At 63.6% G+C, this 57,350-nt stretch carries 50 protein-coding genes, 1 tRNA gene and 1 other RNA gene (1 of these 52 running past the window's edge); 27 read left to right on the forward strand and 25 right to left on the reverse strand.

What is annotated here, in order from left to right; genetic code table 11:
* Positions 1-1,139: NosD domain-containing protein (locus ACFVSI_RS16765; RefSeq protein ID WP_387826029.1), on the reverse strand; the 1,139-nt coding region annotated here is incomplete at its 3' end.
* A gap of 74 nt (positions 1,140-1,213) precedes the next feature.
* Entirely contained in the window at positions 1,214-1,396 is a 183-nt protein-coding gene (locus ACFVSI_RS16770; RefSeq protein WP_262277215.1) for a hypothetical protein, read from the reverse strand.
* Positions 1,397-1,887: 491 nt separating this feature from the next.
* Here ACFVSI_RS16770 and ACFVSI_RS16775 point away from each other — a divergent pair, with 491 nt between their 5' ends.
* The 8 genes from ACFVSI_RS16775 (at position 1,888) to ACFVSI_RS16810 (ending at position 10,716) form a co-directional block, all read left to right on the forward strand.
* Complete coding sequence (locus tag ACFVSI_RS16775; RefSeq protein WP_387826032.1) at positions 1,888-3,174, forward strand: ABC transporter substrate-binding protein; 1,287 nt, start codon at positions 1,888-1,890, stop codon at positions 3,172-3,174.
* Positions 3,175-3,254: 80 nt separating this feature from the next.
* On the forward strand, positions 3,255-4,142 hold the full coding sequence (locus ACFVSI_RS16780; RefSeq protein WP_387826035.1) for a carbohydrate ABC transporter permease: 888 nt from the start codon (positions 3,255-3,257) through the stop codon (positions 4,140-4,142).
* Complete coding sequence (locus ACFVSI_RS16785; protein WP_387826038.1) at positions 4,142-5,071, forward strand: carbohydrate ABC transporter permease; 930 nt, start codon at positions 4,142-4,144, stop codon at positions 5,069-5,071. Before ACFVSI_RS16780 ends, ACFVSI_RS16785 begins: the two co-directional genes overlap by 1 nt.
* 87 nt (positions 5,072-5,158) lie before the next feature.
* On the forward strand, positions 5,159-6,199 hold the full coding sequence (locus ACFVSI_RS16790; protein WP_387826041.1) for a LacI family DNA-binding transcriptional regulator: 1,041 nt from the start codon (positions 5,159-5,161) through the stop codon (positions 6,197-6,199).
* Positions 6,200-6,242: 43 nt separating this feature from the next.
* Positions 6,243-7,802, forward strand: coding sequence for a glycoside hydrolase family 32 protein (locus ACFVSI_RS16795; protein ID WP_387826044.1), 1,560 nt, complete (start codon positions 6,243-6,245; stop codon positions 7,800-7,802).
* A 9-nt stretch (positions 7,803-7,811) separates the two neighbouring features.
* Complete coding sequence (locus tag ACFVSI_RS16800) at positions 7,812-8,741, forward strand: carbohydrate kinase (protein ID WP_387826047.1); 930 nt, start codon at positions 7,812-7,814, stop codon at positions 8,739-8,741.
* Between the two features lie 31 nt (positions 8,742-8,772).
* Positions 8,773-10,101: a NosD domain-containing protein gene (locus ACFVSI_RS16805; protein ID WP_387826050.1), complete on the forward strand. Its 1,329-nt coding sequence runs from the start codon at positions 8,773-8,775 to the stop codon at positions 10,099-10,101.
* A gap of 84 nt (positions 10,102-10,185) precedes the next feature.
* Positions 10,186-10,716: a GNAT family N-acetyltransferase gene (locus ACFVSI_RS16810; RefSeq protein ID WP_387826053.1), complete on the forward strand. Its 531-nt coding sequence runs from the start codon at positions 10,186-10,188 to the stop codon at positions 10,714-10,716.
* On the opposite strand, the gene ACFVSI_RS16815 is transcribed toward ACFVSI_RS16810, so the two are convergent.
* Positions 10,713-12,848, reverse strand: coding sequence for a glycogen debranching N-terminal domain-containing protein (locus ACFVSI_RS16815; protein ID WP_387826056.1), 2,136 nt, complete (start codon positions 12,846-12,848; stop codon positions 10,713-10,715). The genes ACFVSI_RS16810 and ACFVSI_RS16815 overlap by 4 nt on opposite strands.
* 41 nt (positions 12,849-12,889) lie before the next feature.
* Complete coding sequence (locus ACFVSI_RS16820; protein ID WP_387826059.1) at positions 12,890-13,963, reverse strand: glycosyltransferase family 4 protein; 1,074 nt, start codon at positions 13,961-13,963, stop codon at positions 12,890-12,892.
* 129 nt (positions 13,964-14,092) lie between these two features.
* Between ACFVSI_RS16820 and ACFVSI_RS16825 the strand changes: the two genes are divergently transcribed.
* Positions 14,093-14,791, forward strand: coding sequence for a DsbA family oxidoreductase (locus ACFVSI_RS16825; protein ID WP_387826186.1), 699 nt, complete (start codon positions 14,093-14,095; stop codon positions 14,789-14,791).
* 113 nt (positions 14,792-14,904) lie between these two features.
* Here ACFVSI_RS16825 and ACFVSI_RS16830 read toward each other — a convergent pair whose 3' ends face one another.
* From ACFVSI_RS16830 to ACFVSI_RS16850, 5 genes are all read right to left on the reverse strand, one after another.
* A complete protein-coding gene (locus tag ACFVSI_RS16830; RefSeq protein ID WP_387826062.1) occupies positions 14,905-16,443 on the reverse strand; it encodes an alpha-N-arabinofuranosidase in 1,539 nt (512 codons plus the stop codon).
* A gap of 48 nt (positions 16,444-16,491) precedes the next feature.
* Positions 16,492-17,388, reverse strand: a complete 897-nt coding sequence (locus ACFVSI_RS16835; RefSeq protein ID WP_387826065.1) for a carbohydrate ABC transporter permease — start codon at positions 17,386-17,388, stop codon at positions 16,492-16,494.
* A gap of 2 nt (positions 17,389-17,390) precedes the next feature.
* On the reverse strand, positions 17,391-18,338 hold the full coding sequence (locus tag ACFVSI_RS16840; RefSeq protein ID WP_387826068.1) for a carbohydrate ABC transporter permease: 948 nt from the start codon (positions 18,336-18,338) through the stop codon (positions 17,391-17,393).
* Positions 18,339-18,374: 36 nt separating this feature from the next.
* Positions 18,375-19,709 (reverse strand): extracellular solute-binding protein, encoded by a 1,335-nt coding sequence (locus tag ACFVSI_RS16845; protein WP_144661455.1) that lies wholly within the window; start codon positions 19,707-19,709, stop codon positions 18,375-18,377.
* Positions 19,710-19,913: 204 nt separating this feature from the next.
* Positions 19,914-20,912 (reverse strand): LacI family DNA-binding transcriptional regulator, encoded by a 999-nt coding sequence (locus tag ACFVSI_RS16850; RefSeq protein ID WP_387826072.1) that lies wholly within the window; start codon positions 20,910-20,912, stop codon positions 19,914-19,916.
* Positions 20,913-21,035: 123 nt separating this feature from the next.
* Here ACFVSI_RS16850 and ACFVSI_RS16855 point away from each other — a divergent pair, with 123 nt between their 5' ends.
* Positions 21,036-21,731 (forward strand): TetR/AcrR family transcriptional regulator, encoded by a 696-nt coding sequence (locus tag ACFVSI_RS16855; RefSeq protein ID WP_387826074.1) that lies wholly within the window; start codon positions 21,036-21,038, stop codon positions 21,729-21,731.
* A 10-nt stretch (positions 21,732-21,741) separates the two neighbouring features.
* On the opposite strand, the gene ACFVSI_RS16860 is transcribed toward ACFVSI_RS16855, so the two are convergent.
* Both ACFVSI_RS16860 and ACFVSI_RS16865 read right to left on the reverse strand, forming a co-directional pair.
* Positions 21,742-22,386, reverse strand: a complete 645-nt coding sequence (locus ACFVSI_RS16860; protein ID WP_387826077.1) for a LytR C-terminal domain-containing protein — start codon at positions 22,384-22,386, stop codon at positions 21,742-21,744.
* Positions 22,387-22,444: 58 nt separating this feature from the next.
* Positions 22,445-22,744 (reverse strand): type II toxin-antitoxin system VapB family antitoxin, encoded by a 300-nt coding sequence (locus tag ACFVSI_RS16865; protein WP_018778077.1) that lies wholly within the window; start codon positions 22,742-22,744, stop codon positions 22,445-22,447.
* A gap of 146 nt (positions 22,745-22,890) precedes the next feature.
* Here ACFVSI_RS16865 and ACFVSI_RS16870 point away from each other — a divergent pair, with 146 nt between their 5' ends.
* Together ACFVSI_RS16870 and ACFVSI_RS16875 are read left to right on the forward strand one after the other, a co-directional pair.
* Entirely contained in the window at positions 22,891-23,811 is a 921-nt protein-coding gene (locus ACFVSI_RS16870) for a hypothetical protein (protein WP_387826080.1), read from the forward strand.
* 222 nt (positions 23,812-24,033) lie between these two features.
* A complete protein-coding gene (locus tag ACFVSI_RS16875; RefSeq protein ID WP_387826084.1) occupies positions 24,034-25,449 on the forward strand; it encodes a stealth conserved region 3 domain-containing protein in 1,416 nt (471 codons plus the stop codon).
* Here ACFVSI_RS16875 and ACFVSI_RS16880 read toward each other — a convergent pair.
* The 4 genes from ACFVSI_RS16880 to ACFVSI_RS16895 form a co-directional block, all read right to left on the reverse strand.
* Positions 25,427-26,392: a phosphodiesterase gene (locus ACFVSI_RS16880; protein WP_387826087.1), complete on the reverse strand. Its 966-nt coding sequence runs from the start codon at positions 26,390-26,392 to the stop codon at positions 25,427-25,429. The two genes, ACFVSI_RS16875 and ACFVSI_RS16880, sit on opposite strands and share 23 nt — an antisense overlap.
* A 141-nt stretch (positions 26,393-26,533) precedes the next feature.
* The gene (locus ACFVSI_RS16885; protein ID WP_387826090.1) at positions 26,534-27,016 is read right to left on the reverse strand and encodes a glutathione peroxidase; all 483 of its coding nucleotides are present in this window, start codon (positions 27,014-27,016) and stop codon (positions 26,534-26,536) included.
* A 97-nt stretch (positions 27,017-27,113) separates the two neighbouring features.
* Complete coding sequence (locus tag ACFVSI_RS16890; RefSeq protein WP_387826093.1) at positions 27,114-28,676, reverse strand: M23 family metallopeptidase; 1,563 nt, start codon at positions 28,674-28,676, stop codon at positions 27,114-27,116.
* Positions 28,677-28,833: 157 nt separating this feature from the next.
* Positions 28,834-29,226: a MarR family winged helix-turn-helix transcriptional regulator gene (locus tag ACFVSI_RS16895; protein WP_262277192.1), complete on the reverse strand. Its 393-nt coding sequence runs from the start codon at positions 29,224-29,226 to the stop codon at positions 28,834-28,836.
* A 96-nt stretch (positions 29,227-29,322) separates the two neighbouring features.
* On the opposite strand from ACFVSI_RS16895, the gene ACFVSI_RS16900 reads away from it, so the two are divergent.
* Positions 29,323-30,774, forward strand: a complete 1,452-nt coding sequence (locus tag ACFVSI_RS16900) for an MFS transporter (RefSeq protein WP_387826096.1) — start codon at positions 29,323-29,325, stop codon at positions 30,772-30,774.
* A 107-nt stretch (positions 30,775-30,881) separates the two neighbouring features.
* Positions 30,882-31,796, forward strand: a complete 915-nt coding sequence (locus ACFVSI_RS16905) for an oxygenase MpaB family protein (RefSeq protein ID WP_387826099.1) — start codon at positions 30,882-30,884, stop codon at positions 31,794-31,796.
* Positions 31,797-31,884: 88 nt separating this feature from the next.
* Here the strand turns inward: ACFVSI_RS16905 and ACFVSI_RS16910 are convergent, their stop codons facing one another.
* Entirely contained in the window at positions 31,885-35,358 is a 3,474-nt protein-coding gene (locus tag ACFVSI_RS16910; RefSeq protein WP_387826102.1) for a bifunctional proline dehydrogenase/L-glutamate gamma-semialdehyde dehydrogenase, read from the reverse strand.
* A gap of 123 nt (positions 35,359-35,481) precedes the next feature.
* Here ACFVSI_RS16910 and ACFVSI_RS16915 point away from each other — a divergent pair, with 123 nt between their 5' ends.
* Positions 35,482-36,420, forward strand: coding sequence for a LysR substrate-binding domain-containing protein (locus tag ACFVSI_RS16915; protein ID WP_274261398.1), 939 nt, complete (start codon positions 35,482-35,484; stop codon positions 36,418-36,420).
* A gap of 39 nt (positions 36,421-36,459) precedes the next feature.
* Here the strand turns inward: ACFVSI_RS16915 and ACFVSI_RS16920 are convergent.
* A tRNA-Ser gene (locus tag ACFVSI_RS16920) sits at positions 36,460-36,544 on the reverse strand.
* A gap of 304 nt (positions 36,545-36,848) precedes the next feature.
* Here ACFVSI_RS16920 and ACFVSI_RS16925 point away from each other — a divergent pair.
* A complete protein-coding gene (locus ACFVSI_RS16925; protein ID WP_387826105.1) occupies positions 36,849-37,172 on the forward strand; it encodes a hypothetical protein in 324 nt (107 codons plus the stop codon).
* A gap of 137 nt (positions 37,173-37,309) precedes the next feature.
* Here the strand turns inward: ACFVSI_RS16925 and ACFVSI_RS16930 are convergent, their stop codons facing one another.
* Positions 37,310-37,873 (reverse strand): DUF3800 domain-containing protein, encoded by a 564-nt coding sequence (locus ACFVSI_RS16930; protein ID WP_387826108.1) that lies wholly within the window; start codon positions 37,871-37,873, stop codon positions 37,310-37,312.
* Positions 37,874-38,067: 194 nt separating this feature from the next.
* Between ACFVSI_RS16930 and ffs the strand changes: the two genes are divergently transcribed.
* The 3 genes from ffs to recR all read left to right on the forward strand — a co-directional run bounded on the left by ffs (position 38,068) and on the right by recR (position 41,953).
* Positions 38,068-38,164: signal recognition particle sRNA small type (gene ffs / locus ACFVSI_RS16935), an RNA gene on the forward strand.
* Between the two features lie 33 nt (positions 38,165-38,197).
* Positions 38,198-41,320, forward strand: a complete 3,123-nt coding sequence (locus ACFVSI_RS16940; protein ID WP_387826111.1) for a DNA polymerase III subunit gamma and tau — start codon at positions 38,198-38,200, stop codon at positions 41,318-41,320.
* Positions 41,321-41,353: 33 nt separating this feature from the next.
* Positions 41,354-41,953, forward strand: coding sequence for a recombination mediator RecR (gene recR, locus ACFVSI_RS16945; RefSeq protein ID WP_144661436.1), 600 nt, complete (start codon positions 41,354-41,356; stop codon positions 41,951-41,953).
* 4 nt (positions 41,954-41,957) lie between these two features.
* On the opposite strand, the gene ACFVSI_RS16950 is transcribed toward recR, so the two are convergent.
* Positions 41,958-43,037 (reverse strand): hypothetical protein, encoded by a 1,080-nt coding sequence (locus ACFVSI_RS16950; protein WP_387826116.1) that lies wholly within the window; start codon positions 43,035-43,037, stop codon positions 41,958-41,960.
* Between the two features lie 89 nt (positions 43,038-43,126).
* Here ACFVSI_RS16950 and ACFVSI_RS16955 point away from each other — a divergent pair, with 89 nt between their 5' ends.
* From ACFVSI_RS16955 to ACFVSI_RS16965, 3 genes are all read left to right on the forward strand, one after another.
* Positions 43,127-43,651, forward strand: coding sequence for a DUF427 domain-containing protein (locus ACFVSI_RS16955; protein ID WP_387826118.1), 525 nt, complete (start codon positions 43,127-43,129; stop codon positions 43,649-43,651).
* 161 nt (positions 43,652-43,812) lie between these two features.
* Complete coding sequence (locus tag ACFVSI_RS16960; RefSeq protein WP_144661433.1) at positions 43,813-45,159, forward strand: aspartate kinase; 1,347 nt, start codon at positions 43,813-43,815, stop codon at positions 45,157-45,159.
* Between the two features lie 315 nt (positions 45,160-45,474).
* Positions 45,475-45,774, forward strand: coding sequence for a DUF4193 domain-containing protein (locus tag ACFVSI_RS16965; protein WP_018778105.1), 300 nt, complete (start codon positions 45,475-45,477; stop codon positions 45,772-45,774).
* A 107-nt stretch (positions 45,775-45,881) separates the two neighbouring features.
* Here ACFVSI_RS16965 and ACFVSI_RS16970 read toward each other — a convergent pair whose 3' ends face one another.
* The 3 genes from ACFVSI_RS16970 to ACFVSI_RS16980 form a co-directional block, all read right to left on the reverse strand.
* Positions 45,882-46,241 carry a lipopolysaccharide assembly LapA domain-containing protein gene (locus ACFVSI_RS16970; RefSeq protein WP_387826122.1) on the reverse strand — a complete coding sequence of 120 codons (360 nt, stop codon included), beginning with the start codon at positions 46,239-46,241 and terminating at the stop codon, positions 45,882-45,884.
* A 78-nt stretch (positions 46,242-46,319) separates the two neighbouring features.
* Entirely contained in the window at positions 46,320-46,550 is a 231-nt protein-coding gene (locus ACFVSI_RS16975; RefSeq protein ID WP_387826125.1) for a hypothetical protein, read from the reverse strand.
* Between the two features lie 212 nt (positions 46,551-46,762).
* A complete protein-coding gene (locus ACFVSI_RS16980) occupies positions 46,763-46,987 on the reverse strand; it encodes a hypothetical protein (protein WP_387826127.1) in 225 nt (74 codons plus the stop codon).
* Positions 46,988-47,109: 122 nt separating this feature from the next.
* Between ACFVSI_RS16980 and ACFVSI_RS16985 the strand changes: the two genes are divergently transcribed.
* The 4 genes from ACFVSI_RS16985 to ACFVSI_RS17000 are packed head-to-tail and all read left to right on the forward strand — an operon-like array spanning position 47,110 to position 49,458.
* Positions 47,110-47,583: a MarR family winged helix-turn-helix transcriptional regulator gene (locus ACFVSI_RS16985; RefSeq protein WP_387826130.1), complete on the forward strand. Its 474-nt coding sequence runs from the start codon at positions 47,110-47,112 to the stop codon at positions 47,581-47,583.
* Positions 47,584-47,607: 24 nt separating this feature from the next.
* Positions 47,608-48,114: an SSI family serine proteinase inhibitor gene (locus ACFVSI_RS16990; protein WP_387826133.1), complete on the forward strand. Its 507-nt coding sequence runs from the start codon at positions 47,608-47,610 to the stop codon at positions 48,112-48,114.
* Positions 48,101-49,039 carry a 3-methyladenine DNA glycosylase gene (locus ACFVSI_RS16995; protein ID WP_387826136.1) on the forward strand — a complete coding sequence of 313 codons (939 nt, stop codon included), beginning with the start codon at positions 48,101-48,103 and terminating at the stop codon, positions 49,037-49,039. The genes ACFVSI_RS16990 and ACFVSI_RS16995 overlap by 14 nt, the downstream gene beginning before the upstream one ends.
* Positions 49,040-49,068: 29 nt before the next feature.
* A complete protein-coding gene (locus ACFVSI_RS17000) occupies positions 49,069-49,458 on the forward strand; it encodes a serine protease inhibitor (protein ID WP_387826139.1) in 390 nt (129 codons plus the stop codon).
* A 79-nt stretch (positions 49,459-49,537) separates the two neighbouring features.
* Here ACFVSI_RS17000 and ACFVSI_RS17005 read toward each other — a convergent pair whose 3' ends face one another.
* Positions 49,538-52,624, reverse strand: coding sequence for a S8 family serine peptidase (locus ACFVSI_RS17005; RefSeq protein WP_387826188.1), 3,087 nt, complete (start codon positions 52,622-52,624; stop codon positions 49,538-49,540).
* Between the two features lie 357 nt (positions 52,625-52,981).
* Positions 52,982-55,927 carry an exo-alpha-sialidase gene (locus tag ACFVSI_RS17010; RefSeq protein WP_387826142.1) on the reverse strand — a complete coding sequence of 982 codons (2,946 nt, stop codon included), beginning with the start codon at positions 55,925-55,927 and terminating at the stop codon, positions 52,982-52,984.
* Positions 55,928-56,106: 179 nt separating this feature from the next.
* On the opposite strand from ACFVSI_RS17010, the gene ACFVSI_RS17015 reads away from it, so the two are divergent.
* A complete protein-coding gene (locus ACFVSI_RS17015) occupies positions 56,107-57,054 on the forward strand; it encodes an NAD(P)-dependent oxidoreductase (RefSeq protein ID WP_387826145.1) in 948 nt (315 codons plus the stop codon).
* Between the two features lie 82 nt (positions 57,055-57,136).
* Here the strand turns inward: ACFVSI_RS17015 and ACFVSI_RS17020 are convergent, their stop codons facing one another.
* Positions 57,137-57,350, reverse strand: partial view of a DUF1540 domain-containing protein gene (locus tag ACFVSI_RS17020; RefSeq protein WP_144661422.1) — the 3' portion only. 77 nt of this gene lie beyond the right edge of the window; the window shows 214 of its 291 coding nt (coding positions 78-291); its start codon lies off the right edge, out of view; it ends in the stop codon at positions 57,137-57,139.

The raw sequence follows: 57,350 nt of genomic DNA on the forward strand, positions 1-57,350 counted from the left end.
GGCACCTTGGTGCCGGTGGTTGAACCGTCCAGCACCACCGTGTTCGCAGCCACCGAGGAGATGGTGTTGTTCGCGGCAATGTAGTTGTTGGCGCCGGAGGCCACCAGGATGATGGTGGGCTTCTGGCCGGACGGGCTCACTGAGCCCGAGGGGACGTCGTAGCTGAAGTGGTTGCCCGTAACCGTGTTCCCGCTGCCCGCGAGGTGAACCAGACCGAACAGATCGTCCAGGCCATTGTTGTAGGGCTTGAGGGGATCGAAGGGTTCGATTTGCCGCAGGAAGTGGTTGGCGCCCACGAGGTTCTCCGTGCAGCTGCCTTCGAAGTTGACCATGCCAGGGTAGAACGCGTGGAACCGGTTGCTGGTGATGGTGGAGCGGGTGCAGTTCTTGAAGTGCACACTGCTCTTGCCCCGCGGGAAGACATTGTTGGCGCTGACCAGCAAGCCCATATGGCCCTCAGCGTAGACGGAGAAGCCCACGTAGCCTGCGCCGATCAGGTTGTCGGTGACCTTGGAGGCCTGCCCGGATCCGGTGAGTTCCACGCAGCTGCCGCATTCGGCCAGGAAGTTGCCGCTCACACTCAGCGCATCGGTATCCCTGACCACCAGGCCGTGTTCCAGGTAGACCATGCCCATACCTTCCACCCGGCAGGAGTCGTTCGCGGAATCGAAGCGGATGCCTGTCTTGCCGTTGATGTAGGAGTTTTGGTTGGGGTTGAAGGACACCCCGTCCAGGCAGAAGTTTTGGAACACGATGGAGCTCAGGCGTGGGTCGCCTGTGCGGTAAACCCTGAAGGCGTCGGTGTTTCCGTCAGTGTTTTCCACCCGGATCCGGCTGCCACCCGGGTTGATTTCATACCAGCTTGACGTGTTGCCTGCGTTGTAGCGGATGCTGCTGGACGTGAAGCCGTGCCCGGATCCGCGAATGGTCAGGAAGCTGATGTCGATGTTGACCCGGGTCTTGAGCGAGTAGTCTCCCGGCGGGATGTAGACAACGGCGCCAGGTTTGGATGCCTGATTGGTCTGCTGGGATTTCACATCGGCAATGATGCTGTTGATGATGAGCCCGATGTCGTTGTACGGCGTTGCGGACGGGTTTCCAGGGACAGACCAGGTGGTGACGTCGTAGACAGTGGTCACAGCGTGTTCTCCTCACATCGTTGGGGGTACTGCTTGAGTGGCCTAGCTTCGTGTTGGGTAGTGCATGCGTTGCGCTAGAGCATGCCGATGATTGCCCGGTGGCCCGTGGCTGCCGGGGTCTCCGCGGCAACTGCCTGCTGGGCTGGTTCTTTTGCCAAAGCTTCCTTAGCGGACAGCACGACGGCGGTGGCCGCAACTGCCGCTGCGGGAATCAACCGGAGGATGCTCCTCCGGCTCAGGGGCAGGGATGGGTCCATGGTTCTCCTTCGAACTCGGTGACTGCTTTGGTTGTTGCTTGATCGGCCATGTTGGACGTGTCCAAGGCCGATGGAACGCGACGCACCCGTTCCCGCCCGGCGCACCCCTTCCTGGGATGGGACGCACCCGTTCCCGGCGCACCCCGGGGTACGGGTGCGATCGGCGCAATCGGGTGCGGCCAGGTCACGCACCCCGGGGTACGGGTGCGATCGGCGCAAACGGGTGCGGCCAAGCAACCGGGGCGTTGCCAAAAACTTGCCAAATCAGCCAAAATATGCCAAAACGATTTGTCGAGCGGCGCGGATCACTTTATGGGCATTCAATCCCCAGCGTCAAGAGCCCGAAAAGTTTCGTGGAAAACAGTTGACACACGCGCTCGTCAACCCTAATGTCAATGCCAAGTCGTTTTGGCAAAACGATTTTTCAAGCCAAACAAGCGTTATCCCCATCTCTCTGCAATTTCCGTTCAAGAGAAAGTGAGTCGACAGCGATGTCCACTCGAAACACCATCTCCAAGCTCGTCACCCTCGGCGGGCTGTGCACCGCCGTCGCACTCGTTGCCACCGGTTGTGGCGCCGGCGGTCCCGCACCATCCTCGGGCGGTTCAGGCGGTTCCAGCTCCATCAACGTCCTGGTCGAAGCCGGTGGCCACGCAGAACTGACCGGCGTGGCCGAGCAGTGCAAAAAGGACGCCGGCGTCGACGTGAACTTCGTCGAACTCCCCTACGACGGCATGTTCAACCGCCTCTCCAGCGAGTTCTCCTCCGGCAACGTCTCCTTCGACGTCGCTGCCCTGGACTCCGTATGGCTTCCCAGCTTCAAGGACGCTGTGCAGCCCATCGACGAACTCTTCACAGACGAGGCAAAGAAGGACATCTTCCCGGCCCTGGTGAAGGAAGCCAACGTGGATGGCCACTTCATCGGCATGCCGGCCTGGACCAATGCCGAGATCATCCTGTACCGCAAGGACCTGTTCGAGGACGCCAAGAACAAGGCCGATTTCCAGGCCAAGTACGGCTTCGAGCTCGCTGCCCCCAAGACGTGGAAGCAGTACCAGGACATTTCCGCGTTCTTCACCAAGGACGGAATGTACGGCACGGACGTCAAGGGCGCCGTGGAAACCGAATGGCTGGCCCACGTCCTCCAGGCCGGCTCCCCGATGGTCCTGGACAAAGACAACAATGTGGTCATCGACAACGCCGCCCACAAGGAAGCCCTGGACTTCTATGTGAGCCTCGCGAAGGACGCCCCCACCGGCGCGGCACAGGTTGACTGGGCTGCCGCACAGAACCTGTTCAACCAGGGCAAGACCGCCATGACCCGATTCTGGGCCCACGCCTACCGCCAGATCCCCGCCGATGCTCCGGTGGCCGGCAAGGTGGGAGCCGCAGCGATGATCGGCGGCAGCGCCGGCGTCGCGGGTGTTCCGGGACCGTGGTACCTGTCCGTTCCCAAGGCAACCAAAAACACGGAAGCGGCCAAGAAGTTCGTCAAGTGCGCCTATGACTACAACGACAAGGGAATTGAATCCAAGCTTGGCTTGGCCTCCCGCATCAGTGCCTTCCAGAAGTACCAGGACAAGCCGGGTTACGAGAGCTTCAAGCCACTGATCGAGACCCTCAACGGCAAGGCCACCGCCACCCGCCCCGCAACCGCCAAGTGGCAGCAGATCGTTGACACCGTCCTGATCCCCTTGCTGCAGAAAGCCGTGGCCGGCGGCGACACCTCCGCCCTGCTGGCCGATGCCAAGAAGCAGATCCAGGACCTCCTGAAGTAAGACTCCGCGGCCGGCACCGGCACGCGCACCGCGCGAAAAACAGTGCCGGCCGCGGTCCCAACCAGCAGAAAAGAAATACCGTGCGTATCTCCGATCGCCGCTTCGCCCTCTATTTGATGACGCCCGCGGCACTGTTCCTGGCCGTATTCGTGGCCTACCCGCTCTTCCGCCTGGTGGCAGACAGCTTCTTCAAGATCTCCCCCATTGCCGGCGGCCCCCGCGACTTTGTGGGGTTCCAAAACTACGTCACCGCGTTCACTTCCGAGGCCTTCACCAGCGCCGGATGGCGGACGTTCGCCTACACCCTCGTGGTGGTGACTCTCGAATTCGCCCTCGGTTTGGGCATGGCCCTGCTCTTCACAACGCTCGGCAAAAAGTCCCAGATCTGGCGGACCGTTTTCCTCTATCCTCTGATGATCGCCCCGATCGTGGCCGGCCTGCTGTGGAAGTTCCTGATGATCGACAACTTCGGTCTGATCGGAACGATCCTCCACCAGGCAGGTATCCTGTCCGATCCCAACCAGATCGGGTGGCTGTCCGACCCCAACATCGTGTTGTTCTCCGTTGCCATCCCGGACATCTGGCTCACCACGTCGTTCATGTGCCTCGTCCTGTTCGCCGGGCTCCAGAACATCCCCGGCGACCTCCTCGAGGCGGCCCGCCTGGATGGTGCGCGGGCTCCGGCGCTCCTGTTCCGGATCATCCTTCCCCTGCTTCGTCCCGTGATCGCCGTTGCACTGGTGGTCCGCGGAATCGATGCGGCCAGGGCCTTCGACACGATCCTCATCCAGACCAACGGCGGACCGCAGTCGGCCTCGGAAACCATGAGCCTGCTGATCTACCGCACCATGATCCGTTTCGGCGACCCGGGCCTGGCCAGCGCCATGGGCACCATCTACCTCCTCGCAATGCTCGCCATTGCCTTCGTTGCAGTGGCCACCATCTGGCGGCCAGGAAAGGACAACTGATGAGCAACGCGAGCCTGGCCACCAAAGCCAGCCCACCGCCGTCGAACATCTCGGCACCGCAACCGCTGCGCAAGCGGCGGGGAGTCAACCGTGAAGGCCTCGAAGCCGGCCGACGCAGCACAAGGACCATCCTGTGGATCCTGCTGGCCGTGGCCATGGTCCTCTACGGGTTCCCCTTCCTGTACCTGCTGTTTACCTCGTTCAAGACCCCGATCGACACCATCGCTGTCCCACCGACCATCCTGCCGAAGGAGTGGACGCTGGAGAACTACACCAACGCCCTGGGCCGCAGCGGCGTGGTGGCGTCCTTCATCAACAGCATCCAAACGGCTGTCATCAGCACGCTGCTGTCCTTGGTCCTGGCCGTTCCGGCCGCCTACGGCATCACTCGCTACAAGACGCCGAGCGGCCGCGTCTTCATCATGGCCGCATTGGTCACCCGCATGGTCCCGCCAGTAGCTATTGGCATTCCGCTGGCCTCCATGATGGCCTCCGTGGGTTTGGCGGATACGCCGATTGCTCTGTCCATAGCGCACACCACCATTTCCCTGCCGCTCTCCATTTGGCTGATGTCCAGCTTCTTCGAGTCCGTGCCCCGGGACCTGGAGGAAGCGGCAACCGTGGACGGCTGCAGCCGGCTGGGTGCGCTGTGGCGGGTCGTCATCCCCGTGGTATCCGGCGGCATTGCGGTCACGGCGATCTTTGCCTTCCTGGCTTCGTGGAATGAGTTCCTGTTCGCGTTGCTCATGACGGCCATCCGTTCGCAGACAACGCCCGTGGTGATCGCGAACTTCCAGACCCAGTTCGGCCTGGATTGGGGATCCATGACGGCCCTCGCCGCCGTGTACTCGATCCCGGTCATCCTGCTCACGCTCCTGCTGCAACGCAAGATCGTAGCGGGCATGACGCTGGGCGCGGTCAAGGGCTAGCGCCACCAAGGGCCCGGCGCCACCATCAACGAGTAGCCTACTGATAGCCCTCAGGGGCATCACCAACCATAAGGACGTGGGAGTCACATGAGCAGCAAGAACATCGGTATCAAGGACGTTGCCCTCGCCGCCGGCGTCTCTGTCACCACCGTTTCCCACGTTCTCAACGAGGTCTCGTACGCCCGGATCAGCGAGGAAACCAGGGACAAGGTCCGCTCGGCCGCCGAACAGCTCGGTTACGGCCCTAACCGCCTGGCGCAGGCCCTGCGGACGCAAAGGACCGGGATGCTCGGTTTGGTGAGCGAGGAAATTGCCACCACACCGCACGCCGGCCGGATCATTTTGGGCGCAGACGAGGCCGCGAAGGCCCGGGGCTACAACCTCATGATCATCAACACCCCGGGCTCGGCCAGTCTCGAATCGAGGCAAGCCGATGTCCAGGCACTGTTGGAGAGGCGGGTTGACGGCATCCTGTACGCCACGATGTACCACCGGAACGTTGAGCTTCCGGGCAACCTGGGCAGCGTACCGTCGGTCCTCGTGGACTCCGTCGCCACCGGCGGGAACATCACAGCGGTGGTCCCGGACGAGGACGGCGGCGCCCGGGCTGCTGTCGGGGCACTTCTCGACGCCGGCCACATCCGGGTTGGCTTCATCAACAACACCGACGACGTTCCCGCTACCCGCCAGCGGCTGCAGGCCTTCCGGGCCATGCTCACCGAAGCCGGACTCGACGGCGGTGCGGCACCTGTCGAATCCGAGGTCTCCGAAGTGCAGGGCGGCTATGAGGCCGCCAAACGAATCCTGTCCAGGGAAGACCGGCCTACCGGGCTGTTCTGCTACAACGACCGGATGGCGATGGGTGCTTACCGGGCCGCTGCCGAGTTGGGGCTCAGCATTCCGGGCGACCTGTCCGTGGTGGGCTTCGATGACCAGGAGCTCATCGCAGCCAATCTTTACCCCGGCCTCACCACCGTGGCCCTCCCCCACTACGAGATGGGGGCCTGGGCAACGGATCACCTCATTGATGCCATCGAGGGCAAAGAAGACCTTTCCCTGATGGCGCTCCACCCCACCGTCCTTGGCTGTCCGCTGGTTCGTCGCGATTCCGTCGCGGCTCCCCGGTAACGCCCAACAAACCACTTCAAACGTCCCAAAAGGAACGCCTTTCATGTCCAGTAGCCTTGACGCCGCACGCCCGGAAACAGCCCCGGCCCTCACCCCCAGGTTCCGGCCTGCCATCCATTTCACGGCACAGGACACCTGGCTCAACGATCCCAACGGGCTGGTTTTCCACGACGGTTTGTACCACCTCTTCTTTCAGAACAATCCCTTCGGCAACGTTTGGGGCAACATGTCCTGGGGCCACGCCACGTCCCCCGACCTCCTGCGTTGGACGGAACATCCCGTGGCCATCGCCGGCGATGAAACAGAGGACATCTTCTCCGGAAGCGTGGTGGTGGACCACGGCAACACGTCCGGTTTCGGAACCAAGGAATCGCCGGCTCTGGTGGCTGTGTACACCAGCGCCTTCAAGGCTGGCTCACCGTACGGCGGCACGCAGGCCCAGTCCCTCGCCTACAGCCAAGACGGCGGGATGACCTGGCGTAAATACGAGCAAAACCCCGTCCTCACCAGAAACTCTGCCCATTTCCGCGATCCCAAAGTCTTCCGCTACGAAAGCGCCGGAGGTGCCTTCTGGGTGATGGTCGCCGTCGAAGCGCAGCAGCAGAAGGTGGTTCTCTACCGCTCTGACGACCTCAAGACCTGGGACTTCCTCAGCGACTTCGGCCCGGCCAACGCCGACGCCGGCGAATGGGAGTGCCCGGACCTGTTTCCCCTCCCTGTGGACGGCGATCCGGAGGACATCACATGGGTGCTGATCGTCAATGTGAACCCTGGTGCTGTTGCCGGAGGTTCCGGCGGACAGTACTTCGTGGGAGAGTTCGACGGCGTTACTTTCGTTCCGGACGCAGGCTCACTTGCAGCGCCTTCCGGAGCCACCTCCCTGCCGGAGGGCTCTGCCCGGGCCGAAGCACTGCAGCAGAGCCTGTGGCTGGATTGGGGACGCGACTGCTATGCCTCGGTGTCCTTCAGCAACACCCCGGATGACCGGCGGATCATCATCGGCTGGATGAACAACTGGGACTACGCCAACCAGCTTCCCACTGCACCTTGGCGGTCCTCCATGACTCTTGCCCGCGAACTGCATCTGGAAACCGTGAACGGGGCCTCCCGGCTGGTCCAGCGTCCGGTCCTGGGGAACCCGCAAGAGGAGCTGGTTCAGGGGGGCAGCCTCGAAGTGGGAGCATCAGCCCTCCGCTTGCCGGACGCGGTTCCGGGCGCAGCCCAGGTGATCGAGGCTGAGATCGTGCCAGGGACTGCCGATCGTGTTGAGTTCCGTCTGCTCGCCAGTTCCGACGGACTCCAAGGCACTCTCTTGAGCTACACCCCAAGCAGTGGCCGGCTCACTCTCGACCGCACCCGTTCAGGGGACACCGCATTCCACGAAAAGTTCGCATCCGTTGAATCTGCCCCTGTTTCCCTGGAAAACGGTGCCCTGAAACTGCTCATTGTGGTGGACCAGTGCTCCGTGGAAGTCTTCGCCCAGGACGGCAAGGTGGTCCTGACGGATCTGGTGTTCCCGGATGCCACCAGCCAGGAGAACTGGCTGACCGCTCAGGGCGGCACAGCCACAGTTCGCAAGCTCGCAGTCTCACAAACCGCCTAAGGAGTAGTTATGCAGATCGTCCCAGAGCCTGAAACAGAAGTCGTTGTTGTTGGTGAAGCCTTGGTGGATATCGTTGTCACCCCGCAGGGAACCGTGGAGCACCCCGGGGGCTCGCCCGCGAACGTGGCCTACGGCCTCGGACGCCTCGGTGTGCCTACCGCTTTGTTGACCTCGATCGGAGACGACCCCCACGGGGCCGCCATCGAACGGCACCTGGCACGTGCCGGCGTCGAACTCCTGACCGGTGCCCACCCGGGCGGCCGAACCGCTACGGCAACCGCCACCCTGGCGTCAGACGGTTCAGCCCATTATGACTTCGACATCCAGTGGGAGCTTCCCGCCATTGTTCCGGCGTCCGTGCCTAAACTCCTGCACACAGGCTCGATTGCCACGTTCCTGGAACCCGGCGCGGCGGCCGTGCGAAAGCTGCTTGCGCAGGCACATCAGCGCTGCGTGGTCACCTACGATCCCAACATCCGGCCGGCCCTTGTTGGCAGCCAGGCTCAGGCAAAGTCCATTTTCGAGGATCTCATTCCCTTCACTGACGTGGTCAAACTCAGTGACGAGGACGCGCGCTGGCTCTACCCTTCACTGTCCGTCGATGACATTTCGCGGCGCATCCTGGACCTTGGAACCGGCCTTGTGGTGGTTACCAAGGGTTCGGAAGGATCCGTGCTCTCGACTTTGGGCGCCCGGGTCTTGGTTCCGTCCATCACGTCCACAGTGGCTGACACCATCGGCGCGGGCGACTCCTACATGTCCGCCCTGATCTATGGACTCCTCCAGACTGGAGTTGACCGGCTCACGCCGGAGGCACTGGAGTCGTTGGGCGGCAGGGCCACCAAGGCCGCGGCCATCACTGTACGTCGCGCCGGAGCCAACCCGCCGACGTCGGACGAACTGCTGGCCGAACTGCCAGAACACCAGCCCGCCAACTGACCACCTCCACCACCTCAAGAGGATCCACACCATGTCCAGCAGCAACTACTACGACGTAACCACCTGGCCCAATGGCGACCCGTCCAAGGATGTCGGCGAGGTCATCAACAGCATCATCGCCGACATCAAGGAACGCCAGAACGCCACGGACGTGAACGACGGCGGGAAGCCGGGTGCGGTGATCTACTTGCCGCCGGGCGACTACCGCCTGCGCACGCAGGTGCTGATCGACATCAGTTTCCTCAGGATCCAGGGCTCAGGCCACGGCTTTACATCCTCGAGCATCCGGTTCAACGTTCCCGAGGACGAATGGCCCGATCTCCATGAACTGTGGCCTGGCGGAAGCCGCGTTCTGGTGGATCTCCCTGCCGCAGACAGCACGGACCCGGCGAGCGCAGCCGCGTTCCGTGTTGAGCGTGCCGGCAGCCCGAGGATCAGTTCGGTGGAGTTCGCCAACTTCTGCATCGATGGACTGCACTTCACCCCGGACGGTTCGGACCTGCCGGCGGAGAATACCTACGTCAATGGCAAGACCGGCATCCACGTCGCAAGCGCCAACGACTCCTTCCGCGTCAACGAGATGGGCTTCATCTACCTCGAGCACGCCCTGACCATCCACAACGCCGACGCGCTCTCAATCCACAACAACTTCATCGCCGAATGTGGAAGCTGCATCGAGCTGCGCGGGTGGGGCCAGGCATCCAAGATCACGGACAACCTGATTGGCGCGGGATTCAAGGGCCACTCGATCTACGCGGAAAACCATGGCGGGCTGCTGGTGACGGCGAACAATGTCTTCCCCCGGGGTTCCAGCAGCGTCTTTTTCAGCGGAGTGACGCGCTCCAGTATCACCAACAACCGGCTGCATTCCTTCTATCCAGGGATGGTGGTCCTGGAGCGGAACAGCTCCGAAAACCTCGTGGCCACCAACCACTTCCTCCGCGACCACGAGCCCTGGACTCCGTTCCTCGGGATCGACAATGGGCTGGATGACCTCCACGGGGTCCTCAGCATCAGCGGCAACAACAACTCGGTGATCGGCAACCACTTTTCACAGATCATCGATTCGGAGCACATCCGTCCGGAGGGCGCGACGCCGGTCACCATCCGGCTGCGTGAAGGCACGGGTAACTTCGTGTCCAACAACCACGTGGTTGCCATGGACGTCCACGCCACCGCCAGCGACGACTGCTTCGAAGCCCAAGTGGACGCCCTGCTGACCACTGATGCTGCTGAAGACCTGGCCGTGACAGCTGTCCTGGTGGACCCGGAATCAGCGCGGAACACCATCCTCGACTCCGGCCGGGACCCACAAATCATCGCCGACCGGGCCACAAACGCCATCCGCCCCACCCCCTAACGTGGAGTTTTCGTACAGCTAATGCCCTTAAGATGCGTTCTTAGGGGCATTACCTGTACATAAACTCGCAAGGGGGGGGGCCACATGGCCGAGACCATCCGCACCGCTGCAGCACACGACGCCGGGAAGCTGGCCGAGCTCGCGGCCGTCACCTTTCCGCTGGCGTGCCCTCCAGGCTCCTCACCGGCGGACATCCAGGCACACCTTGAAAAGACGCTGAGCGAAGCCAACTTTTCGGAGTACCTCGCCGACGCGAACATCACCATCATGGTGCTCGACGACGACGGGCAGCTCAACGGGTACACGATGCTGATCGCGAAGCCCACCGGGGACCCCGACGTCGCCTCCGTGCTTTCGGCGCTGCCCTCGACGGAGCTGAGCAAGTGCTACGTCCACCCCGACCACCACGGAAAGGGCGCGGCGTCGAGGCTGATCCACGCTTCCTTGGCACTTGCCACGGACAAGGGCGCGGCGGGTGTGTGGCTCGGCGTGAACAGCCAGAACGCCAAGGCCATCCGCTTCTACGAGAAGAGCGGTTTCCAGCGCGTTGGCACCAAGTCGTTCAAGCTCGGCAACACCGTGGAGCACGACTTCGTCATGGAGAACAGGCTCTAGCCGAACAGGTCCCCGGCCAGGGGCGGCCGCGGATCGTTGCGAAGCTGGAGGCCCTCCGGCAGTCCTTCCACCGTGCCGGAAGTGCCAGAAGCCCGCACCGTCAACCGTGAACTGCCCAGCAGCACATTTTCGGCCGTGAACTCGCCGAACGACGAAGGCAGGATCGGCGCGAGGTGCAGCACGTCCCGGGTGAAGTCGGGGTCGAACCGCAGCAGGATCCTGGCGAGTTGAACGGGAGCCGCAGCCGCCCACGCCTGCGGGGAACACGCCGTCGGATACGGGACCGGCTCCGAAAAGTCTCCCCGGTCAAAGCCGCAAAAAAGCTCGGGAAGCTGGCCACCAAAGTGCTCCGCGGCGTCGAACAGTCCGCTGGCCACCCGGCTGGCTTCGTCCGTGAAGCCGTAGCGCATGAGACCAGTGGCGGCGAGCGCGGTGTCGTGGGGCCAGACCGAGCCGTTGTGGTAGCTCACCGGGTTGTAGGCACCCATGTCGGAACCGAGGGTGCGGATGCCCCAGCCGGTGAACATCTCCGGCGACATGAGCCGCTCTGCGACCTGCGCTGCCTTGTCCTCATCCACGATGCCCACCCAGAGGCAATGCCCCATGTTGGACGTGCACGAATCCACCGGCTGCTTGTCCTTGTCCAGCGCCAGCGCGAAGTAGCCCTTGTCCGGCAGCCAGAACGTCTTGTTGAAGGCCTCCTTGAGTTCTTCGGCGCGGTCCGCGCACCGGCGTTCGACGGCGGTGTCCCCCGCCGCGCGTGCCAGCAGGGACCGGCCCACGTAGGCCGCATAGGCGTACGCCTGGACTTCACAGAGCGCGATCGGGGCCTCAGCCATGCGCCCATCGGCGAAATTGATTCCGTCCCATGAGTCCTTCCAGCCCTGGTTCACCAGACCATGCTCGTTGGGACGCTTGTATTCGATGAAGCCGTCGCCGTCGCGGTCTCCGTATTTCTCCATCCATTCGATGGCCCGGTCGGCGTGGGGCAGCAGGGATTCGATGATGTCCTCGCCGAGTCCCCATCGGCTCAGCTCACCGAGCGTGGAGACGAACAGCGGGGTGGCATCGGCTGTTCCGTAGTAAGCCGTGCCGCCCAAGGAGAGTCCTGCAGTAATTCCCAGCCTGACCTCGTGGGGCATGCGCCCGGGTTCTTCTTCGGAGTCATTGTCCACCTTGCTGCCCTGCAGCCCGGCCAAGGTTTGAAGGGTGCCCGCGGCCAGGCTCGGGTCCACCATGAGGGACATGTAGGAGGCCAGTAGCGAGTCCCGTCCGAACAGGGCCATGAACCACGGCGCCCCGGCGGCGATGGCGGCACGGCCGGGGTGTTCGTCGTCGAAAATCCGCAGCGCGCCCAGGTCCCGTTGGCTTTGCTCCAGGACGTCGGTGACGTTCTGGTCAGTGACTGTGACGCGTGGAACGTGTTCCTCCCATTGCGTTTGGCGGCGGGCTCCTGTGCTGTGCTGCAGGGGCGTTCCCACGGTGAAGCGGTCTTCCGGCGCCTCACCGTTGACCAAGGGCAAGGCGATGATGGTGGTGGACCAGTCCTCGCGGGCGGGAATGGTGACGTTGAAGGTCAAACCTTCACTGGTGACTTTTGCCCCTTGGGCCTGGAACAATACCCCGCGACGCTGGCCACTGGAGTGCAGGGCATCGATGTGCAGTCCGTCTTCCTGTGCAGCCCGAATGGTCTCCTCCGCGGTTCCCACCCTGCCGCCTTTGACGTCGAAGAGGTCTGCGAGATCGGCGTCGAGGAGCAGTTCAATGGTGCAGGTTGATGGCGCGCCGGAGTAGTTGGTGATGGTGATGTCATCGCGCAGTCCAGAGCCAACACTGCGCTGGTGCCGGACTAGCAGTGGGCTCTCAAAGCGCCCGTCCTCGGTGCAGGCCCTGCCGACGTATTCGGCCTGGAAGGAAGCGGGGTTGCGGGCGACCAAGGGTTCCCGGGGTTCGCCGTTGATCCGCAGCACCCAGCGGGACACGATGCGCGTGTCCTGGTAGTAGGCACCCTGCGAGCCGCCTCCATGGATGTCCCCCGCGTGCGCCGAGATGCAGAAGGACGAGCCCTCGACCACTGTCACTGCCCCCAGTTCGGAGGCTCCGGCTTCTGTGTCTGCGTTCCATGCGGTCATGCGCCGAGGCTCCTTCGGGGTTGGGGTTCGGGGCCGGCAGCCTAACGGGCCTGCCTTTGATTCTCTTGCACGTAGGCGCCGCCGTGAACCCCTTTGCTGCCGAATTGTTCAAGGATTCGTGAATACAGGTCCACATGGTCAGCTGCCATGCGTCCGGCGCTGAAGTACTCATCAACGGACCGTCGGCAGTCGGATCGGCTCAGCCGGGCAGCCGCATCCACGAAACCGGCCAGGTGGTGAATTTCCCCCAGGAAGCCTGTCACTCCGTGCTTCACGATTTCCGGGGCGGCCCCCATGGGAGTAGCCACTACTGGCGTGCCGGTGGCCAGCGACTCGATCATGACCAGGCCGAAGGGTTCGGGCCATTGGATGGGGTTTATCAGTGCAATGGCCCCGCCCATGAGCTCGTATTTCTCGGGGTCGGAGAGTTCTCCCAAAAACTCCTCCTGCGGGCCCAGTGCAGGCTCTACGACGTCGCGGAAGAACTCCCGTTCATCTTTGGCGTGCATCTTGGCGGCGATCTTCAGGGGAACTCCGGCTTCACGGGCGATCGCCACAGCTTCCATGAGGCCCTTGTCCGCGCACATCCTTCCGACGAAGCACAGGTAGCCGCCTCGGCCGTTTCCCACGGACACGGTGGACAGGTCCAGCCCATGGTGGATAACGGCGGCTACGTTGAGGTCCGGGAGCATCGACCTCTGGTCATGGGAGATCGCAATGATGGACGTGTCCCTCTGCATGGCGCGGTACAGTTCAGCCGATTGGGCGGTGAGTTGGCCGTGGATGGTGGTGACCACCGGGACATCGGGAGGCCGGTGTGCGTAGAGCGGCCCCGCCAGCGTGTGGTCGTGGATGATATCCACCCCGTCCATGCCGCGGTATGCCCTGATGACATGGCTCAACTCGCTGAGACTGAGGCCAATTTCGTCCGGCTGGCTGGCGCCGAAGCCGGGCATTTGGGGTACCGGGCACGTGCTGTCGGAGGCGGCGGCCAACAGGACTTCGTGCCCCGCATCCACCAGCCCCCGGGCCAGGCAGTCCACTACACGCTCCGTTCCGCCATAGCGTTCCGGCGGGACGGTAAACCAGGGTCCAACAATGAGTCCGATGCGCATGCGGGCCTCCGCGCATAACCCCCTCTACGGTGGGCTGGCTTCACAACCCTCCTCAAGGCTATTCGCGCAGTGAGGAAAATAACAGCTTGTGTTTGGAATGCCTCCGTGCACTTCAAGGTTGACGAGACCATGAAGATTGAGATCTGGTCAGACGTCGCGTGCCCGTGGTGCTACATCGGCAAGCGCCGTTTTGAGACTGCCTTGGCACAGTTCCCGCACCGCGACTCCGTGGATGTTCAGTGGAAGAGCTACCAGCTGGATCCCTCCGTCCCCGAGCACTACGAGGGCACGGAACTGGACTACCTGAGCAAGCGCAAGGGCATGGCTCCGGAGCAGGTCAAGCAGATGTTTGCACACGTCACCGACACAGCCAAGGGCGAAGGTTTGGATTACCACTTCGACAAGGTGGTGGTGGCCAACAGCTTCACCGCACACCGGCTCATCCACCTTGCTGCAACCCATGCGAAGCAGGACGCCGCGAAGGAACAGCTGCTCAGCGACCACTTTGAGCACGGCAAGGACATCGGCAACCAGGAGTACCTTACGGAACTGGGCGCTGCGCTGGGCCTTCCTTCCGAGGAAGTGGAAGAACTCTTCAGCACCGACAAGTTCACCGAAGAGGTGAACCAGGACATCAACGAGGCCCGCGCCATCGGGGTGACCGGCGTTCCGTTCTTCGTCATCGACCGCAAATACGGCATCTCGGGCGCCCAGCCGGCCGAGCTCTTCTCCCAGGCCATGAATCAGGCGTGGCAGGAAGCCAACCCGCTGATCCCGGTGGGCGCCTCCGACGCCGAGGCCTGCGGCCCCGACGGCTGCGCAGTTTAGCCAGCCAGCCGCCGTCGTACCTTAACCCAAGTAGGGGACAGATAACGTCGCTACGAACGTTCGTAGCGACGTTATCTGTCCCCCAGTTGGGCGCCACGCGGTTGGGTGCGGGGCTAGGCTTTCGCGACCTCAAGCTCGACGACGGCCCACGACAATGCGGGCAGCGTCAGGCGCAGCTCCGAGCCAGTGGCCTTGACGTTCTCCAAAGGCTTCAAACCGACCCGGTCCTGCTGTTCCTGGCTGTTGATGGTGAATCGGTCGCCGTCCTCCGGAATCTCCAGGACTTCGGCGCGCAAAACCTGCCGGGCGTCGAAGCCGCGCAGGGCGGTCTCGACGTCGGCCGCCTCTTCCAGGCCGCGGTTCGCGAAGAACAAGGCGACCCGGCCCGTTTCCTCGTTCCACGTGGCGCTGACATCCACCAAATCGGTGTCCCCGAAGCGTTCATTCGAGTACTTGTCGGAATCAACCGAGAGCCGCAGGATCTGACCCTGGGCCAGCTCAGCCATCCGGGCGAACGGGTGGAAGATGGTCTGCTTCCACGCCGGGCCGTTTTCCTCCGAAAGGATCGGCGCGATCACGTTGACCAGCTGTGCCTGGTTGGCGATCTTGACCCTGTCGCCGTGCCGGAGCAACGAGTTAAGCAAGGTCCCCACCACTACGGCGTCCGTCACGTTGTAGTGGTCTTCGATAACCCGCGGGTGCTCGCGCCACGGACCCTTGACGATGTTGCGCAGCTGGTCCTCGGTATCCCGGCCGCGCTGGTACCAAACGTTCCACTCGTCGAAGGACAGGTTGATGTGCTTCTTGTGCTTGCCCTTGGCCCGGACAGCGTCCGCCGTGGCAATGACCGACTCGATAAAGAAGTCGGTGTCGACGGCGGAAGCCAGGAAGCTGCCGACGTCGCCTTCTTCTTCGAAGTAGTAGGCGTGCAGGGAAACGTAGTCGACCTCGTCATAGGTGTGCGTGAGGACAGTCTGCTCCCACTCGCCGAACGTGGGCATCGCGGATTTTGAGCTGCCGCATGCCACGAGTTCAATGGACGGATCCACGTATCGCATGGCCTTGGCGGCTTCCTGGGCCAGGCGGCCGTATTCCTCGGCCGTCTTGTGCCCGATCTGCCACGGCCCGTCCATCTCGTTGCCGAGGCACCAGAGTTTGATGTCGAACGGGTCCTTATGGCCGTTCTTGGCGCGGAGATCCGACCAGTAGGTGCCTGAAGGATGGTTGGAGTACTCCACGATGGCGCGGGCTTCTTCCACCCCCTTGGTGCCCAGATTGATGGCTTCCATGATTTCGGTTCCGGCCTGCCTGGACCAGTCCACGAATTCATGCAGGCCAAAGGCGTTGGTCTCTACGGTGTGCCAGGCGCCGTCCAAGCGGCGGGGCCTGTTTTCGCGCGGGCCGATTCCGTCTTCCCAGTTGTAGCCCGAGACGAAGTTGCCGCCGGGGTACCGGATGACGGTGGCGCCGAGTTCCTTGACCAGCTTGAGGACGTCCTGCCGGAAGCCTTGCTCGTCTGCTTCGGGGTGCCCGGGCTCGTAGATTCCGGTGTAGACGCAGCGGCCCATGTGCTCGACGAAGGAGCCGAAGAGGCGGCGGGGTACTTCTCCAACCGTGAAGTCGCGGTCGAGGGTGATGCGTGCGCGGGACATGAATCTCCTTGGTTGTGTTCTGAAACTGTTGGTAGGCGGTGGTATCGGTCAGGTTCCGGCGAGGCCGGTGGTGGAGATGCCCTTGATGATCTGGCGCTGGAAGAACAGGAAGACGACGATCAGGGGCAGTGCGGCCAGCAGTGCCGACGCCATGTTCTGCGCATACTGCACGCCGTAGGCGCTCTTGATGGTTTGCAGTCCCACGGGAAGGGTCAGCAGACCGTCATCGTTGGTGGAGATGAACGGCCACAGGAAGTTGTTCCACGCGCCGATGAACACAAAGATGGCGACGGCGGCCAGGATCGGCCGGGACAACGGCAGGATGATCTGCAGGAAAATCCTGAGCCGGCTGGCACCGTCCATCACGGCTGCTTCCTCGAGTTCATGCGGAATCTGGTCGAAGAACCTCTTGAGGACAAACACCATGGCGGGATGGATCACCTGCGGCAGAACGATGGCCCACGGCGTATCGATCATCTTGAACGCAAGCATTTGGTAGAAAAGGGGAATCATGAGCACCGGTGGCGGCACGATGATGCTGGCGATGATGGCGATCATCAGCACCTTTTTGCCCTTGAACTCGATCCTGGACAACGCGTACGCCACCAGGGCGGAGATCACCAGGGTGATGAAGGTGATGGCCGCCGAAGTGTAGAGCGAGTTCCACGTCCAGAGCGGGATGTTGCCGGCCTGGAACACGCTGGCGAAAGCGTCGAAGGTAAAGCCCGACGGCGGGAACCAGCTGACTTTCGACGCCGAGGCATCCGCTTCGGATTTGAAGGCGGTAACAGTCGCCCAGGCGAAGGGAACCAACCAGAGAACTGCGAGGACTGCAGCTACCACGACGGCGGCCGCCTTGCCCACAGTCAGCTTCTTGCGTGGCTGACGCAGGACCTGGCCGGAACCGGTACGTGGGATGGAACGGGTGAGGGTTGTATTTGCCATGGCTATGCGCTCCTGCGACGGGTGACGACGAACTGCAAGGCGGAAACCAGCACGATCAGTCCGAAGAAGATGTAGGAGATGGCTGCGGAGTACCCCAGCCGGTATCCGGTGAACCCGGTTTCGAAGATGTACTGGACCACGGGACGGGTAGATCCACCCGGGCCGCCGGAGGTCATCTGGTAGATCTGGTCAAAGACCTTCAGCGAAGCAAGGATCTGAAGAAGCACGATCATCACCGTGGTGGGGGTGAGCTGCGGCAGCGTGATGGAGAAGAACTGCCGCCACGCGCCGGCACCGTCCAGCGAGGCCGCTTCGTAGTGCTGGGCAGGAATGTTTTGCATGGCCGCCAGATAGAGAAGGAAGTTGAACCCCACCGTCCACCAGAGCGTTGCGATCACGATGGACCACATGGCCACGTTGGGGTCGTTGAGCCACCCGACCTTCGGGATGCCGAACTTGGACAGGAAATCGTTGATCAGGCCAAGCTGCGGGTTGTACATCCAGACGAAGAACAGGGAGACAACCGTGGACGCCAGAAGGAACGGGGCAAAGTAGGAAAGCCGCCAGAGCCACTGGGCCGGCAGGCCGATGTTCAACAGCGCAGCCATGACCAGCGCAACCAGCACAAACGGCACTGTGCTGATCACCGTGAAATAGAGCGTGTTGCCCAGGGAACGCCACATCCCGGCATCGGCAAACGCCTCGGAGTAGTTGGAAAAACCAATGAGGGCGTCGTTGGCGCCGGTGAGGGACTTGCCCGTCAGGCTCATGTAGAACCCGTAAAAAATGGGCCAGACGAGGAACACCAGGAAGAACACGAGGAACGGGGCTGCGAAGGCCCATCCGCTCACGTTGTCCCTGCTCCTGCGCAGGGAGGGGCCGGTTTTGATACCGGGTGCAGTTGTTGTCCGTGCTTGGCTGGTCTGCCGGGACACAGTAGAGGAACTCATGAATGACTCCTTTGTCGCTCGGTGTGCGGGTGCCGGTCAGACCGGGTTGGGCCGGGATAGAAGGTCGTTGGTGCGGCCTACGAAGCCGTCCCATCCGTCCTGCGCCTTGCTGCGTCCCAGCAGCACGTTCTGGATGAACTCGGCGAAGTAGTTCTGCCAGTCCGAACCGGATCCACTGAACCAGGCCTCGGGGTCGTAGGAGATGATCTCAGCCGCATTGGCGTAATGGACCTGCGGGGTGAGTTCCTTGTAAGCCTGTGACTGCACCACGGGCTGGTACGCCGGGATATGGCCTGCTTCGGCCCATGACAACGAGCCTTTGAGGATGTCACTGACAAATTTGTAGGCGTCCCTGCGCTTTTCCTCGTCAACAGCGAGCTGCCGCGGAAGGACGAACGAATGCGAATCGGCGTAGGAAGCGGGCGTCCCGTAGAGAGTGGGAATGGTGAGCGCGTCAACCGGCAGCTTTGCCTTTTTCATGGTGGGCAGTTCCCAGCCACCGCTGAAGAGCATGCCCGAGTCGCCGCGGACGAACTCGGCGATACCGGTGTTGATGTCGTTGCCTTTGGCCGCGATGGTGTCGTCAAAGAGCGATGCCATGAACTCCAGTGACTCTACGGCTGCGTCCCGGTTGGCCTGCATGGGTTGGCCCGGAGTCAGGACAATTTCGGCACCGTGCTGCTTGTAGAGCGTGTAAAACAGGCGCCACATCTGTGAGCCGAGGTTCAGGTAGCCGAAGGACAAACCGTGGGATTTGGTGACCTTTTGCATCTCCAGGGCCACGGCCTTGAACTCCGCCGGCGAACTCACATCGCGCAGCTGGCCATTGCTTTCCAACAGACCGGCTTTACCGGCGATGTCCGTGTTGTAGAACATGATGAAAGGGTGGGAATCCAGTGCCAGGGAGAACACTTTTCCGTTTTGCTGGCTCTTTTCCCAGATGCGCGGTGCAAAGTTCTCCGGGGTGATGCCATTCTCCGCCAGCAGGCCCAAGTCCCAGGGCTCAATGAGGCCACCGGGAGCATATCCGGGAACGCGGCTTGCGTGCATGATGGCCACTTCCGGCGGACGACCGCCTGCCGATGCCATGGCGAGCTTGGTGTAGTACGGCGCACCCCAGGCCAACACCGTGGGGTGGACCTTGAAGCCCGGATTCCCGTTGTTGGCGTTGGCGATCATGGCCTGCATCTTGGTGCCGTCTCCTCCGGAGAGGAGATGCCAGAAGTTGATGGTCGGCGTGGATGCTGCTCCTGCTGCGCCGCCACAGCCGGTGAGGCCCGTGGCCAAGAGCCCGCCGCCAAGCAGCGCCGAGCCCGTCAAGAGCTGTCTCCGGGACATACTTCTCCCGGTCAATGATTCAAACTGCTTCACCCGTCACTCCTTTGGAAGGGTCCGCTGAAAGGAAACACACTGCTGCACTGAAGTCCGGCTCCGGTACGTCCCCTCGCGTGGGTAAAAGGTGGCCCAGGGGTGACGCAGCTCTCACATTACATCGTTGTAATAGGCAGGGCAAGAGAAATTGTTAGCGCGAACAATTTTACTTATTGAGCAACCTCAGCGGCTGCTGGAGCGACTTCAGCGGCTGCTGGCCCGCTCTTCGATCGTGTAGGGAACAGCCACAATGCGCTGCGGGTGAGCCCTGTCCGTCATACGCTCAGTGAGCAGGCGCAACGCCTCGGCGGCAATCGCCCTCTTGTCCACGGACACCGTACTAAGTGGCGGCACGGCGAACCGGCCGTCAGCAATGTCGTCAAAACCCGCCACGGCGATGTCCTCCGGAACGCGGACTCCCCGCTTCCACAGGGCATTCAGGGCACCCAGGGCCATCGAGTCAGTGAAGCAGAAGATCGCCTCCGGCAGTGGGTTGCTGTCCAGATACCGCATCAGTGACTTCGCCGCGGAGGCCGGAGTCCATTCTTCGCAGGCGATCATCAGCGACTCGTCCCGCGGAATGCCCAGGGACTGCAGTGCCGCCTCATACCCTTGTGTGCGCTGAATGGCGGTGGCGGATTTCCTTCCCCGGTTGATGCCCAGGACCGCGATGCGCCGACGGCCGGGCCGGGCGAGAGCCAGGGTCATGTCCCGGGCTGCGGCGAAGCTGTCTACGAAAACCCGGTCGGCCAGCTCTTGGGAAACTTCACCCAGCAAGACCACAGGAGGCAGTGCCACACCCACCCGTACGGCGCTCTCATCAAGCACCACGGGGTTGAGGATCAATCCGTCGATCAGGTTGGCCCGCGCGCGCGTCATCAGCTCCTGCTCACGATGCGGATCGGAACCCGTCTCCTCGATCTGAACGCTCCAACCTTGCGCATGGGCCACCTCGACGACACTTTGGGCGAGCTCCGCGGAGAACGGTGTGCCCAGGTTCGGCAGAGCCAGGCCGATAACGCCTGAGCGGCCGTTTCGCAGTCCCCGCGCCGAAAGATTCGGGACGTAGTCCAGCTCCTGCATGGCCCGTTCAACCCTGAGCCGCGTAGGTCCGCTCACCGGGACGATTCCATTCATGACGTTCGAGACCGTTTTGGGTGAGACCCCCGCGCGGCGCGCCACGTCCTTGACCGTTGCGCGCAAGACGCCCCCTTGCTGCAAGTTTTCCGGTTCTCCAGTTTCCCGGTTTTCCACGATGTTACCGTCCGGTCAGGCAGCTTACGCGCCGTGACCCGGTTTGCTGACAGATCGCTGTAAAGTGTCTATATGCCCAGGATCACGGCCGCCACGAACGCTGCCCAACGCGCCGAGACCCAACGTCGGATTCTCACCGCTTTTGGCGAACTCCTCTTCACCCATGGCCTGCCCGGACTGACCATGACCGATGTTGCCCGGCACGCGGGCGTTGGCCGGACAGCCGTCTACAACTACTACGCGGACATGGAGCAGCTCCTCATCTCCTATGCCCTGGATGAGACCGAACGATTCCTCGTGGACCTTCGCGACTCACTGGCGGCACTTCACAACCCGGTGGATCGCCTGGCACTCTACGTCCGGGCGCAGGTGGAGGACCTCAGCCGCCGCCATCTGCCTCCAGGGCCGGCAATGGCCGCCGTCCTCTCCCCCGGTTCCTTCGCAAAGCTCGCAGACCACGTAGGCGAACTCAATGCCCTGCTCCAGGACATCCTCCAGGATGGGGTGCAGCAGGGTTACCTTCCGGACACCGATGTTGCCCAGCTCGCGCGCCTCATCCACGGAACGCTGTCGGCCAGCGCCGCACGACGCAACCGGACGCCCGACGGCGAGACTTCCGCGCCGTCCGCAACCTCCGACGTCGGGCTTCTTGCCGCGCAAGAGGCGCAAACCGCTCAAACCGTGCGCTTTATCCAGCTCGGGGCCGGTGCACGCTTTGACGAAGCAGGCAGGCCGATCCTGCTGGCCACCGCGACGGCAACGGCCTGACGCCGGTGTGTCAGCCGGCAGGCCGCGTGGGAATGATGGGCCACTTGGAGTTGTCGGCGATCCGCAGTTCCTCGCGCGGGCACATGAGCTTGCCAGGGGTCTGGTCCACCAACTGTGGTTCCACGAGACCCTCATAGCCCGGCGTGATGATCACATCCACAGACTCGTCTTCCCGGTTGTCCTGGAAGTAGTCAGTGCCGGTCAGGTTGCGCTGGATGTTGAAGGCAGCCCCCTGGCCCTTGACCCCGGACACCACCACGCCAATGCCGGAATAGGCGGTGTCGCTGTTGCCCACGGAGGCTACCTTGTAGCCACGCGCGGTGAACTGGTCAGCCACAGTTGCCGCGAGCCCGCTGCGCGAGGTGGCGTTGAGGACGTTGAGCTGGACGGTCTCGTTGGGCACGTAGTCGAAGGTGGTGGAAGGGCAGAGGCTGGAAGGCGCCTTGCTGGCAATCGCCGTCGGCACCTTGATGACGCCGTTCATGATGGCCCAGGCGCCTACCGCACCGGCAGCTATCACGCCGAGCAACAAGACCAGGACGATTCCGTGGAACAAGCGGCGCCCGAATCTGCCGCGTCGGACCGGGACGTCATCGGCAAACGTTGCCCTGAGTTCCGGCCCTGTCACCACGTGATGGCCGTGCAACTGCGTCACATCCTTGGGACGCTTACGTTTTTTTGCCCGGGACTCGATCTGATCCGGCCCGGACACCCTAACCATCGATCACCAATACACGTGCGTGGATTGCTGTCCTCTGGTGCAGCGCCGTGCGGACCGCGCGATGGAGGCCATCCTCGAGGTACATTACGCCCTGGTACTGGACCACGTGCGGGAACAGATCTCCAAAGAACGTGGAGTCTTCAGCCAGCAACGCCTCCAGGTCCAAGGTCCGCTTGGTGGTGACCAGATCGTCCAACCGCACAGGGCGCGGGGGCAGCGCGGCCCAGTCCCTCGGCGCGGAGTATCCATGGTCAGGGTACGGGCGTCCCTCGCCCACAGCTTTGAAGATCACCCTGCAAGCCTATGGAAGATGCCGCCCTAACGGAACTTGTGACCCACGGCACAGGCAGGTTGTAGCCAAAAGGTGACTATCCTTCATTGGGGCGTCACAGACGTCACAGCTGTGTGGGGACTCTGCGGGACTGACAGAATAGGGGCATGACCCAACCGCTCCAAGCTACTGACCGGACCGCTGCCCGCGCCGAGCCCGCACTGGCTTTGTTGCTGGATGTCGATGGCCCCATCGCCAGCCCCGTGACGCGCGATGTCAAGCCGGACATCATCGCTGATCTGGTGGCCCTCGCCTCGGCCGGTATTCCGGTCATCTTCAACACCGGCCGTTCCGACGCCTTCATCGCCCAGCAGGTCATGGAACCCATGATTGCCGCGGGTATGCCCGCCAATACGGTGATCCACGCGATTTGCGAGAAGGGCGCCGTCTGGTTCAGCTACACAGCGGAAGGGCCCGGCCCCATCCACGTGGACCATGAACTCTCCGTTCCCAAGGCCTACGGCGACGACATCCGCAGGCTCGTGGCTGAGGATTACTCGGCGCACATGTTCTTCGACGAGACAAAGCGCGCCATGGTCTCCGTCGAGCAGCACCTGGACGTAGCCAGCGCCGATTACCTGGCTGAGCAAAAGCTGTTCGACGCCGACGCACTGGGCATCATGGAACAGCACGGCCTCAACGCCGCCATCCTGGACCACCACGCTCCCGGATCCGACGACACCGCGGACTACCGCCTGGATCCCACCATCATCTCCACGGACATCGAGTCTGTACGGCTTGGCAAGGACCTGGGAGCCAGCCGCGCTGTGGAACTCCTCGCGGCCCAGGGCGTCACGCCGCGCTCCTGGCGCACTGTGGGAGATTCCCGGACGGATTACGCCATGGCAGACTGGCTGCACCACAACGATCACGACGTGAAGCACGTGGATGTCCGGCCTGCGGACGGCGTGCCGGTGAAACCGTACGCCATCCTGACCGCCGCGGACCTGGATCTTGCCGACGACGTGATCCACGACGACGCCGGCGGAGCGTTCCTGCGCAGCTGGCGCGAGGCCCTGGCCATCTAGAGCTTCACCACCTACACACGCACCACCGACGATCCCGGAGAAACAGCCATCACACAAGCACAGGTCGATCCGATTTACCACGGCAGCCCGTCCGTCGAAGAGGACACGATTGCGGAGGCGGTCTCGCCTGCCGTCGTCGCGCATCTCAGGCACAGGTCCGACGTCGTCCGTCACCGCGGGCGGTACGCCCTGGTCAACGCCGACCTCACCCCGCAACAGGCCATGGTTTCCGATCTCCTGGCGGTTCGGGCAGCTTTGGATGCCGCAGGCATCGATTTCATCCTGGTCCGCGGTAATGATGAGCGGCCCGTGATCGCCGTCGACTGGGAGTCCCGCAAGGACGTCAGGGACGCCCTTGTTGAGGCGTTCCGGAATGAACCCTTCTACGCCATGACCGTGGACGCCAGGAAGAAGACGTCCGTGTTGGTGGCCGACGGAGAGCTCTCGGCCAACCGGAAGGCCCGCATCTTCCGCCTCTACCGGCCCCGGGTCGAGGTTGGCGGCGGCCTCTGGTACGGCCCGGCTCTCGGCGTACAGCTTGAGCTGTGGAGGTTCGAGGGCGACCACCTGGAACTCCCGGTGGAGAATTCCCTGACGCGTCGGACCCTGCTGCGGCAGGACGCCGTCCGTGGAACCGTACAGCGGCATAGCCTGACGTGGCCCACCATCGAGAACATGTTCGCAGACCACGCCAGCGACATCGATTTCGACGTCGACATCGTTTTTTCGTGGGTTGATGGCACCGATCCTGCCTACATTGCGGCGCGCCGTGCACAGCAGGCCGGCGCTGTCCTCGGCGAAGGCGATGACCACGAGGCCCGCTTCCGCCAGATCAATGAGCTGAAGTATGCCTTGCGCTCGGTTCATATGTTCGCTCCGTGGATCCGACGGATCTTTATCGCCACGGACTCTCCCGCTCCGGAATGGCTGGCTGACCACCCGGCCGTGACCATCGTTCGGAGCGAGGAATTCTTCGCCGATCCCTCGGTCCTGCCAACCCACAATTCGCAGGCTGTGGAATGCCAACTCCACCACATCGAAGGCCTGTCCGAGCACTTCCTGTACTCCAACGACGACATGTTCTTCGGCCGTCCTGTGGGACCGGACATGTTCTTCACACCCGGCGGCATCACCAAGTTCATTGAAGCGGACACCCGCATCGGCCTGGGCGAGAACGACGCCGAGCGCAGTGGCTTTGAGAATGCGGCCCGGGTGAACCGCAAGCTCCTCTGGGAACGCTTCGGCCGCATCACCACCCGCCACCTGGAGCACACCGCTGCACCGTTGCGTCGCAGCGTAGTGGCCCAGATGGAAAAGGAATTCCCAGCTGAGTTTGCCAAGACAGCAGCCAGCCGCTTCCGCGCCGCGGATAACATCTCTGTCACCAACTCGCTGTACCACTACTACGCCCTGCTCACCGGCCGTGCAGTGACCCAAACCGCGGCCAAGGTCCGCTACGTGGATTCAACAATGTGGGCCGGACTTCACTACCTGCCCAAGCTGTTGGCCAAGCGCCACATGGACTTCTTCTGCCTGAACGACGGCAGTTTCCCGGAGGTCGAGGCGGACGAACGCGCCGAGCTGGTGACCGACTTCCTGGAGAAATACTTCCCTGTCAAGGCACCCTGGGAGAAGTAACCGGCAGCGACGACGTCAAGGTACCGGGTGAGGTGTGCGCGCCCACCCGGGACTCGTGTGGAATGCGGATGCCTGCCGCAGCCAGTCGACGCTGGACTTCCTCCGCGTCCACAGGCTCACCCACAGTGACGCCGCCGGACTGGGGAACCACAGAGTGGACGATCGTGTGTTCGTACACGTGGATCATGTTGTAGGACTGGGCACCGTCGCGTCCCCGTTGGCCTCCCGCGCGCACCCCGAGATCCTGGGTGTAACACGTGGCCGAGGCGACCGAGACCGGGATGCCGGCGAAGCTCGCCGTCGTCGAATAGTGCAGGTGGCCACCCAGGATGGTGCGGACGTCCGTATTCCGAACGACGGCGGCCAGAGCGGCTTGGCCTCGCAGCTCCACCAGGACCGCGAGGTCCTGCACGCAGGGCACCGGCGGGTGATGCAGGGCGAGGATGGTGCCGTCGGGCGCCGGAGTAGCCAGTTCCGATGCCAGCCAGTCCAGCTGTGATTCCGACAATTGGCCGTAGTGGTAGCCAGGAACCGTGGTGTCAAGGGTGATGATCCGAAGCCCGTTGATGAAGTAGCTGCGGTCCACTGGGTCCTCGGGCTTGCTGGCCTCCGAGGCATCGGCGAAGGCAGCGCGGAAGTTCGCCCGGTCGTCGTGGTTTCCCATGGCCCAGATGGCCCTGGCTCCCAGCGACTCACAGACAGGTTCGATCATGTCGCGAAGACGCTTGTAGGCTTCCAGCTCGCCCCGGTCCGCGAGGTCTCCCGTGAAAATGATGGCTTCGGGCCGGATCCGGGAGGCGACGATCTGGTCGCAAATCTCCTGGAGCCTGGTTTCACTGTCCACAGAGCCATAGAGCGTGCCGGGACCACCCACCAGGTGAAGGTCACTCAAGTGCAGCAGCACATGACCTGGTTTGGGATATTCGGCCTCGATGAACTCCATAGCTGCCTTAGCGTTTGGTGGGAGACGGCGCCTCCCGTGTCAACCCCAGTAGGTCCAATCCAACCAGACAGAAAGCCAACAACCGGCTAACTCCCGGCGGAATGTTGGAAAATTACTTTCCTCCCTTTCAGCTCTGCCGGCTTACGCCAACGCTTCTTCCACTGCTTTCAAGAGGTCTTCGGAGTCAGGCTCCACTGCGGATGGGAACCGTCCTACGAGCTCCCCTGAGCGGTTGACGACGAACTTCTCGAAGTTCCACTTCACCTTCACTGCTTGGCCGTCGTCATCCCGGGTCAGCTCGGCGAACAGGGGGTGCTGTTCCTTGCCCAGGACGTTCGCTTTGCTGGTCAACGGGAACGTCACGCCGAAATTCCGCTCGCAAAACTCTGCAATTTCCTCATCGGCGCCTGGCTCCTGGCCACCGAACTGGTTGCAGGGCACGCCGAGGATCTCCAGCCCCTGCCCACGGTACTTGCCGTACAGCTCTTCCAGTCCAGCGTACTGGCGGGTGTAGCCACATTTGGAAGCCACGTTGACCACCATCACGGCTTTGCCTTCGAACCGGCCGAAGTCGCCTTCGGAGCCATCGTTGAAGGTGATGGGAATGCTGTAGAGGCTGGTCATCGGATTCGCTTCCTGACGTCGTCGGCTGGCGGGATCGCCGCCATCGAGCTTACGGGAGCTGGCTTGGAGCCGCGAAAATGCCCGGGGTTGTGGCGTTTCAGGGCGTAGGAACGGTGAGCGTGGACAGCGGCACGATCACGCCGTCCGGCCTCTGGACCAGGTCCGGGGCGATGAGGATGTAACCGGGCGGGAGCGTCACTAACGGGAGTGCCGACGGCAGGACCGCCACGGGTGCGGGTGCCGGAGCCACGGGGGCCGGGGCAACCGGCGTCGGAACGGACGCCACTGGCTGCGTCACGGCGGGAACCACCGGCACCGCTACCGGTGCGGGCGCTACTGCTGGCGGGGCCGGAGCAACCGGCGCAGGAGGTTCGACGACGGCGGCCGGCGGCGGCGCGACAGCGGACTGGACGGCTGGCGCCTGGACCACTGGCGCCTCGACCGTTGGCGCCTGGACGGGGGTCTGCACGGGCGGCACGACCGGAACCGTGGTCTCAGGAGCTGTAGTAGGCGAGGGCGTGACGCTCGGCGTCGTGACCGTCGGTGTCGGGGTGACGCTTGGGGTGGGGGTCACCGACGGCGTCGGGGTGACGCTCGGGGTGGGCGTGACGCTTGGAGCCGGGGTGACCGTCGGCGTCGGCGTGGCCGTTACGGACGGTGACGGCACCGGCGTCGTGGTTTGGGGCGGTGTAGTGACAACCGGGCCAGGCGTGTCCACAGAGGTGACTGGCGGGACCACGACTGGCGGAGCGACTTCTTCTTCGTGCTCGCCGCCGATGACCGCGCGGTTGGTGCCGTCGGCCACGGGCACTGCCCACTGCGGCGCGGAGCTGCCCGTGCCAACTCCTGGCTGGTAGTTCACGAACGTCATGGTTTGCAGTGGATCCACCTGCTTGATGGGCAGATACGTCCAGCCGTTCGGGTTGGTGTGGAGGCCGTTGACGATCGTCTCAAAGTGGAGGTGGCAACCCGTGGACCAGCCAGTGGTGCCGACTTCGGCGATGACTTCGCCAACGCGGACCGACTGGCCCTGTGTGACGCCGATGTCCTGCAGGTGGTTGTAGGTGGTGACCAGGCCGTTGCCGTGCTCAATTTCCACACGGTTGCCGCCGCCCCAGATGTGCCAACCCACGGCGCGGACAACGCCAGCGTCGGCCGCGTAGACCCGTGTTCCGCAGGGGGCCGCGTAGTCCTGGCCCCAGTGGAACTCGCCGGCCAAGCCCGTCAGCGGGCTGTAGCGGTAACCGTACGGGGAGCTTGGGTTGAGTACTTCCAGGGGCGCGTAGAGACTGCCCGCAGGAGGACGGGACATGCCGGCCGAGGCAACCGTCAGGCCAGTGGAACCGTCCTTGCTGACCGTCCGGACCATCGCCCGGTCAAAGTAGACCATAGGCGTGCCGGGCAGTTGCTCGGGGGGTGCCTGGGTGGGGTCGATGACCATGGTTTCGGCCTCGGGCGGGGTCAGGCTCCCCAATGCCGTGGGTCCGACGACACCTTGGGCTGTCACCGGATTCACTGATCCTGCCGGAACGGCTGTCAGTGGTTGGAAGCCGAAGGCGAAGAAGGCCAGAACGGCAAGACATCCGGCGATGAGAACGCGACGGAATTTTTCGGTGCGGATCAGGTCAATCGCCCGGTCTGATTCATGATGCTTGCCCACAAAACACTCCCCAAAGCCAGCGGCACCAAACCCCAGCCTGGCGTGCAAGCACCATTCTTGCGGGAATCCCAGCAGAAATAAAGGCTTCGCGGGGGCTGTACAGCGAAAGGTTGGATCAGTTTTTGCTCAAGATGTCTTGAGATTTGTCAGGTGCCCGTCAGCCCAGGTTTTCCTTCAGCAGCGCGCGGTGTTCGACGGCGGCGGTTGAGTGAAGTGCGCGGCCGGCCTCGGTCAGTTCCAGGAAGAGCGAACGACGGTCTTCGGCGCAGGTCTGACGGGTGACGAGGCCTGCTTTTTCGAGGCGGTCCACCACTTTGGACACGGCGCTCTGGGTCATCGGGGTCCGCTCCCCCAAGGACTTCATGCGGCACGACGACTCTTCGCTCTCGGCCACGAGGTCCAGGATCTCGAACTCGTTCAGCCCGATATCGAATTTGGCCTCAAGGGCGCGGTCGATTGCTCCTGCGGTACGGAAGTAAGAGCTCTGGATGTCGCGCCACTGCTCAACCAATTCCCGGTCTTCCAGCTGGCGGTCACGCGTCGTTGCCATGTCCCCATCCTAGGCCATCAAGTCATTAAAATCCACGTCATAAAATTCCACGTCATATTCCTTGTCATTGAATGACACGTCATATAGATTGATCCCATGACCTCACCCACCACCCTCAATACACCCGTCGAGCCACCCTTGGCGACAGCGTCAACAGTGGTCCGCTGGACGCGGGCCCAGTGGCTTCTTCTGATGGTTGTCTGCACCGTCCTTGCCCTCGATGGCCTGGACGTCTCCATGGTTGGCGTCGCCTTGCCCTCCATCGGACAGGAACTCCACCTCGGAACCGATTCCCTGCAGTGGATCGTCTCCGCCTACGTCTTGGGCTACGGAAGCCTCCTGCTCCTTGGTGGGCGGCTCGCGGACCTGTTGGGCCGCCGTCGTATCTTCCTCATTGCCTTGACTGTGTTCGCAGCCGCGTCGCTCCTCGGCGGCCTGGTGGACGACCCCGCAATCCTGATCGCCACCCGCTTTGTAAAGGGCCTGGCAGCCGCCTTCACTGCACCCACCGGCTTCTCCATCATCACCACGAACTTTGCCGAGGGCCGCGAACGCAACAAAGCGCTCTCCATCTTCACTACGTTCGGTGCCAGCGGGTTCTCCCTGGGCCTGGTGGTCGGCGGCCTGATGACCAGCCTGAGCTGGCGCTGGACGTTCCTGGTATCCGTGCCGATCGCCGTGATCGTGGTACTGCTGGGCATGAAATTCATCCCCAAGGACAAGCCATCAGCCGAAAACAGCGGGCACGACATCTGGGGAGCCGTGACCCTCGCCCTGGGCATGCTCGGCCTGGTGTACACCTTGGTTTCAGCACCTGAGCAGGGCTGGGGATCTGTGGCAACAATCGCCGGATTCGCAGTTTCTGCCGCAGTGCTGGCAGCCTTCGCAATCATCGAGAACAAGGTCAAGCACCCGCTTATCCGCTTCGGCATCTTGAAGGAAGGCTGGGTTGCACGGGCCAACTTGAGCGCAGTGGGGCTCTTCGGTTCCTACCTAAGCTTCCAGTTCATCGTCACCATGTTCCTGCAGTCCGTGCTCGGCTGGACCCCTCTGGGAATGGCGTTGGCCTTGCTGCCGGCGGGCCTGCTGGTGGCCACCAGCGCTCCGTTCGCCGACCGGCTCATTGAAAAGTTCGGAGCCACGCAGCTGATCCTCACTGGCCTCACCGCGCTTGGATTGGGCTACGTGCTCTTCCTCAGGGTGGGCACCACCCCGAACTACGCGCTGGACATCCTGCCCTCGGTGGTCCTTCTAGGCATCGGCTTCGCCCTGGCCTTCCCGTCCATCAACGTGCAGGCCACGGCAGGCATCAAGGATTCCGAGCAAGGCCTGGCCGCAGGGCTCATTCAGACCAGCACGCAGGTTGGTGCCGCTTTGGTCCTCGCCGTCACCACAGCCTTGGTCAGTGGCCACGGCCAAGCGGCCGGTACCGTCAGCGCCCAAGCCATGCTGGAACAGTACCGTCCGGGACTCATCCTGAGTGCCGCCGTCGCAATTGCCGCCCTGCTGGTGGCAGCCGCACCTTCCCGACGCCGCACCACCCTCTAACCCCGGGTTTTTGTACAGCCAATGCCCTTATGAGCCGCTCATAAGGGCATTAGTTGTACGAAAACTCCCTCTGTACGGTCTGGCGGATGTGAGGTCTCATTGGATGCATGAGGAACTACCTCACGGAGTACCGCCACGAACTCCAGCGCACGTTCACCGGGACGTCGGGGACGCCGCCTGAGTGGGTGCCGCGCCTGGCGGAAGGGAACGACGCCGGATATCACCTTCCGGGCTCGGCCGTCTGGGCGGTGCATGGGCACGTGGCCACCATTGTGGCGGGGATCCGGGTGCTGCTGATGCAGGCCCTCCACCCCGGTGCCCTGGCCGGCGTCTACGAGCACTCCGGTTTCCAGAAGGATCCCCTGGGCCGCCTGGCCAACACGGTGCGCTGGATCTTCACGGTGACGTACGGATCAACAGAGGCGGCCGAGTCTGCCACAGCCGTGGTCCGCAGGATCCACGAACGCGTCCGTGGGACCTACGTGGACGGGAACGGCGCGGTTCATGAGTACGCCGCCAACGATCCCGAACTCCTCCGCTGGGTGCACGTGACCTACGCCGACTCGTTCCTGACGGCCAACCGGATCTGGGGCGTTTCCATCCCCGGCGGAGCTGATGCCTACGTCCGCGAGTGGGCAGCAGCGGGGCAGCTCATGGGGGTGCAGGACCCGCCCCTCACCGAGTTCCAGGTCCGCGAAGAGTTGGAAAGGTGGTACGCATCAGGGATTCTGCGGGCTGATGAAAGGCTGGCCGAGACAGTATCCTTCATCCAGCATCCGCCACTGAGCCCCCTCCTCAAGCCCGGCTACAGCATCCTTTTCGGGGCAGCCATCGCCAGTCTTGAGCCAAAATACAGGGACTTGCTGGGCCTTCAGCGGCCCATGTTGGGGCCGGTCCCTTTGCCGGTGATCACGGCTGCCAGGGTGGTGCTGGGAATGGTCCGGTTCACCCTCGGGTCCCATGGGCCCAGCGAACAAGCGGCCCGCCAAAGGTTGCGGAGGCTCGGGTACGCGGACGCTTGACTGGAAAGCAGAAAGCCAGCCCCTCGGCGCGGACCCATGCAGTGCGGGTTGCGCCGAAGAGCTGGCTTTCAGTCGTTGAAGCGGGACGCTAGATCAGCTGGTCCGAGAGGTGGTTCGGCGTGCCGAAGCGGTGGGCCGTGATGGACACAGCCTGCTCACGGAGGAACGGGAGCATCTCGATCCGGCCGGCCTGGGTCACGGCGCCGTGGTAGACCGCGACGTCGGGACGCCCACCCATCGCTGCGCTCAGCGCGGCGAAGTCGCCACCGATCAGCCGGATGCGGCCGCCGTCGAACGATGCCGCACGAGCCAGCCACGCGGCGTCGTCCTCGATCCGGACGTTGACGCCAAGACCGGCGAACGCGGTCACCACGGCGTCGGGAAGTACGACGGCGGAGCTCACCGAGAGCTTCGAACCAGCCACAGCACCGGCTGCCACAACGCGCAGCAGCTCAGCGAGCCGCTCGCCTTCAGAGAGGCGGACGGTCACGGGCAATGAACGGTAGCGGAAGACGTTGCGCTCAGCGGTCAGGGCCGAGACATCCTTGCGGGTGCCGAACTCGGTTGCCCAAGCCTCGGCGTCGCTGAAGAGTGACTGCTGGAGGGTCTCGTATTCCGCAGCGGTGACGTCTGCGGACTTTGCCGCGGCGAGGATCTGCGAGGCGGCACCTTCAAGGACGGTGCCGCCCTTGGCCTTGGCTTCAGCGGGGACCCAGCTGCCCAGACCGATCAGGTAGTTCGGTCCACCAGCCTTGGTTCCGGCACCGACGGCCGACTTCTTCCAGCCACCGAACGGCTGGCGCTGCACGATCGCACCGGTGATACCGCGGTTGACGTACAAGTTTCCAGCCTGGATCTTCTCCAGCCAGACACCCATTTCAGCGGAGTCCAGGGAGTGCAGGCCGGCAGTCAAGCCGTACTCGATCTCGTTCTGGATGGCGATGGCTTCCTCAAGGGTCTCCGCGGTCATGACGCCGAGGACCGGTCCGAAGAACTCGGTGAGGTGGAAGTAGGAGCCGCGCTTGACGCCCGAACGGATGCCCGGGGACCACAGACGGCCGGTCTCGTCGAGGCGCTCGGGCTTGATGGCCCACGTTTCGCCGTCGCCCAGGGTGGTGAGGGCGTTGAGGAGTTTGCCGTTGGCGGGCTCAATGATCGGGCCCATCTGCGTGGTGGCGTTCTCCGGGTAGCCCACGGTCAGGGAGCGGGCGGCGTCGATGAGCTGGTTGTGGAAGCGGGCGGACTTGGCCACCGAACCGACCAGGATCACCAGGGAGGCAGCGGAGCACTTCTGTCCGGCATGTCCGAAAGCGGAGTACACAACGTCCTTCGCGGCCAGGTCAAGGTCAGCACTCGGGGTCACGATGATCGCGTTCTTACCGGAAGTCTCCGCGAGCAGGGGCAGGTCCTGGCGGAAGGAACGGAACAGCTCGGCCGTTTCGTAGCCACCGGTCAGGATGACGCGGTCAACGCTGGGGTGCGAGACCAGCTGGGTACCGAGGTCACGCTCTTCGAGCTGGACGAGTGCCAGCACGTCCTTCGGCACGCCGGCCTCCCAGAGGGCATCCACCATGACGGAACCGGAGCGGCGGGCCTGCTTGGCAGGCTTGATGACGACGGCGGAACCTGAGGCCAGTGCCGCGAGGGTCGAGCCGGCGGGGATCGCCACCGGGAAGTTCCATGGCGGGGTCACGACGGTGAGGTTGGCCGGGACGAACGTGGCGCCGTCGACCGTTTCCAGGTCCTTGGCGCGCTCGGCGTAGTAGTGCGCGAAGTCGATTGCTTCGCTGACCTCGGGGTCGCCCTGGTCGATGGTCTTGCCGGTTTCGGAAGCCATGACCTCCAGGAGCTCGGCGCGGCGGGCCTCAAGGACTTCGCCGGCGCGGTGCAGGATGGCTGCACGCTCCGCGGCGGGGCGTGCGCCCCACGCCTTCCCGGCTTCGACCGCCGTCGAGATGATCTGCTCGAGGGCGGCGGCGTCGGAAACCTTGGTGGACTCCACAATCTTGTCGCCTGCCGTGGAACCGGGGATGCGCCCCAGGATGTCACGGCCCCACGCACGGTTTGCCGGCAGGGCGGGGTCGGTGTCCGGGGTGTTGCGGAAGCCCTCGGTTGGTGCGGGCTCGGCCCGAAGACGGCGGTCCTGCCGGCGGTTGGGACCGGGCACTGTATCCGTGAGCTGGGCCAGGGAGTTCAGGAAGCGCTGCTGCTCGCGCTTGAACAGGGCTTCGTTTTCGCTCAGCTCGAAGACCGCAGACATGAAGTTTTCCTGGCTGGCGCCTTCCTCCAGGCGGCGGATCAGATAGGCGATGGCAACGTCGAACTCGCCCGGGTGGACCACGGGTGTGTAGAGCAGGAGGCTGCCGACGTCCTTGCGGACAGCCGTTGCCTGGCCGGTTGCCATGCCCAGGAGCATCTCGAATTCGATCGCTTTCTGTCCCTGACCGGCAATCCCGCGCTGCTTGGCAAGGAGCCAGGCGAACGCGACGTCGAAGAGGTTGTGGCCGGCAACGCCGATGCGGACCGCGTCAACGTGCTCCGGGGTGAGGGCGTAGTTGATGACGTTCTTGTAGCTGGTATCGGAGTCCTGCTTGGTGCCCCACGTTGCCAGCGGCCAATCGTGCAGCGAGGCCTCAACCTGCTCCATGGGAAGGTTGGCGCCCTTGACCACGCGGACCTTGATGGGTGCGCCACCCTGCGCGCGGCGGGCCGTGGCCCACTCCTGCAGTTCCTGCATGGCGCCGAGGGCATCGGGGAGGTATGCCTGGAGGACGATGCCGGCCTCGAGGTTCTTGAACTCGGGCATGTCCAGGATGCGCTTGAACACAGCGATGGTCATGCTCAGGTCCTTGTATTCCTCCATGTCCAGGTTGATGAACTTGGGCTTGGGGAAGGATGCCGCGAGGCGGTAGAGCGGGGTGAGCTTCTCCACCACGTGGTCGACGGCTTCGTCGAAGGCCCACGGCGAGTGCGGTGCGACGGTGGAGGATTCTTTGATGGAGACGTAGTCCACGTCGTCGCGGGCCAGGAGCTTGAGGGTACCTTCCAGCCGGCGGGCTGCCTCGTGCTCGCCCAGGACAGCTTCGCCCAGGAGGTTGACGTTCAGGTGCACGCCGTCCTGCTTGATCTTCGCGATGGCCGGGCCAAGCTTGGCGTCGGTGGCATCAACGATCAGGTGGCCCACCATTTCGCGGAGAACGCGGCGGGCGATCGGGATAACCACCTGCGGGAGGATCGGAGCCATGACGCCGCCTACGCGGACAGCGCTGCGCATGTACCAAGGCAGGAACTTGGGCACCTTGGGGGCGAGCTCGGCGAGCTTACGGCCGGCGACCGACAGATCCTCGGGGCGGATGACGCCGTCGACGAATCCAACAGTGAATTCCAGGCCGTTCGGGTCCTTCAGGACGCCGGCGAGGCGTTGGGCGGACACGTCGACAGGAATCTTGCTGGCTTCGGTCAACCAGTGGCGGACCAACGCAATGGCTTCGTGGGCCAGAGCATCGAACTGCCCGGAATCCTGGGTGCGCGGGGCTGTGGCATCCGGGAGGGTGCTGGTCATGGGGGCTCCTTCTGAGGCGGAGAAGTTTGTTTGTTTCCATCAGTATGGATCTACAATCTCATTAGGAAAAGCGATCTTTTCTGACGAATATTCATTACCCATCCCGAACCTTTGGAGGCCATCGTGTTGGACGTCCGCAGGCTGCGTTTGCTGCACGAATTGAAGATCCGCGGGACCCTCGCCGAAGTGGCCGACGCGATGCAGTACAGCCCCTCGTCCGTGTCCCAGCAATTGACGCTCCTGGAGAAGGAAGCCGGGGTGGAACTGCTGCGCAAGGCCGGACGCCGGGTGCAACTCACGCCGCAGGCAGAGATCCTAGTGGCGCACACCGCGGCGCTGCTGGAGACGCTGGAGCGGGCTGAAACCGAACTCGCCGCTTCCTTGTCGATGGTCACGGGAACGGTCCGTCTGGCCGTCTTCCAATCGGCCGCGTTGGCGCTTCTGCCCGGCTTCCTCAGCATCATGCGCCAGGAGTACCCGGAAGTGCGGGTGGAAATGACCCAGCGTGAACCGGAGACAGCCCTCTACGAAACGTGGGCGCGGGACTTCGATCTGGTGGTGGCCGAGCAGTACCCCGGCCATGCTGCGCCGCACCACAGCGGGTTGGACCGCGTCACGCTGACCAGCGACGCCATCCGCCTGGCCACTCCCCCGGTCGGGTTGGGCGGGGAGACTGTTTCCTCGCTCGCGGACACCGCGTCCATGCCGTGGGTCATGGAGCCGAGGGGTGCTGCCTCCCGTCACTGGGCCGAGCAGGCATGCCGATCGGCCGGCTTCGAACCGGACGTGCGCTACGAAACCGCCGACCTCCAAGCGCAAATCCGGCTCATCGAATCGGGCAATGCCGTGGCCCTCATGCCGGACCTCGTCTGGACGGGCCGGAGCCGGACAGTCCAACTGCTGGATCTTCCGGGTCTGCCCAAGCGAACCGTATTCACTTCCACCAGGACGGCGGGCAGGATCCACCCGGCAACCGCAGCGTGCCGCGAGGTCTTGGAACGGGTGGCCGAAGCGCAGCAGCAGGATGCGGAGCAGCAAGCGGACGCCGAGGTAGCTTCCTAGGAACGCAAAAGGCCCCAGTCCGAAGACTGGGGCCAAACGCGGAGAATGGGGGATTTGAACCCCCGAGGGCGTTAACCCAACACGCGTTCCAGGCGTGCGCCATAGGCCGCTAGGCGAATTCTCCTTGCTTCCGATTCGAAAGCAGATACTACTGTACCCGAGAATTTCGGCATCGTGTAATCGAGGGAAATCGGCACTGCCTGACACGCGCGGAGAAGGTCCCCTTAACGGAAAAATGGACGCCCCCAACGCGCCCATTCTTGCGGCACAACCGTTGAGCTACCGGGTCCGGCCCCTCGCCCCCAGGCCCCGCAGCTCACAACCTTGAGATTGCCCCAATCGGTGTACATAAACATGGTCCGCCGCTGTTCCTTCTTTTGCAATGGTTGAGACCGGTTTGTAGCCTAATTTGCTGACAAGATGTCTGCATGACGCAGCTTCACGCTCTCGTGGTTTACGTACCGGACACGCATATCGAAGAAGTTCTGTTGGCCATGGGAGACGCAGGCGCGGGTCGGATCGGCGACTACTCCCACTGTTTTTACACTTCCCCAGGCACTGGCCGGTTCACTCCCCAGCCCGGCGCCCAGCCGTTCATAGGAGAGGTGGGGATCGAGGAGCAGGTGGCGGAAATCCGCGTTGAGTGCGTGGTTGGGGAAGCAGCGCTCGACGGCGTAGTGCTGGCCCTGCGGGCGGCGCACCCCTACGACGAACCGGCTTTCATGACGTGGCCCGTTAGTGGGTGGCGGTGATTGGCCCCACCGATTGACTTGGCCAGCCTTGCCAACGGATACTGATAGCACGCCATACCATCGAGGTGGTCGTGGAAGTGAGCCTCAGGAGTTCCTGCCGGATGACAGGGCCTGGGGCTTCGCGATTTAAGCTCTCATCAGATCCGATGGACGTGGGCCAGGGAAGCTATCTGGTCAAAGTAATCAGCCACACCCTGTTCCCCTTGCGCGACAGCGCCGCATAAGACATCCGCCGCCCAAAGCATGGGCTCTTTAGGCCCAGGAATGTGTTCCATCCGAATGCCGGAGCCTATCGCGCGTGCCGAACGCAGGACTTGAAGCATTTTCATGTCGCGCCTGTCGTCTGCGTTACCCCGGGACTCAATGACCGCGCGCGAAACCCCGAGACGATCGAGCTCATGAAACAGCCGCTCCAAACAAAGTCTTCGCTGCCTTTCCTGGCTGTCTCCCGTTGGCTTGGATCTAACCACGACGCAGCAAGTCAGGGGCAAGCTGGACAGTTCCTTGACCAGCCTGCGGCGCGAATGAGTTTGTTCATCGCGCCAATGGAGCTTCTTGGCCGAACTGCTTTTAAGTGTCAGCAGGACTTCCTGAGCACTATCAACGTCACACTGGGCAAGCACCACCGCCCCAAGAACATAGACATCATCACCATTTCGACGACTCACCAAGGACTCGTCGATAAACGCAAACGTCGCCATGCCTCCGCCTAAACCGTAGATCTCCGACCCGTGCGAAAATCACCCTCCCGGGCCGTTGCAGCGGAGCTGGTTTGGCGATCCTATTCCACGCCTCAGACAACGCACCGATTTCGCTGCCAACCACCCGCCGTCGAGCGTTTTCCACACTGGCTGAGGCCGATTCGAACGCCGCACCAAGTTCGGGTAAGCTTGTCGACGGCCCCTCATGTGGCGTCATCCTGTTGAACTCCCCCAGGACCGGAAGGTAGCAAGGGTAGATGGGCTCTGGCGGGTGCATGAGGGGTCTCTTATTTAAATGTCAGTCCCTATAGGTAGGTTTCACTTGTGACTGTTACAACTGCCCTGTATCGAAGGTACCGTCCGGACTCTTTCGCGGACGTTATCGGGCAGGAACACGTCACGGAGCCGCTGATGACGGCGCTCCGGAAAAACCGCGTGAACCACGCCTACCTCTTCTCCGGCCCGCGCGGCTGCGGTAAAACCACCTCTGCCCGCATCCTTGCACGCTGTCTGAATTGCGCCGAGGGCCCCACTGACACCCCGTGCGGCACGTGCCCCAGCTGCGTCGAACTGGCCCGCGGCGGTTCGGGTTCGCTGGACGTGATCGAGATCGACGCCGCCAGCCACGGTGGTGTGGACGATGCCCGCGACCTCCGCGAGCGCGCTACGTTCGCCCCGGTCCGCGACCGATACAAGATCTTCATCATCGACGAGGCCCACATGGTCACGTCGGCCGGCTTCAATGCGCTCCTCAAGATCGTCGAAGAGCCGCCGGAACACATCAAGTTCATCTTCGCCACCACGGAGCCGGACAAGGTCATCGGCACCATCCGCTCCCGCACGCACCACTACCCCTTCCGGTTGGTGCCGCCGGAGCCGCTCATGCAGTACCTTGAGCTGCTCTGCAGGCAGGAAAACGTTCCTGTCGCCCCGGGTGTGCTGTCGCTGGTGATCCGCGCCGGCGGCGGCTCTGTGCGTGACACCCTTTCGGTGCTCGACCAGCTCATGGCTGGCGCTGGCCCCAACGGTTTGGACTACGAACTCGCGGTGGCGCTGCTCGGGTACACCCACGCGTCCCTGCTCGATGACATCGTCGACGCCGTTGCGGCCGCCGATGCCGCCACGGTCTTCCGGGCGGTTGACCGGGTCATCCAAACCGGCCACGATCCCCGACGCTTCGTCGAAGACCTCCTGGAGCGGTTCCGCGATCTCATCATCGTCCAGGCCATGCCCGAAAGTGCCCAGGCGATCCTCCGCGGAATGCCCGAGGACCAGATCGCACGGATGCGCAACCAGGCCACCAACCTGGGTGCTGCTGAACTCTCACGCGCTGCCGACGTCACCAACACCGCCCTTACGGAGATGACCGGTGCCACGTCACCGCGGCTGCACCTCGAGCTGCTCTGCGCGCGCATTCTGCTGCCTGGCTCCGAGCAAACCGAGCGGGGAATCGCCGCACGCATAGACCGCGTGGAACGTCGCCTGAACTACGCGGGCGACGCCGGTACAGCGGTCGTTGCTGCAACGGCGCCTGCTGCTGCGGTTCCGACGGCGGCGACTCCTTCCACTGCTGCGCCGGCACAGGCGGCACCTGCCGCCGCTCCCGCCCAAGCAGCAGCATCGGTTCCGGAGGTTGCAGGCTCTCGCTCCGAAGCAAGCGCGGCTGCTGCTGGCGCTGCCCCATCGGCCGCTCCTGCCCAGGCGCCGTCTACCGATGCCGCAGCACGCGAAGGGCTGACAGCCCCGCGCGTTTCGACCAACGACTGGCCAGTCGAGGATCGCCCTGCCGCCGGCCGCACAGCCCAAGCAGCCGCTCCCCAGCAGGCTCCGGCACAGCAGGCACCCGCCAAGCAGGCCGCCGTTCAGCCGCGGGCCACCCAACCGACAGAGCATGCGGCTCCGCAGGCGGCCCCCGCCGTGGCACCGGCAGCTGCGGCTCCGGGCCCCGCCCCCGCAGGTGGCGGCGACGTCGAGGCTCTTCGCCGGGCGTGGCCGGACGTGCTGCAGACACTGACCAAGATCAAGCGCAGTACATGGGCGCTCGTTGAACCCAACGCACAGGTCGCCCAGTTCGACGGACAGGTGCTTACCCTCGCGTTCACTACCGGCGGCCTTGCTGGTGCTTTTGGTCGCGCAGACCATTCCGAAAACCTACGCCAGGCAATCCACAAGACCATCGGCATCGACTGCCAGATCGTCGCAGTGGCTGGCGGCAGCAGCTCAGCGAGCTCTGAGCCAAACCCAAAAGCGCCTACTAGCCGGGAAACCCCGGCTGCCCCAGCCGCGGCGGGCACTCCTGCTGAATCGTCGGCGGCTGAGTCGTCGGCCCCGGCACAGGCATCAGCCCCAGCGCAGGTGTCGTCGGTTGACTCCGCATGGGGTTTGGCGCCGGCGGCAGCAGTGGCTCCTACGCCGGCGAACCCTGGCCAAGCCGCCCCGCAGCAGGTTTCTCCCCAGGAGCCGGCTCCCAAGCAGACTCCGGCACCAGCAGCAGCCCCGGCAACGCCCGCGCCTCCGGCGCCTTCTGCCCCGACACCCGTGGCAGCCGCACCCGTGGCAGCTGCCCCGCCCGCGGCCGCCGGCGACTACTCCTACCCGGATGACGACTGGGGACCGCCGCTGGACGAGGACGCCCCGCCGTTGGATGAAGAGCCACCGGCTGATTGGGAGCCTCCTTCCGGCTACGGCCGGGGAGCCGCGTCCCAGGGGTACCCCCAGACTTCCCCCGCTGGAGCAACCTCCCCCGCGGGAGCACCCACCGGGGCAGGTTCCTCGGCACAGGCACCCGCCGCGCCCAAGCCGTCCGATGACCCGTGGTCCCGCGCAGTAGAGCAGGCCCCGGGCACGTGGGTGGTCGGAACCGAATCCAACGTGGGCAAGGCAACGTCCACCCCGGAGGAGGCCCCCGCACCCTCAGTGGCTGCCCCCGATTACGAGCCCGCCGCAGCCCAGGTCCCGGAGACGGCAACCGCATCCTACGGTCACCCAACCAACGCCGAGCAGAACCCAAGCTCCAGCTGGGACGTCGCACCGGCGTCGAGCTGGCCAGGAACGCAAGCGACGGCGGCCATGGCAGGCACCGCCCCGGCAACCGGGAGCGGACAGCCCGCCAGCCCCATCCCCACCTGGCCTTCCTTGGCGACGCAACCAGACGAAGCGCACGGTTCAGTTGCCACGCTTGAGGAGGACGCGCCGTCGGGCAATTCCAACGGCCGTCAGAGCCTGTACCAACGGCTGACCAACAGCCCCGAAGCCCAGGCAGGGCGCGTCCAGGCACCCGTCCGGACGCAAGCTGCCCCGGTTGCTGCGCCGGAAGATATTCCAAGCCCGGAGGACGAAACCATCGAGGAATCGAGGGTCTTTGGGCGGGCTGCCGTGGAGCGTATTCTGGGCGGGAAGCTGATCGAAGAGCGCGCCTTGGACGGTTCTCCCCTGCAAACCCGCTGACTCCAGCATTGATTTCAAACAAATGAGGACATTGTGTACGAAGGTGCAGTTCAGGAGCTGATTGATGAGCTCGGCCGCCTCCCCGGCGTGGGGCCGAAATCAGCGCAGCGCCTGGCGTTCCACATTCTGGAGGCCGACCCTGAGGACATGAAACGCCTGGTCACGGCCATAACCACCGTCAAGGAACGCGTGAAGTTCTGCTCCGTCTGCTTCAACGTCACCGAGCAGGAAACGTGCAATATCTGCCGCGATCCGCGTCGTGATCCGTCGGTGATTTGCGTTGTGGAGGAGTCCAAGGACGTGCTGGCCGTGGAACGGACGCGATCGTTCCGTGGCCGGTACCACGTGCTCGGTGGGGCCATCAACCCCATCGCCGGCATCGGCCCCGAGCAGCTGCGCATCCGCGAACTCCTTACGCGCCTCAATGACGGCGCAATCCAGGAAATCATCATCGCCACAGACCCCAACCTTGAAGGCGAAGCCACGGCCACGTACCTGGCCCGGATGCTCAAGTCGATCGGTGTCGCCGTGACGCGGCTGGCTTCCGGGCTGCCCGTCGGCGGAGACCTGGAGTACGCCGACGAGGTCACGTTGGGCCGCGCCTTCGAAGGCCGTCGGAACGCCCTGCTGTAGTCCTTCAAGCGGCGGGCTTGGCAGCCGCTCTACGGGACATCAACCAGCGCCCGAGGAGCGCAACCAGGACAGCCACGCCAGCCTGCATTGCAAACCCCATCAGGGCCACGGGCATGGGCGGTGGCAGCCCGTCACTTGCCGCGCCGTTGAGACAAGGGATCTCCGCGGCGGGCCCGTCGACGGCGAACTGCAGCCCCGACAGCACCCACGCGACATCGTTGTCAGGCGGAACGAATCCTGCCCCGACACTGCCCAGCAACAACGCCGGATTGGAAGCAGCCAGCCAGGCAACCCTGTCCGTATGTGCCACCTCCACCGGGTGGAGATCGCCAACGCACTCATAGGAAGTGACCCTCCCGGCGTCATCGCGCTGCATGTTCACAGGAACTGAAGCGCTGGCCACGTCCGACGTCCCAGGCAGCAACAGGACGGTGAGCACCACATTTCCCACGCAGAAGAAGGCCACCAGCACTGCAGCCAGGGCAACGCCGGGGGCCTTCGCCGCGAAGCAGGCGCGCGTACCGGCACCCAGGAGCCCGAACAGCGCCACTTCAAGGACAATCACGACGACGGCGGCAGCCGCCAGCGCGAGCGGCCCACCGACACTGCTGCCCACCACGATCAGGACCAGCGCGGCCGGTGCAGCCAAGGCGCATCCCCGCATGGCCCCTGCCAGAAGCGCCACTGGAAAGCTTCCAGGAACATGGCGGAATCCCCAGCTGACTCCCAGTACCGCGGCCGCGAAAGCCAATAGGAGTGCGGTGACGACGAACGTGGCCGTGGGCAGCTCGTCCCTAACCCAGCCATTCAGCTGCGCCGAAGCGAACAGGAGCGCCGCCCCTCCCCACGAAAACGCAACGCCCAAGCAGCACGAGAACCAAAACAACCACGACGTGAAGGACTTTTCGGCTTCCCACCAGGCAGCCCGGACTGCCTCCGCGAATGGGGTGTCCTGCATCGGATCCGAGCCGTCGTCGCGGGACGCTACATGAGGCTGATCGTCTACCAGCCCACCTCCGATGACCTCATAGGCGGCCTCATCCCGGCCGGAATCGGGCCCCGGGTGATCAGGAACGCGGACCATCGCCACTCGCAGACCTCATGAGGTGGATGGTACGCCGGGAGCGCCAGTACCAACATCCGTTTCCGGAAAGAAGGTGGGACCATGGTCACATGGCCCCTCTCCCCGGGTTCCCCGGTACCAAGCGCCCCCGGCCCATAAAGCCCAAGCCCGGGCAGGAATCCGTGTGGGATTACCCACGCCCGCCGAAGGTCGAACCAACTTCGGAAAGGATTGTGGTCCGGCTTGGCGGTCAGGTGATGGTGGATACCACCGACTCCGTGCGTGTTCTGGAGACCAGTCACCCGCCCGTGTATTACCTGCCCATTGAGGCCTTCCCGACAGGCGTTCTGTTCCCTACCGACGGCACGACTTTCTGCGAATTCAAGGGCGAGGCAAGCTACTTCGACGTCGTGAGCGGCGGCGTCGTTGTTCCGCGTGGAGGCTGGACTTACCCCCATCCGGCGCAGGGGTTCGAAACTCTCCGTGGCCGGGTAGCCCTTTATCCCGCGCATATGGATTCGTGCCAGGTCGACGGCGAGCAGGTGACTTTCCAGCAAGGCGGCTTCTACGGCGGGTGGATTACGGAGCGGATTGTGGGACCGTTCAAGGGCGGACCGGCTACCTCCGGTTGGTGACGGCGCCGGGCGTGCAGGGAATGCTCCGGCCGCTATGTGGTCACAATTCCTGTCAGTGCTGCGCCCGGCGATAAACTGGGCAAATAAGCTACGCAGGCGTGCTCCAATTTGGAATTCAGCATGCCGCGTTCGAACCCTATTGATGCAGTGAGGGTGCGCGCATGACTATGCCCACTACCGAAGTGAAGATCGACGAGCTCGCAGGCGGGGCAGCCATTACCAAGCAGCTGATCGTTCAAAAGTTCGGCGGCTCCTCGGTTGCCGATGCTGATGGCATCAAGCGGGTCGCACAGCGCGTCGTGGATGCGCAGAAGGCCGGCAACGAGGTTGTGGTGGTTGTCTCAGCAATGGGCGACACTACTGATGAACTCCTGGACCTGGCCGGACAGGTCACGGACTCCGCGCCTGCCCGCGAGATGGACATGTTGCTGTCCGCCGGTGAGCGGATTTCCATGGCATTGCTCGCCATGGCCATCAACAAGTTCGGCGCCTCGGCACAGTCGTTCACGGGCTCCCAGGCCGGCATGATTACCGACGGCATCCATGGCAAGGCGCGAATCATCGACGTCGATCCCCACCGCATCCGCACGGCCCTGGACAAGGGTCACATCGCCATCGTCGCGGGTTTCCAGGGCATGAGCCGCAGCACCAACGAAATCACCACGTTGGGCCGCGGCGGTTCAGATACCACCGCCGTCGCATTGGCCGCAGCCCTGGAAGCGGATGTCTGCGAAATCTACACGGACGTTGACGGCATCTACACTGCCGACCCCCGTGTGGTGTCCTCGGCCCAAAAAATCGACCGCATTTCCAGCGAGGAAATGCTGGAACTGGCCGCTTCCGGCGCCAAGATCCTCCACCTCCGGTGCGTGGAGTACGCGCGCCGCTTCGGTGTGCCGCTGCACGTCCGTTCTTCATTCAGTCACAAGGAAGGCACCTGGGTCATCCCGGGCGCCGACGAAAAGTTCACGATTCAAGAGGGAGTTGCCTTGGAGCAGCCAATCATCTCCGGCGTTGCACACGACCGGTCCGAAGCCAAGGTCACCGTTGTGGGCGTCCCGGATATCCCCGGCAAGGCTGCCGCGATCTTCCAGGTGATCGCCGATGCCCACTCGAACATCGACATGATCGTCCAGAACGTGTCCACCCACGGCACAGGCCGCACGGATATTTCGTTCACCCTCCCCATCGTCGAAGGCGCCGACGCCCTGGCAGCCCTCCGAGCCGCTGAGGGGCAGATCGGTTTCGAGAGCATTGAGTACAACGAACACGTCGGCAAGCTCTCCCTCATCGGCGCAGGCATGCGTTCACACCCGGGCGTCTCGGCCACCTTCTTCAAGGCCCTCTCCGACGCCGGCATCAACATCGACATGATCTCCACCTCGGAGATCCGTATCTCAGTCGTCACCAGCGCTGACGCCCTGGATGACGCCGTACGCGCCATCCACAATGCGTTCGAGCTCGACGGCGAAGCCGAGGCAACCGTCTACGGCGGCACCGGCCGCTAAAGCACTTTGGCGACGGCCACCGCCGTCGAGGTTCACCATCTCAGAAGTCCCCGTCCCGCCTTGGGTCGGGGACTTCTGCGGCTGAATCCCGCAATGCCCCATCCCGGGTCCTTCCGCCCTCGGTGAACGAATTACAGTCTTTGGACGTTGATCTGCGTTAATACAGGGGTGAAATGGCACGGTTGACGGCTTTTTGGGGCGTCACCGACGTGGTTTTCGCCACAAGCTGTAGAACTGGGGTATGGTATGGAATTTTCATGGCATGCTGTACGTTGCATACCCGGTAACCCCCTAACACGAAGAGGCATTTAAAAAGTGGCAGCCGATTACGACGAACTCCGTACCGATGTAAAAGAGAACCAGGAGCAGTCCCTCCAGGCTCTTCAATCTGCCAGCGCCCCCACGGCCAAGAGCGTCGTGCTGGAACTGGACGAAACCGACGGCCTTGACGCCAACGGCCCCGGCGGCGAAATCGTCGCCGAGGAACTGGTTATTCAGGTCATCCCGCAGGCAAACGACGAGTTCACCTGTAACTCGTGCTTCCTGGTCCGCCACCGCTCGCAGATTGCGCGCGAAAAAGATGGCGTCGCCTACTGCACCGACTGCGAAGGCTAAGACGACCCACCACCCCGGCGGACTGAACGTCGTCAGGGAGTGCCGCCGTCGGGATTAAATTGCGGAAGGACCGGAGCCATGCTCCGGTCCTTCCGCAGTTAAGTATCCTATGGTCGCGCTCCTGGCCCGACGATGGTTTTCTGGCGTCGATGGTTGGCGATCCTCAACTGGAGGATCCTCGCGCCGCCGGCAAGGGCTACCAGGACTCCGCCACCCACAGCTGCGATAAACAGCGTGGTGCCCAGCGCCAGTGTCCCCTCCAGTCCGAAGAAGCGGACGGTGGTCATGTCCTGGTTCTGGACGAAGAAAATGATCAGCATCACCAGAACCACCAGGCCCACGGCAACCGCCACCCACAGCGCAGCCGTCCGAGTCGGCCTGGTGCTTGAAGCAAGGGGCGGTGGCGCCCCGCGCTGTTCGCGGTCTGGGCCAACCGGCATTCTTGCGGCATCATCGTGGAAACTCATATGACTGCCCCCTTCAGCTGCGGCTATAAACTGCACTCACATAATAAGCATGCTGATCATTGCCGCAACAGGGGGTGCTCATACGGAGTAGTCAGTGGATGTTGCGCCGGGATCATTGTTCCGGACTGCGTAGTGATGGCCCTCGGAATCGGTCTCGATGTCAAAATTCTTCAGGTCTTCCTCAGAAGCGGTTTCGAAATCGTCATGCTTGTGCACCACCGGAGCATCCGTATCGCCGTGGGTTGCCGGCCCAAAGACGAATTGCAACCGCTCGGTCACATGCTGGAAGCTATCCAACTTGCGTCCCATGTTCTTCCACCTCCCTTCTTGCCGGAGAGCGAAAAAGCGGCAGGCGTGATGCGCACCGTTCAGTGAGGCAATTTTACGCCGGAGGACCCAAAAAGGCTCCAGACCAAGGCACCGCCGAGTTGGCATTTAATGACAATCCGGGCCCGCAGGACTGTCATCAAATGCCAACTCGACGGCGGGGGCCGGATCAATCTCGACGGCGGGGGCCGGGCTTAGCGCAGGGACTTGTCGTCGGGGTTCCGGGGAACCACGTACGTGCTGCCGTCGGGGCGGCGGACCGTTTCCCATTGCCGGGTTTCAGCCTGGCGCTGGGCGAGCAGCTTCCGGTTTGCCTCTGTCATTTCGTGATCGAGGGAGCTGCTGTGCGCCGGTCCAAAAATGACGCGGAACTTCCCCGTTGCGCGCATGAATTTCCGGGTGAAGGATTCCTTTGCCACGCTGATCGACTCCTCGGTGTTCGACGGTTCAATACCTTCATAGTACGCTAATAATTAGTGCACTAACTAATCCACGGAGTCCAACGTGTAACCTCGTCAGTGCAACGAGCAGGAGGAAGCAAATGACAACCGTCAGCGAAACCACCCAGGAAACCGATGACCTCCTGTTGGAACGCCAACTCTGCTTTGCCCTCACAGTTGCCTCGCGGAGCGTCGTGGGTGTCTACAAACCAGTCCTCGAGAAACTTGGACTGACCCATCCCCAGTACTTGGTGATGCTTGCCTTGTGGGAGCGCAGCCCCCGGACGCTGAAGGACATCAGCGACAGCCTCCTCCACGATCCCGCCACCCTCTCGCCCCTGTTGAAACGACTGGAAGAGGCCCAGCTCATTACCCGCGAGCGCGTCGCGGGCAACGAGCGCGCACTGGCCATCACACTCACGGACAAGGGAGCGGCACTCCGCGCCAAGGCCACCGAAGTACCTGGTGAAATCCGTGATCGCCTGCAGCTCACGCGCGAAGAAGTCGCCGAACTCCACCAGGCAATGACAGGTCTGATTGCCGCCACTCAGCGCGCCTCCACCAGAGCCACGTAAAATGGGAGCAACCTAGGAGATTCCATGCGCCTGCGATTTGTCCGACCCCTACTGGCAGTTCTTGCTGTCGCCGGCCTCGCCGCATGCTCGGGCACCCCCACACCAGGCTCCCCGGGCAGCTCCAGCCAATCGCCGTCGTCGTCCGCTTCCAGCAACCCGACCACCAGCAGCCCGTCCGCCGCAGCCGGTCGAGGAGATGCCCAACTGTCCATCACGCTCCTGGAAACCCCCGAGGCATCGCCCCAGAACTTCACGCTGGTCTGCAGCGGAGGCGTCCCCGCTGCAGAGAGCAAGCACCCATCCCCTGCCGAGGCCTGCACGGCGATCAAGAGCAACCCCGCCATGCTGAGCCCTGCTCCCCCGCGCACCGACCGGGCCTGCACCATGCAGTACGGCGGCCCCGCAACTGCCAAGGTGACCGGCTCGGTGGACGGCAAGGAAGTTACCGCTGCCTTCAACCGCACTGATGGCTGCCAAATCGGCATGTGGGACGCTGCCAAGGCCGTCCTCGGATCCGATGGCGGGCTCTAGGCTGCGGCACCTCCCCCCAGAGCAATGGCTTGGGCTGGAGGCTGCCCACCAGGCGCGGGTCGCGCAGTACTCGGACCCGTACCTTGCCCGGCGTTCGGCAGGTAAGAAGCATCCGGTCGAGGACTTCCTCTTCACGTACTACACCCAGAAGCCAGGGCAGTTGCTGCGCTGGCACCCCGGGGATGGTGTGGTCCTCAGTGGCCCACAGGCCATGGAACGCAGTGGCTGGAAGTTCTACAACATGCTCGACGACGGCGAACTCGCCTCCATCGGGCTGCCTGCGGGCACGCCTGCGGTTACCTTCGACCGGGCCGGCTTCCTGGCCGATCGCGCCGAAGCAGTCCGCTTCGCAGGGATCATCCTGTCCGGCACGGCAAAGCGCCCTGCGCAGTTCGGATGCTTCGGGCTGCATGAGTGGGCGATGGTGTACCGGCAGGAGAAGTTCGAGCTGCGCCACGAATACCTGAAGCTGCGGCTCGGCGGGGATGGCACGGACACCGTGGTGGAAGAGAACCGCATCCGTTGCTCGCACTTCGACGCCTTCCGCTTTTACACTCCCGACGCCGTTCCCCTGAACGAGCTCACGCCCACCCGCGAAAACCAGCGGACCATGGAACAGCCAGGATGCCTGCATGCCAACATGGACCTTTACAAGTGGGCCTACAAGCTGGCTCCGGCGTTGCCCAGTGAGCTGGTGATGGATTGCTTCGAATTGTCGTGGAGGATCCGTGCCATGGACATGCGGGCTTCGCCCTACGACCTCGAAGAATGGGGCTACCCGCCCATCAGGATCGAGACACCACAGGGCAAGGCCGAGTACGTTGAATACCAGCGGGCTTTCGCAGCCGACTCCCAAGAGCTGCGGGCCCGCGTGCTCCAGGCAGTAGGCCCGCTCTTGGACGAGCTGAGCGGCCTGGCTGCCTGAGCACCCGACGCCACCAGCGAAAGGTCACCATGGTTTCCCAGAACACCACCGAGTACGACGTCGACCTCACCGTCAGGCTGACAGAGTCGCCTGACGGTGACAGCAGGGTCTTCCACCTCCGGTCCGTTGGTGGTGTCCTCTCGCCGGACCCGGAGTCCCTGGACTCGAACCTGCCGGACGCGCCTGCGGCGCTTGCCGCCGTCGAGCAGTTCGGGGAAGAGATCTTCTTCCCGGAACCACGGTTGGACCGGATCTGCACCCAGCAGTACGGCGGGCCCCAGGTGGCCGAAGTGACAGGTTGGTTCCGTGGGCGCAAGGTGCACAGCCACTTCAGCAGGACCGACGGCTGCGAGATTGCGCGCTGGAAGGCCGTATCGGCACTGCTGGGCAACACGGGAGGCTCGACGGGCGCCGTCTAAACGCAACGCGGGGTCACTTATGGCCCATAACGGGTGCCCGAACGGGCCATAAGTGACCCCGCGTTGTTAGTGCGGGTGACTAGCCGGCGTTGTTGCTCTGCGTCGGCTCGTCAGCGCGGATCTTGCCCTTCGGCTTCTTGTCCTTCTTGTCCTTCTTGGGGTCCTCCTCGTCCGGGACCACTACCGCTCCACCGGGGTTGACCAGGACCGTGACGAAGCTCGGCTCGCTGGTGCCCGCGAAGGTCAGGCGTCCGATGTAGGAACCGGGTTCAAGGTTCTTCCAGTTCAGCGAGATCTGGCCCGTCTTGCCGTTGGGCAGGCGGATCGGATTCGGCGTCACACTGGCGTTGCCCTGGTTGGCACCCAGAACGGCAGCATCAACAGTGGCCTTGGTGGCCTGGTTGTTGGGGCTGGCGTAGAGGTTGGCGAAGACGTAGTAATCGCCCGGTGCCGGGTTGGGTACGGACAGTGTTTCGCTGGCCGAGGCTGTTGCGGCCGGAAGCTGCTGGCCTGAGGGCGTCAGGACCAACATGTCAAAGTCGGCAGCCTCATCGGAGGAGATCACCGAGAATTTGGCAAGGGCGCTGCCCTCGCCCACGGTTACCTTCTTCACGTAGTTGGACGCGTTCGTCTCACCGGCAAACGGGCCCGGGACCAGTTCGATGGCTGAAGAATCAGCCTTGGACAGCCCGTCAATGGTCACACCCACCGGCAGGTTGGTGCCGGAAGTGATGTTGATGGTGCCCGATCCGTTGGGACCGGTGCCAGTGAACGCCAGTGCCTTGTCCGCGATCACGGACTGGGGACGGACGGCGATCGGCGAGGTGACGGTCTTGTTGGCACCCTGCCAGCTCAACGAGCCCATGGCGAACTTGCCGAGTTCGGCGTTCTTGTTCTCGAACTGGACCTTGAAGGTCTTTTTCTCACCGGGAGCGCCAAAGGTCAGGACGGACGGCGTCACCTTGACGTTGACGCCGGGAACGTCAACGGAGGCCCTGTACGTGCCGGCGGTCAGTGCCGTCAGGGTACGGGTTACCTCGATCTTTCCGGCCAAGTTGCCCAGTGCGAAGGAAGGAACGTTCATGTCGCGCGCAGCTGTGGTGCCGAGCCCTTCCATGCCCAGGTCCATTCCGGTGCCCTGGATGAACTTCAGGTAATCCTCGGTGGTGGCGTCGTAGACCAGGCCCGGGTTGAGAACCTTTGCGGGGTCCACCTGTCCGGCGCCAGTAGCGAAGACATCCTTGTTGACGGTTCCGTTGGCCAGCTTGACGGGGCCGGCGGTGGTCATCATCGCGGACTTGACCGTGGCCGGGGACCACTGCGGGTTCTTGGACAGGATCAGTGCGCCGAATCCGGCCACGTGCGGTGAAGCCATGGAGGTTCCGGAGAGGAAGCCGAAGTTGTCTCCACCGGTTCCGATCGGGGAAACCCCGGCAAGAATAGCCACACCAGGTGCTGAGACATCCGGCTTCAACAGGTCGGAGTCGGTGGCAAGCAACGGCCCGCGCGAGGAGAACCCGGCGATCTGCGGCTGTGCTTCCAGCGGCAAACCGGTGGTGTCGCGGTTGACCAGGGAAACGGTGATGGCCGGGTTGGCCGTGACCTTGTCCTTGATGGTCTGGGTTGCGGGCGGGTTCACGTGGACGGTGGGAACAGCGTGCTTGTCCGTGTCCAGCGAAGAGTCGGTCAGGTTCACCAGGATCATGCCGACGCCACCGCCGCGCAGGACTTCGGCGCTCTTGGCAGTGCGGTCAACGACTCCGCGGTCACACACCACAACCTTGCCGGCCACCTTGGCCGGGTCCAGGGAGCCGGGGGCGCAGAGGGCTGCGTTGCCGGTGCCGCTGGCAGCGTTGGTGGACAGCACGACGCCGGCCCCGCTTACCTCGCGGTTCATGATGGACGCTCCGCGGAATTTGCTGCCATCGGAGAATTCCACCGTGCCCTGGAGTTCCTGGGAGAACGACGTAGCGGCAACAGTGGTCAGCCAGGGAGCGCCGTGGTTGACGGTGCTGGCGGTGGGTCCGGAGTTGCCGGCCGAGGTGGCCACGAAGATACCTGCGGAAGCCGCGGACAGGAACGCCAGCGACACAGGGTCGGTGGTGGAGGTGGTGGAGCCGGAGATGGAGTAGTTCAGTACGTCCACGCCGTCCAGGATGGCCTGCTCGATCGCATCCACGGAGGCAGAGCCGTAGCAGCCACCTGTTGAAGGATCCGTATCTTCCCAGCAAACCTTGTAGATGGAGAGCTTCGCGGCCGGTGCGATGCCGCTGGTGGTTCCGAAGCTTCGGCCGTCCACAACGGCGTCGACGTTGCCGTTGCCGGCCGCCGTGCTGGCGGTGTGCGTGCCGTGGCTGTCCACGTCAACGGGGGAAATGACTTCCTCCGGGGCACGGTTTGCCGGCGGGACAGTCTCCAGGAAGGCATCGGCAAAGTAGTGCGTGCTCAGGACCTTGGAGTTGCAGGCACTGCCGTCGTAGTCGGCGCCTGTTCCGGTGCCGGGCTGGCATTCGCCGACGAAAGTGTCGCCGTCGGCCTTAAGCATGGCGATCTTGCCATCAGCGGTGCGGTAGGGGACGCCCACCTGGGGGTTGCCCACGAGCGGGCCGACGGGCTCGCCGGCGAAGAACGGGTTCGAGGGCGTGTAACCGGTGTCGATGACGCCTACGACGGTGCCCTTGCCGGCGTTTTCCTGACCACCATACTGTGTGGCCCAGGTGCCGTTGGGGCCGCTGAGCTTCAAGAAGTCGGTGGTGGAGTAGTCCGGCGCGTATTGGGTGTCGGGCGCGACCATCAGGACCTTGGGATCCTTGGCCAGGTTGATGGCCTGGTCTGCTGTGAGGTTGGCACTGAAACCGTTGACGGCGGTGGTGAACTCGCGCTTGATGGTGACGTTTTCCTGCTGCGCGACTTCCTGCTGCTTCTTTTGCAGGTGCTGCTGGTATTGCTTCACCTCGGCGCTGTCAGCGTCGAGCTTTTTGCCTTCTTCCGGTTTGGTAGGCGCAAGACCCGCCGTACCGCCGTCGTAGGTTGCCGCAGGCTTTTCGGCGAGGACCACCATGTAGCGGCCGTCCTTGTACGAGCCGGGGTCAAGGTTCTTCTTGGCCACGCCTGCAACGTTTCCAGGCGCCGCCGGGGCTGGGGCGGCCTGGGCCGGCGTCGCCATGGACGAGAGAAGCAACGGCAAGCCGACGGCGAGCGCCGCGGCCTTCCGGAGTCCCCCGCTTCTGACGAAGCTCTTTCCTTGTGATTTCACGAGTGGTTGCACCTTTCACTGAGGAGGCCCAGGCTCCATCGCCAAGGCCTGTCAACTTTCAGATGGTTGAACCTTTGACAGTTCTTGTCAAAGACGCGCAACCAGCCGAGTCATAGAGTATCTAGTGAGAGCCGAATATGACATAAAGCACATTTTGATTAATTTGTCTTGTCACGCCCCAGCGCGCCGTCACAGAAAGCAGCAACGGACCGCGGGGAAGCCCGCGGTCCGTTGCAGTGGCGATCAACAGGTTCATGCAGGCAAATGTCAGCCCTTGGGCGTCACCTGCAGGCGGTCAAAGGAAACCTGCTTACCCCCTCTGTCCAGGACCACGACGTCATCGCGGCCGTTCTTCACATCAGCAGGAAGGATGAACTCCACGGTGTTGTCCGTGGTGGGGAAGATCCAGCCGAGCCGGTACCCCGTCTTGTTCAGGTACACGTAATACCAATCCCCATATTCGAGCCCCCTCAGCACCACCTTCTGGCCGGTACGGTATTTGTCCGCGGTCCCCAGGTCGAACGGAGCCGTCTGGCCATCGAAGTCCTGCACCGTCCGCTGCGGTTCACCCGACGGCCGGGTGGGCTGGACTTTCAACTCGAGGGGGTCCCCCGTCGCCGCGGCCACAGCGTCCAGGGAACCGTTGCGGGAGGAGGCCTCGAACGTCACGGCGGCCAGGGAACCGGCAGCTATATCCGCCGCAGTCAAGAGCTGCTCACGCGTCGCGGTCACACTTTCACCGGCAGCCAGGGAAGCAAGCGAGATCCCGGCGGCGGGAGCTTCAACCCCACTCAGGTCCACGTTGCCCGCATTTCCCACGGTGTAGGTGTATGTCACGGGGTCGCCGACGCTGGCGAAGCGGTCGCCGTCCGCGTCCTTCCACTCGGCGGAGACTGTTGCAGAAAGCGCGGCGTCCCGGACCTTGAGGTCCACCTCGCCCCCGTTGAGCTGGTACGTCTTGGTGCTCTGACCCGGGGAACTGACCTCCCAGGTCGTGGCCGGAACAAAGAAGCCCTGCGCGGCCTCCTGTGCTGTGACGGTGTGCCGAGGTGTCGTGCACTGGTAACTCTGCCCGGCCGCCAGGGAGAGGTAGCGGCAGTTGCCCGGGCCTTCAGGCAGGAACGGGCTGAAGTTGCCGGCCGCAGGAACTACTTTCTCCGTGAGCGGGCTCGTGTTCTTGACAGTGAAGGTGTACGGGACAACGTCGCCTGCCGCATAGGGCTGGGTTGCGAGGTCACGTCCGACGTCGGCCCGCGCCCCGCTGATGTCAGTCGTCACCAATCCGTCGCGCAAGGCGACCGCAGCGCCTGTGAACGGCACTGTTTTGGTGAGTGACGGCGTCGTGCTTGAGGTGATGCTGAAGCTCGCCTCCGGGACGAAGTAGCCACGCTCGAGGTCCGCTGCCGTGATCGCGTGCTTGGCGGTGGTGCAGTTGTAGCTGGCACCGGCGGCGAGGTTGTTGTAACGGCAGTTGGGGGCCGACGGCGGCAGGAAGCCGGAGTCGAACGTCCCGGAAAGTGGCACCGAGTTGGCCGTGACATTGGAGGTGCTCTTGACGTTCAGCGAATAGCTGAGCTGCTCGCCCACCTGGTAAGGGCTGGCCACAACGTCGCGGGTGGGGGCCGTTCCCGTGATGGTGAGGCCCACCTGCGGCGCCACCGGCACCGTGGCGGTGAAGGTGTACTGCGAAACCCGGCCGTCCGTCGTCGTGAATGCTGCGTTCAGGTTCTGCGGGCCGCTGGCATTCGCGGGCGCAGTCAGGGCCACATTGACGGTGACCGAGGCGCCTGGAGCCAGGGAAGGAACAGGCACTGAAGTGGCTGACCAACCTGTGGGCGTGTAGATGGTCGCGTTGCCGCCGCTGAGCGTGGTGGCTTCCTGGTTGGTGACGGTGATGGCAACTTGCTGGGTAGCCCCCGGCGCAGTGGTGACCGCGGGGACGGACAGCGGCGCACAGGCGTAGTTCAGCCAGGCGTCGTCAAACTTTGCGAAGGGCATATTGTCCGTGTAGTTGCCTTCGTAAAGAACGCCGAACTTGCCGTCCTCAAGGCGGGTCACAGTGGAGTAGGCGGAGAAACCGGAGCGGATGGTCCGCACACCGGGCCACGTGGCACCGTCATCGCATGACACGCGGGCCGAGACGTTCTCGCGGCCGGTCTTGGAATTGGCGTTGGTGAAAATGAGCTTCTTCGCATCCGCCGAACCCTGCGCCGCATTCGGGAACATCCGCGCGATTGAGCCATTGTTGGCAGGATCCGGAAGCTCCGTGTCCTGCGCGACAGGGCCATAGGTGGCTCCGCCGTCGGTGGAGACGGCCACCTTGCGGTAACCCTGGTTGGCGTTGTCGCGGGAGTTCAGGAGCACCCGGCCGTCGGAGAGTTCCACGGTCTTGTTCTCGTCCATCCGGTCACCGACGTTGGCACCCTTTTTCCACGTCACGCCATGATCATCCGAGTAGACGCTGTACGCCTGGATCTTGTTGCTGCCGTCGGCCTGGCGGACGTCACCGGCGTACTGCTGGATCAGGCGTCCTTTGTAGGGGCCGTACTTGAGCTGGATACCTTCGCCGGAGGAAGCGAAGTTGGAACGGACATCCCCTGCTACCGGGCTGCTCTTGCTGTTGCCGGGCTTGGTGACGTTGGTAATGAGCCGGGGCTGACCCCAGGTGACTCCGCCATCCGAGGACTCGATGACCGCGGAAGAGATCACCGTCCGGTCGGCGTCGTCATTGCCGAACTGACTGCCGCCGAAGCCCTGGTCCTTGGAGTAGACGAAGAATGCGAACACCTTGTTCGCCTCCGCATCGTAGATATAGGAAGGGTCACTGTAGCCGTATTTTGGGCCACTTGCGTCTCCCACATGGCCGGCGGCGATGACCTGCACCGGTCCCCACGTCTGGCCGCCGTCGGTGCTGCGCCGCTGCACGATCGAGTTCGGGTTGGGCGCATCGGCGGCCGAGCCGGGACGTCCGTCCCAGGCGGCAAGGACCACGTTGTTGCCCAGGTAAGTCAGTGCGGGGATCCGGTAGAAGAAGTTGGCAGCGGTGCGGTCCGCTGCGATGTTGGCCTCGGTGAAAGACCCGGGTGGGGCCGCCGGGTCGGTGGGCGGAAGGGGTGCGGCGGTCGCAGGCAGTCCCAGCCCGGCCAGCAGGCCAACGCCAAGGGCTCCGGCCACTACCAAGCGGGCGAGCGGTGCGGGGGATGAGGATCTCAAATCCAGTGTCCTTTCTCGGATACAAGCAGGACGTTCGTGTTACGTGCTACGTCGAACGTCCTACAACCATAAGGTGCTCGGCGTCACATTGCCAGGGATGAAGCGCGGGAGAGCTCAGGCCTCGGCAAAGCTGTAGCCTCGGGAAAGAGCCAAAACCGCCTCGAACCTATGGAGCCGCAGTGAAAATCCTCGTCCCGGACACCATCGACCTCGATCTCGCCAGCCTCGACGCTTCAGGAGAGGACATCGTGGTGTACCAGGTGGACCAGCCCATCCCCAGCGCGCACCGCGACGCCGAAGTGCTGGTGGTCTGGCGCAACACCACGGAGAACCTCACTGACGCCGCCAAGGAGATGCCCTCCCTGCGGTTGGTCCAAACTCTCGCGGCAGGACCGGACTCCGTCCTGGCCGCCGGGTTCGCCGAGTCCGTGGCCATCACCTCGGGCCGCTCGCTTCACGACGGACCCGTGGCGGAACATGCCCTCGCCTTGGTTTTGGCAGCTGTCCGGCGTCTGGACGTCCTCCTGGAATCCCAGAAAGCCGCCACCTGGAACCAGCCGTACAACACAGCCCAGTCCGATCCCGCTTCCGAACAGCTCTACACGCTCGACGGCGCCAAGGTCACCATCTGGGGATTCGGTTCCATCGCGGGGCGGCTGGCTCCCCTGCTGGCCGCGCTGGGAGCGAAGGTCACCGGCGTCGCAAGCTCCAAGGGTGAACGCTACGGCTTCCCGGTGGTGGCGGCAGATGAGTTCCACGACGTCCTGGGATCCACAGATGTGCTGATTTCGATCCTGCCCGCAACCCCGGAAACCGCCGACGCCCTCAATGAAGAGGTTCTGCGTCAGCTCCCGGCGAGCGCGGTGTTCGTCAATGTGGGCCGCGGCGCCACTGTGAACGAGGACGCGCTGCTTGCCGCGTTGCGGGAGGGACGGTTGCGCGCTGCCGCGTTGGACGTGACCAAGGTGGAACCACTCCCCGCCGATTCGGAGCTGTGGACCGCCCCGAACCTGATCATCACGCCCCACGTTGCGGGCAACCGGCCCAAGGGTGCAGGTCCGTTGGTCACGGCCAACGTCAATGCGCTGAAGGAAGGAAAGGTGCTGACCAACCAAGTGGCCGGCTGAGATTCCCCGGGGGCTGCAGCCACAGAAAAGCGGGCCTGTCCTCCACAGAGGGCGGGCCCGCTTTTCGGGTAGTGGAAAGGAATCAGGCGTGCTCGTAGGTCAGGCAGTCAGCGGCTTCGCGGCCCGGCCCAACCCTGACATCATGGGCTTCGCACATAAGGTTGTTGTTGTGGACGCATTCGGACCGCTGGCAGGCGCCGACGTGGGCCAGGACCTTGGGAAGTCCGCCCATGGCATTGGTGTCAATGAACGTTGCGCAGGAAGCATGGTCCTGGGTGCCGCCAATGGTGATCCCA

The sequence above is a fragment of the Paenarthrobacter sp. NPDC057981 genome (assembly GCF_042886835.1).
Classification (GTDB): Bacteria; Actinomycetota; Actinomycetes; order Actinomycetales; family Micrococcaceae; genus Arthrobacter.

Bases quoted from the DNA above. Each gene is read 5' to 3' on its own strand.
- ACFVSI_RS16790 (WP_387826041.1), top strand. From the start codon at position 5,159: ATGAGCAGCAAGAACATCGGTATCAAGGACGTTGCCCTCGCCGCCGGC.
- ACFVSI_RS16805 (WP_387826050.1), top strand. From the start codon at position 8,773: ATGTCCAGCAGCAACTACTACGACGTAACCACCTGGCCCAATGGCGAC.
- ACFVSI_RS16975 (WP_387826125.1), bottom strand. From the start codon at position 46,550: ATGGGACGCAAGTTGGATAGCTTCCAGCATGTGACCGAGCGGTTGCAA.
- ACFVSI_RS16900 (WP_387826096.1), top strand. From the start codon at position 29,323: ATGACCTCACCCACCACCCTCAATACACCCGTCGAGCCACCCTTGGCG.
- ACFVSI_RS16995 (WP_387826136.1), top strand. From the start codon at position 48,101: ATGGCGGGCTCTAGGCTGCGGCACCTCCCCCCAGAGCAATGGCTTGGG.
- ACFVSI_RS17000 (WP_387826139.1), top strand. From the start codon at position 49,069: ATGGTTTCCCAGAACACCACCGAGTACGACGTCGACCTCACCGTCAGG.
- ACFVSI_RS16785 (WP_387826038.1), top strand. From the start codon at position 4,142: ATGAGCAACGCGAGCCTGGCCACCAAAGCCAGCCCACCGCCGTCGAAC.
- ACFVSI_RS16885 (WP_387826090.1), bottom strand. From the start codon at position 27,016: ATGACCAGCCTCTACAGCATTCCCATCACCTTCAACGATGGCTCCGAA.
- ACFVSI_RS16870 (WP_387826080.1), top strand. From the start codon at position 22,891: ATGACCCAACCGCTCCAAGCTACTGACCGGACCGCTGCCCGCGCCGAG.
- ACFVSI_RS16835 (WP_387826065.1), bottom strand. From the start codon at position 17,388: ATGGCAAATACAACCCTCACCCGTTCCATCCCACGTACCGGTTCCGGC.
- ACFVSI_RS16910 (WP_387826102.1), bottom strand. From the start codon at position 35,358: ATGACCAGCACCCTCCCGGATGCCACAGCCCCGCGCACCCAGGATTCC.
- ACFVSI_RS16830 (WP_387826062.1), bottom strand. From the start codon at position 16,443: ATGTCCCGCGCACGCATCACCCTCGACCGCGACTTCACGGTTGGAGAA.
- ACFVSI_RS16950 (WP_387826116.1), bottom strand. From the start codon at position 43,037: ATGGTCCGCGTTCCTGATCACCCGGGGCCCGATTCCGGCCGGGATGAG.
- ACFVSI_RS16970 (WP_387826122.1), bottom strand. From the start codon at position 46,241: ATGAGTTTCCACGATGATGCCGCAAGAATGCCGGTTGGCCCAGACCGC.
- ACFVSI_RS16775 (WP_387826032.1), top strand. From the start codon at position 1,888: ATGTCCACTCGAAACACCATCTCCAAGCTCGTCACCCTCGGCGGGCTG.
- ACFVSI_RS16880 (WP_387826087.1), bottom strand. From the start codon at position 26,392: ATGGAGTTCATCGAGGCCGAATATCCCAAACCAGGTCATGTGCTGCTG.
- ACFVSI_RS16985 (WP_387826130.1), top strand. From the start codon at position 47,110: ATGACAACCGTCAGCGAAACCACCCAGGAAACCGATGACCTCCTGTTG.
- ACFVSI_RS16960 (WP_144661433.1), top strand. From the start codon at position 43,813: ATGACTATGCCCACTACCGAAGTGAAGATCGACGAGCTCGCAGGCGGG.
- ACFVSI_RS16990 (WP_387826133.1), top strand. From the start codon at position 47,608: ATGCGCCTGCGATTTGTCCGACCCCTACTGGCAGTTCTTGCTGTCGCC.
- ACFVSI_RS16855 (WP_387826074.1), top strand. From the start codon at position 21,036: ATGCCCAGGATCACGGCCGCCACGAACGCTGCCCAACGCGCCGAGACC.
- ACFVSI_RS16820 (WP_387826059.1), bottom strand. From the start codon at position 13,963: ATGCGCATCGGACTCATTGTTGGACCCTGGTTTACCGTCCCGCCGGAA.
- ACFVSI_RS16770 (WP_262277215.1), bottom strand. From the start codon at position 1,396: ATGGACCCATCCCTGCCCCTGAGCCGGAGGAGCATCCTCCGGTTGATT.
- ACFVSI_RS16825 (WP_387826186.1), top strand. From the start codon at position 14,093: ATGAAGATTGAGATCTGGTCAGACGTCGCGTGCCCGTGGTGCTACATC.
- ACFVSI_RS17005 (WP_387826188.1), bottom strand. From the start codon at position 52,624: ATGGCGACGCCGGCCCAGGCCGCCCCAGCCCCGGCGGCGCCTGGAAAC.
- ACFVSI_RS16795 (WP_387826044.1), top strand. From the start codon at position 6,243: ATGTCCAGTAGCCTTGACGCCGCACGCCCGGAAACAGCCCCGGCCCTC.
- ACFVSI_RS16955 (WP_387826118.1), top strand. From the start codon at position 43,127: ATGGCCCCTCTCCCCGGGTTCCCCGGTACCAAGCGCCCCCGGCCCATA.
- ACFVSI_RS16895 (WP_262277192.1), bottom strand. From the start codon at position 29,226: ATGGCAACGACGCGTGACCGCCAGCTGGAAGACCGGGAATTGGTTGAG.
- ACFVSI_RS16810 (WP_387826053.1), top strand. From the start codon at position 10,186: ATGGCCGAGACCATCCGCACCGCTGCAGCACACGACGCCGGGAAGCTG.
- ACFVSI_RS16815 (WP_387826056.1), bottom strand. From the start codon at position 12,848: ATGACCGCATGGAACGCAGACACAGAAGCCGGAGCCTCCGAACTGGGG.
- ACFVSI_RS16875 (WP_387826084.1), top strand. From the start codon at position 24,034: ATGGTTTCCGATCTCCTGGCGGTTCGGGCAGCTTTGGATGCCGCAGGC.
- ACFVSI_RS16905 (WP_387826099.1), top strand. From the start codon at position 30,882: ATGAGGAACTACCTCACGGAGTACCGCCACGAACTCCAGCGCACGTTC.
- ACFVSI_RS16840 (WP_387826068.1), bottom strand. From the start codon at position 18,338: ATGAGTTCCTCTACTGTGTCCCGGCAGACCAGCCAAGCACGGACAACA.
- ACFVSI_RS16800 (WP_387826047.1), top strand. From the start codon at position 7,812: ATGCAGATCGTCCCAGAGCCTGAAACAGAAGTCGTTGTTGTTGGTGAA.
- ACFVSI_RS16930 (WP_387826108.1), bottom strand. From the start codon at position 37,873: ATGGCGACGTTTGCGTTTATCGACGAGTCCTTGGTGAGTCGTCGAAAT.
- ACFVSI_RS16925 (WP_387826105.1), top strand. From the start codon at position 36,849: ATGACGCAGCTTCACGCTCTCGTGGTTTACGTACCGGACACGCATATC.